Source organism: Caulobacter sp. CCG-8 (assembly GCF_037402475.1).
In the GTDB taxonomy this organism is placed as follows: domain Bacteria; phylum Pseudomonadota; class Alphaproteobacteria; order Caulobacterales; family Caulobacteraceae; genus Caulobacter.
On the sequence record NZ_JBBEUD010000007.1, the window covers coordinates 107,916 to 163,405 of the forward strand.

General features: G+C 70.3%; 54 protein-coding genes and 1 pseudogene (1 of these 55 only partly in view). 21 read left to right on the forward strand and 34 right to left on the reverse strand.

The genetic code is table 11. From position 1 onward, the window contains the following. The 5 genes from WAE60_RS08800 to WAE60_RS08820 all read left to right on the forward strand — a co-directional run. Positions 1-1,727 carry the 3' portion of a chloride channel protein gene (locus tag WAE60_RS08800; protein WP_337685794.1) on the forward strand. It extends 82 nt beyond the left edge of the window, so only the last 1,727 of its 1,809 coding nucleotides appear in the window; the start codon falls outside the window, past its left edge; its stop codon occupies positions 1,725-1,727. Positions 1,728-1,848: 121 nt separating this feature from the next. Further along, on the forward strand, positions 1,849-3,462 hold the full coding sequence (locus WAE60_RS08805; protein WP_051695207.1) for an ATP-binding protein: 1,614 nt from the start codon (positions 1,849-1,851) through the stop codon (positions 3,460-3,462). An 88-nt stretch (positions 3,463-3,550) separates the two neighbouring features. Then, a complete protein-coding gene (locus tag WAE60_RS08810; RefSeq protein ID WP_337685795.1) occupies positions 3,551-4,663 on the forward strand; it encodes a lysozyme inhibitor LprI family protein in 1,113 nt (370 codons plus the stop codon). Positions 4,664-4,777: 114 nt separating this feature from the next. Then, on the forward strand, positions 4,778-5,107 hold the full coding sequence (locus WAE60_RS08815; RefSeq protein ID WP_029908469.1) for a helix-turn-helix transcriptional regulator: 330 nt from the start codon (positions 4,778-4,780) through the stop codon (positions 5,105-5,107). 16 nt (positions 5,108-5,123) lie between these two features. Beyond that, entirely contained in the window at positions 5,124-6,146 is a 1,023-nt protein-coding gene (locus WAE60_RS08820; protein ID WP_337685797.1) for a hypothetical protein, read from the forward strand. Positions 6,147-6,167: 21 nt separating this feature from the next. Here the strand turns inward: WAE60_RS08820 and WAE60_RS08825 are convergent, their stop codons facing one another. Then, positions 6,168-6,347: a hypothetical protein gene (locus WAE60_RS08825; protein WP_337685798.1), complete on the reverse strand. Its 180-nt coding sequence runs from the start codon at positions 6,345-6,347 to the stop codon at positions 6,168-6,170. Positions 6,348-6,734: 387 nt separating this feature from the next. Between WAE60_RS08825 and WAE60_RS08830 the strand changes: the two genes are divergently transcribed. Then, positions 6,735-7,850 (forward strand): cell wall hydrolase, encoded by a 1,116-nt coding sequence (locus WAE60_RS08830; RefSeq protein WP_337685800.1) that lies wholly within the window; start codon positions 6,735-6,737, stop codon positions 7,848-7,850. On the opposite strand, the gene WAE60_RS08835 is transcribed toward WAE60_RS08830, so the two are convergent. Continuing rightward, positions 7,807-8,619, reverse strand: a complete 813-nt coding sequence (locus WAE60_RS08835; RefSeq protein WP_337685801.1) for an SDR family oxidoreductase — start codon at positions 8,617-8,619, stop codon at positions 7,807-7,809. The genes WAE60_RS08830 and WAE60_RS08835 overlap by 44 nt on opposite strands. A gap of 107 nt (positions 8,620-8,726) precedes the next feature. Beyond that, positions 8,727-8,906 carry a DUF1508 domain-containing protein gene (locus WAE60_RS08840; protein WP_337685802.1) on the reverse strand — a complete coding sequence of 60 codons (180 nt, stop codon included), beginning with the start codon at positions 8,904-8,906 and terminating at the stop codon, positions 8,727-8,729. 143 nt (positions 8,907-9,049) lie between these two features. On the opposite strand from WAE60_RS08840, the gene WAE60_RS08845 reads away from it, so the two are divergent. Next, positions 9,050-9,616 carry a DUF1003 domain-containing protein gene (locus tag WAE60_RS08845; protein ID WP_035018166.1) on the forward strand — a complete coding sequence of 189 codons (567 nt, stop codon included), beginning with the start codon at positions 9,050-9,052 and terminating at the stop codon, positions 9,614-9,616. Between the two features lie 242 nt (positions 9,617-9,858). On the opposite strand, the gene WAE60_RS08850 is transcribed toward WAE60_RS08845, so the two are convergent. Further along, on the reverse strand, positions 9,859-10,524 hold the full coding sequence (locus WAE60_RS08850; RefSeq protein WP_029908456.1) for a porin family protein: 666 nt from the start codon (positions 10,522-10,524) through the stop codon (positions 9,859-9,861). A gap of 113 nt (positions 10,525-10,637) precedes the next feature. After that, positions 10,638-11,603: a GlxA family transcriptional regulator gene (locus WAE60_RS08855; protein ID WP_029908454.1), complete on the reverse strand. Its 966-nt coding sequence runs from the start codon at positions 11,601-11,603 to the stop codon at positions 10,638-10,640. Positions 11,604-11,712: 109 nt separating this feature from the next. Between WAE60_RS08855 and WAE60_RS08860 the strand changes: the two genes are divergently transcribed. From WAE60_RS08860 to WAE60_RS08870, 3 genes are all read left to right on the forward strand, one after another. Next, the gene (locus tag WAE60_RS08860) at positions 11,713-12,411 is read left to right on the forward strand and encodes a DJ-1/PfpI family protein (RefSeq protein ID WP_029908452.1); all 699 of its coding nucleotides are present in this window, start codon (positions 11,713-11,715) and stop codon (positions 12,409-12,411) included. A gap of 76 nt (positions 12,412-12,487) precedes the next feature. Next, a complete protein-coding gene (locus WAE60_RS08865) occupies positions 12,488-12,940 on the forward strand; it encodes a DUF2147 domain-containing protein (protein WP_337685804.1) in 453 nt (150 codons plus the stop codon). Between the two features lie 301 nt (positions 12,941-13,241). After that, positions 13,242-13,721, forward strand: coding sequence for a hypothetical protein (locus WAE60_RS08870; RefSeq protein ID WP_337685806.1), 480 nt, complete (start codon positions 13,242-13,244; stop codon positions 13,719-13,721). On the opposite strand, the gene WAE60_RS08875 is transcribed toward WAE60_RS08870, so the two are convergent. Further along, positions 13,718-14,440, reverse strand: coding sequence for a glutathione S-transferase (locus WAE60_RS08875; RefSeq protein ID WP_029908446.1), 723 nt, complete (start codon positions 14,438-14,440; stop codon positions 13,718-13,720). The two genes, WAE60_RS08870 and WAE60_RS08875, sit on opposite strands and share 4 nt — an antisense overlap. 40 nt (positions 14,441-14,480) lie before the next feature. Continuing rightward, a complete protein-coding gene (gene ygiD, locus WAE60_RS08880; RefSeq protein ID WP_337685808.1) occupies positions 14,481-15,254 on the reverse strand; it encodes a 4,5-DOPA dioxygenase extradiol in 774 nt (257 codons plus the stop codon). A 318-nt stretch (positions 15,255-15,572) separates the two neighbouring features. Between ygiD and WAE60_RS08885 the strand changes: the two genes are divergently transcribed. Together WAE60_RS08885 and WAE60_RS08890 are read left to right on the forward strand one after the other, a co-directional pair. Next, positions 15,573-16,730 (forward strand): acyltransferase, encoded by a 1,158-nt coding sequence (locus WAE60_RS08885; RefSeq protein WP_337685809.1) that lies wholly within the window; start codon positions 15,573-15,575, stop codon positions 16,728-16,730. A gap of 46 nt (positions 16,731-16,776) precedes the next feature. Further along, on the forward strand, positions 16,777-17,301 hold the full coding sequence (locus WAE60_RS08890) for a hypothetical protein (RefSeq protein ID WP_337685811.1): 525 nt from the start codon (positions 16,777-16,779) through the stop codon (positions 17,299-17,301). Here WAE60_RS08890 and WAE60_RS08895 read toward each other — a convergent pair. The 3 genes from WAE60_RS08895 to WAE60_RS08905 form a co-directional block, all read right to left on the reverse strand. Further along, entirely contained in the window at positions 17,298-17,783 is a 486-nt protein-coding gene (locus tag WAE60_RS08895; protein WP_337685812.1) for a cytochrome P460 family protein, read from the reverse strand. The genes WAE60_RS08890 and WAE60_RS08895 overlap by 4 nt on opposite strands. A gap of 92 nt (positions 17,784-17,875) precedes the next feature. Beyond that, entirely contained in the window at positions 17,876-18,352 is a 477-nt protein-coding gene (locus WAE60_RS08900) for a hypothetical protein (RefSeq protein WP_337685813.1), read from the reverse strand. Further along, a complete protein-coding gene (locus WAE60_RS08905; protein WP_029908435.1) occupies positions 18,349-18,942 on the reverse strand; it encodes a response regulator in 594 nt (197 codons plus the stop codon). The genes WAE60_RS08900 and WAE60_RS08905 overlap by 4 nt, the downstream gene beginning before the upstream one ends. A 186-nt stretch (positions 18,943-19,128) precedes the next feature. Between WAE60_RS08905 and WAE60_RS08910 the strand changes: the two genes are divergently transcribed. Together WAE60_RS08910 and WAE60_RS08915 are read left to right on the forward strand one after the other, a co-directional pair. Further along, the gene (locus WAE60_RS08910; protein ID WP_337685815.1) at positions 19,129-20,040 is read left to right on the forward strand and encodes an AraC family transcriptional regulator; all 912 of its coding nucleotides are present in this window, start codon (positions 19,129-19,131) and stop codon (positions 20,038-20,040) included. Between the two features lie 111 nt (positions 20,041-20,151). Next, on the forward strand, positions 20,152-20,901 hold the full coding sequence (locus WAE60_RS08915) for an SDR family oxidoreductase (RefSeq protein WP_337685817.1): 750 nt from the start codon (positions 20,152-20,154) through the stop codon (positions 20,899-20,901). Here the strand turns inward: WAE60_RS08915 and nadC are convergent. The 3 genes from nadC to nadA form a co-directional block, all read right to left on the reverse strand. Beyond that, entirely contained in the window at positions 20,898-21,743 is an 846-nt protein-coding gene (nadC, locus tag WAE60_RS08920) for a carboxylating nicotinate-nucleotide diphosphorylase (RefSeq protein WP_337685819.1), read from the reverse strand. The genes WAE60_RS08915 and nadC overlap by 4 nt on opposite strands. Further along, a complete protein-coding gene (locus WAE60_RS08925) occupies positions 21,740-23,272 on the reverse strand; it encodes an L-aspartate oxidase (RefSeq protein ID WP_337685821.1) in 1,533 nt (510 codons plus the stop codon). Before WAE60_RS08925 ends, nadC begins: the two co-directional genes overlap by 4 nt. Before the next feature lie 67 nt (positions 23,273-23,339). Further along, positions 23,340-24,425 carry a quinolinate synthase NadA gene (gene nadA, locus WAE60_RS08930; RefSeq protein ID WP_337685822.1) on the reverse strand — a complete coding sequence of 362 codons (1,086 nt, stop codon included), beginning with the start codon at positions 24,423-24,425 and terminating at the stop codon, positions 23,340-23,342. A gap of 305 nt (positions 24,426-24,730) precedes the next feature. Here nadA and WAE60_RS08935 point away from each other — a divergent pair, with 305 nt between their 5' ends. Next, positions 24,731-26,545, forward strand: coding sequence for a tetratricopeptide repeat protein (locus WAE60_RS08935; protein WP_337685823.1), 1,815 nt, complete (start codon positions 24,731-24,733; stop codon positions 26,543-26,545). A 231-nt stretch (positions 26,546-26,776) separates the two neighbouring features. Here WAE60_RS08935 and WAE60_RS08940 read toward each other — a convergent pair whose 3' ends face one another. After that, positions 26,777-29,092 carry a PAS domain-containing protein gene (locus WAE60_RS08940; protein WP_337685824.1) on the reverse strand — a complete coding sequence of 772 codons (2,316 nt, stop codon included), beginning with the start codon at positions 29,090-29,092 and terminating at the stop codon, positions 26,777-26,779. Positions 29,093-29,273: 181 nt separating this feature from the next. On the opposite strand from WAE60_RS08940, the gene WAE60_RS08945 reads away from it, so the two are divergent. Together WAE60_RS08945 and WAE60_RS08950 are read left to right on the forward strand one after the other, a co-directional pair. Then, entirely contained in the window at positions 29,274-29,753 is a 480-nt protein-coding gene (locus tag WAE60_RS08945) for a Dps family protein (RefSeq protein WP_029908418.1), read from the forward strand. 16 nt (positions 29,754-29,769) lie between these two features. Then, a complete protein-coding gene (locus tag WAE60_RS08950) occupies positions 29,770-30,987 on the forward strand; it encodes a cell wall hydrolase (protein ID WP_337685826.1) in 1,218 nt (405 codons plus the stop codon). Positions 30,988-30,996: 9 nt separating this feature from the next. On the opposite strand, the gene WAE60_RS08955 is transcribed toward WAE60_RS08950, so the two are convergent. Continuing rightward, positions 30,997-31,407 carry a VOC family protein gene (locus tag WAE60_RS08955; protein ID WP_337685828.1) on the reverse strand — a complete coding sequence of 137 codons (411 nt, stop codon included), beginning with the start codon at positions 31,405-31,407 and terminating at the stop codon, positions 30,997-30,999. Positions 31,408-31,532: 125 nt separating this feature from the next. On the opposite strand from WAE60_RS08955, the gene WAE60_RS08960 reads away from it, so the two are divergent. Beyond that, positions 31,533-32,015 (forward strand): MarR family transcriptional regulator, encoded by a 483-nt coding sequence (locus tag WAE60_RS08960; protein ID WP_029908412.1) that lies wholly within the window; start codon positions 31,533-31,535, stop codon positions 32,013-32,015. Between the two features lie 12 nt (positions 32,016-32,027). Here WAE60_RS08960 and WAE60_RS08965 read toward each other — a convergent pair whose 3' ends face one another. Further along, positions 32,028-32,543, reverse strand: a complete 516-nt coding sequence (locus tag WAE60_RS08965) for an N-acetyltransferase (protein ID WP_337685829.1) — start codon at positions 32,541-32,543, stop codon at positions 32,028-32,030. A gap of 13 nt (positions 32,544-32,556) precedes the next feature. Next, positions 32,557-33,564: a thioredoxin-disulfide reductase gene (trxB, locus tag WAE60_RS08970; protein ID WP_337685830.1), complete on the reverse strand. Its 1,008-nt coding sequence runs from the start codon at positions 33,562-33,564 to the stop codon at positions 32,557-32,559. A 242-nt stretch (positions 33,565-33,806) separates the two neighbouring features. Between trxB and pseI the strand changes: the two genes are divergently transcribed. Next, on the forward strand, positions 33,807-34,859 hold the full coding sequence (gene pseI / locus WAE60_RS08975) for a pseudaminic acid synthase (protein WP_337685831.1): 1,053 nt from the start codon (positions 33,807-33,809) through the stop codon (positions 34,857-34,859). Positions 34,860-34,869: 10 nt separating this feature from the next. Here pseI and WAE60_RS08980 read toward each other — a convergent pair whose 3' ends face one another. Next, the gene (locus WAE60_RS08980) at positions 34,870-37,290 is read right to left on the reverse strand and encodes a P-loop NTPase fold protein (protein WP_337685832.1); all 2,421 of its coding nucleotides are present in this window, start codon (positions 37,288-37,290) and stop codon (positions 34,870-34,872) included. 452 nt (positions 37,291-37,742) lie between these two features. On the opposite strand from WAE60_RS08980, the gene WAE60_RS08985 reads away from it, so the two are divergent. After that, positions 37,743-39,035: an epoxide hydrolase gene (locus WAE60_RS08985; protein ID WP_337685833.1), complete on the forward strand. Its 1,293-nt coding sequence runs from the start codon at positions 37,743-37,745 to the stop codon at positions 39,033-39,035. A 166-nt stretch (positions 39,036-39,201) separates the two neighbouring features. After that, entirely contained in the window at positions 39,202-40,767 is a 1,566-nt protein-coding gene (locus WAE60_RS08990) for a hypothetical protein (RefSeq protein WP_337685834.1), read from the forward strand. A gap of 47 nt (positions 40,768-40,814) precedes the next feature. Here WAE60_RS08990 and WAE60_RS08995 read toward each other — a convergent pair whose 3' ends face one another. The 16 genes and pseudogenes from WAE60_RS08995 to carB form a co-directional block, all read right to left on the reverse strand. Further along, positions 40,815-41,675, reverse strand: a complete 861-nt coding sequence (locus tag WAE60_RS08995) for an SDR family NAD(P)-dependent oxidoreductase (protein WP_029908397.1) — start codon at positions 41,673-41,675, stop codon at positions 40,815-40,817. A gap of 49 nt (positions 41,676-41,724) precedes the next feature. Further along, on the reverse strand, positions 41,725-42,777 hold the full coding sequence (gene pseG, locus WAE60_RS09000; RefSeq protein ID WP_337685835.1) for a UDP-2,4-diacetamido-2,4,6-trideoxy-beta-L-altropyranose hydrolase: 1,053 nt from the start codon (positions 42,775-42,777) through the stop codon (positions 41,725-41,727). Then, on the reverse strand, positions 42,774-43,490 hold the full coding sequence (locus WAE60_RS09005; RefSeq protein ID WP_337685897.1) for an NTP transferase domain-containing protein: 717 nt from the start codon (positions 43,488-43,490) through the stop codon (positions 42,774-42,776). Before WAE60_RS09005 ends, pseG begins: the two co-directional genes overlap by 4 nt. Before the next feature lie 91 nt (positions 43,491-43,581). Beyond that, positions 43,582-43,746: a hypothetical protein gene (locus tag WAE60_RS09010; protein WP_337685836.1), complete on the reverse strand. Its 165-nt coding sequence runs from the start codon at positions 43,744-43,746 to the stop codon at positions 43,582-43,584. Between the two features lie 152 nt (positions 43,747-43,898). Next, positions 43,899-44,843, reverse strand: a pseudogene (locus tag WAE60_RS09015) (ELM1/GtrOC1 family putative glycosyltransferase); the annotation flags it as partial. A gap of 448 nt (positions 44,844-45,291) precedes the next feature. After that, positions 45,292-45,765, reverse strand: coding sequence for a transcription elongation factor GreA (gene greA, locus WAE60_RS09020; protein ID WP_018061146.1), 474 nt, complete (start codon positions 45,763-45,765; stop codon positions 45,292-45,294). Between the two features lie 145 nt (positions 45,766-45,910). Then, a complete protein-coding gene (locus tag WAE60_RS09025) occupies positions 45,911-47,518 on the reverse strand; it encodes a methyl-accepting chemotaxis protein (protein ID WP_337685837.1) in 1,608 nt (535 codons plus the stop codon). Beyond that, the gene (locus WAE60_RS09030) at positions 47,518-47,871 is read right to left on the reverse strand and encodes a hypothetical protein (protein WP_051695204.1); all 354 of its coding nucleotides are present in this window, start codon (positions 47,869-47,871) and stop codon (positions 47,518-47,520) included. The genes WAE60_RS09025 and WAE60_RS09030 overlap by 1 nt, the downstream gene beginning before the upstream one ends. Positions 47,872-48,032: 161 nt before the next feature. Beyond that, on the reverse strand, positions 48,033-48,695 hold the full coding sequence (locus WAE60_RS09035) for a glutathione S-transferase (RefSeq protein WP_029908382.1): 663 nt from the start codon (positions 48,693-48,695) through the stop codon (positions 48,033-48,035). 89 nt (positions 48,696-48,784) lie between these two features. Next, on the reverse strand, positions 48,785-49,252 hold the full coding sequence (locus tag WAE60_RS09040; RefSeq protein ID WP_337685838.1) for a surface-adhesin E family protein: 468 nt from the start codon (positions 49,250-49,252) through the stop codon (positions 48,785-48,787). Positions 49,253-49,322: 70 nt separating this feature from the next. Beyond that, positions 49,323-49,613, reverse strand: coding sequence for a DUF1294 domain-containing protein (locus WAE60_RS09045; protein WP_337685839.1), 291 nt, complete (start codon positions 49,611-49,613; stop codon positions 49,323-49,325). Next, positions 49,610-50,056, reverse strand: a complete 447-nt coding sequence (locus tag WAE60_RS09050; protein ID WP_029908377.1) for a hypothetical protein — start codon at positions 50,054-50,056, stop codon at positions 49,610-49,612. Before WAE60_RS09050 ends, WAE60_RS09045 begins: the two co-directional genes overlap by 4 nt. Before the next feature lie 44 nt (positions 50,057-50,100). Next, positions 50,101-50,391 carry a hypothetical protein gene (locus tag WAE60_RS09055; protein WP_156035587.1) on the reverse strand — a complete coding sequence of 97 codons (291 nt, stop codon included), beginning with the start codon at positions 50,389-50,391 and terminating at the stop codon, positions 50,101-50,103. Between the two features lie 119 nt (positions 50,392-50,510). Further along, complete coding sequence (locus WAE60_RS09060; protein ID WP_337685840.1) at positions 50,511-50,858, reverse strand: hypothetical protein; 348 nt, start codon at positions 50,856-50,858, stop codon at positions 50,511-50,513. A gap of 228 nt (positions 50,859-51,086) precedes the next feature. Next, entirely contained in the window at positions 51,087-51,623 is a 537-nt protein-coding gene (locus tag WAE60_RS09065; protein ID WP_029908371.1) for a hypothetical protein, read from the reverse strand. A 304-nt stretch (positions 51,624-51,927) separates the two neighbouring features. Next, the gene (carB, locus tag WAE60_RS09070) at positions 51,928-55,221 is read right to left on the reverse strand and encodes a carbamoyl-phosphate synthase large subunit (protein WP_337685841.1); all 3,294 of its coding nucleotides are present in this window, start codon (positions 55,219-55,221) and stop codon (positions 51,928-51,930) included. Positions 55,222-55,490: the final 269 nt, after the last annotated feature.

Here is a 55,490-nt window from a genome sequence, read left to right on the forward strand (position 1 = left end):
ATTTCACCGCCGATCGCCGCCTGCTGATGCTGGCGGCCATGGCCCTGGTGGTGGGAAGCGGCGGGGCGGGCGCGGCCTGGGTGCTGATCCGCCTGATCACCCTGACCACCAACCTGGTCTGGTTCGGACGCCTGGACGTCGTCTCCCGCTCGCTGGACACGCTGACGCCTTCGGCCTGGATGGTGGCCGCCCCGGTGCTGGGCGGGCTGGTCATCGGGTTGATGGCGCGGTTCGGCTCGGAGAAGATCCGCGGCCACGGCATCCCGGAGGCCATCGAGGCGATCCTGATCGGCGGCAGCCGGATGTCGCCCAAGGTGGCGGTGCTCAAGCCGATCTCGTCGGCGATCTCGATCGGCACGGGCGGGCCGTTCGGGGCCGAGGGGCCGATCATCATGACCGGCGGGGCGATCGGCTCGCTGTTCGCCCAGTTCTTCCACCTCAGCGCGGCCGAGCGGAAAACCCTGCTGGTGGCCGGGGCGGCGGCGGGCATGACCGCGATCTTCGGCACGCCGGTGGCCGCCGTGCTGCTGGCGGTCGAGCTCCTGCTGTTCGAATGGCGGCCGCGCAGCTTCATCCCCGTCGCCGTCGCGGCGGTGGCGGCCACCGCCTGGCGGCCGCTGCTGTTCGGGACGGGGCCGCTGTTTCCGTTCGACGCCGATCCGCTGCTGCCCTGGTGGGGTCTTGGCCTGTGCGCCGGCCTGGGCGTGCTGGCCGGCCTGCAGTCGGGCCTGCTGACCAAGCTGCTCTACGGCCTGGAGGACGCCTTCGAGCGCCTGCCGATCCACTGGATGTGGTGGCCGGCCCTGGGCGGGCTGGGCGTGGGCCTGGGCGGGCTGATCGAGCCCCGCGCCCTGGGCGTGGGTTACGACGTCATCCGCGACCTGCTGACCGGACACCTGGTGGTCCAGGCGGTGCTGGTGCTGCTGGCGGTCAAGGCGGCGATCTGGCTGGTCGCCCTGTCGTCGGGGACCTCGGGCGGGGTGCTGGCGCCGCTGCTGATCCTGGGCGGGGCGATGGGCTGGCTGGTCGGCCAGGTGCTGCCGGGCGACCCCGGCTTCTGGGCCCTGCTGGGCATGGCGGCCATGTTGGGCGGGACCATGCGCTCGCCCCTGACGGCGGTGATCTTCGCGGTCGAGCTGACCGGCGACTGGCGGATGCTGGCCCCGCTGCTGGCGGCCTCGGCCGCCGCCTACGCCACCACGGTGCTGCTGCTCAAGCGCTCGATCCTGACCGAGAAGATCGCCCGCCGCGGTCGCCACATCACCCGCGAGTACGGCGTCGATCCCTACGAACTGGTCCGGGTGGCCGACGTGATGGTCCAGGCGGTCGACACCCTGCCCGCCGACCTGCCGATCCCGGCCGCCGTCGAGGTGCTGCAGGCCGGCCGCCACCAGGTCTATCCGGTGGTGGACGCCTCGGGCCGGCTGGTGGGCCTGGCCTCGCGGGCCGACGCCCTGGCCTGGCGGGTGGAGGGCGGCCTGGAAGCCCAGACCGTGGCCGAGCGGATCTCGGACGCGGCCCTGCCCGTCGCCCATCCCGACGACGTGGTCGCCCGGGCGGTGGACGTGATGCTGGCCACCGGCCAGGGCCGCATCCCCGTCACCGACCCGGCCAGCGGCCGGCTGGTGGGCCTGCTGGCCCGCAAGGACCTGCTGCGGATCCACGCCTCGGCCTCCCAGGCCGAGGCCGAGCGGAAGGCCTATTTCGCGCCCATGCGGAAGACCTAGGGGGCGACGCCAAAACGTCGCATCCGTCCGGCGATAAACCTTGAGGAAACTTTGCTGGGATTAATCCTACGGTGGAGTTTGAGTGCTTCCCTGTTCGGGGCGGGAAGCCCGGGGGAGCGTCGTGCAGGAACCAACGGATCTCGCGCCGGCGGCCGGCCAAGCCCGCAAGCCGTGGCTGGGCTACGCCAATCTGCGGCTGGAGGCGGCGGTTTTCCTGCTGGTGGCCGTGTCGTTCGCCGCGGTGCTGGGCAAAAGCGCCATCACCAACCAGACGCTGGTCCTGTCGCCGCAATCGGGCCGGTTCGCCGGCTACGGCTATTCCGACGCCGAGAGCGGCGGCGGGTCCACCGTCTCGGTCGATCCGGCCCGGCCGCTGTCGTGGTCGTGCGAGATCCGCCAGGGGACGGCCTATCCCTATTGCGGCTACGGCCTGGACCTGGCGCGCGTGGGCGGCGGGCTCGACTTCTCGCACCTGCAGACGGCCACCCTGCGCTTTTCCTACCAGGGCCCCGCCGACCGCCTGAGGCTGATCGTCAAGCCCGAGCCGGGCCGCGCCGTGCGCGACAAGCTCAAGGGCGAGCCGATGCACCTGGCGACCGACATCCCGGTGGTCCAGGGCCATAACGTGGTCCGCGTGCCGCTCAGCCGGCTGGCGGCCGAGGACTGGTGGCTGGCCAGTCACGGCCTGACCGCGGCCCAGGCCGCGCCGGACTTCAAGCTGGTCCAGTCCGTGGCCATCGCCACCAGCGGCGCCAGGGCGGGCGACAAGCTGGCGGTGACGGTCGAGGACATCACCTTCCAGGGCGCCTACCTGTCGACCGAGCAGTTCTACCTGATCATCCTGGGCGTCTGGCTGGTGGGCTCGGCCGGGTTCCTGGTCTACCGCTTCCTGCACGTGCGCCACGACTACGAGGCGCGGCAGCGGCAGCATCTGCGGCGGACCCAACTGCTGGCCGACGCCCACGCCGAAGCCGAGGCGGCCAGCAACGCCAAGTCGCGCTTCCTGGGCAATATGAGCCACGAGCTGCGCACGCCGCTCAACGCCATCATCGGCTACACCTACTGGCTGGGCCGCACCGAGCTGAACGCCAAGCAGCGCGCGGCGGTCAAGACCGTCCAGGCCAGCGGCGAGCACCTGCTGGCGGTGATCAGCGACATCCTGGACGTGGCCAAGATCGAGGCCGGGACGTTCGACCTGCTGGCCGCGCCCTTCGACCTGCACGCCTGCGTGGAAGGGGTGGGCGAGATGTTCCGCCTGCCGGCCGAGGAGAAGGGCCTGGACTTCGCCGTCGAGATCGCGCCCGGCGTCCCCCGACTGGTCGACGCCGACGAGAAGCGGGTGCGCCAGGTGCTGATCAACCTGGTCGGCAACGCGGTCAAGTTCACGCCCGGCGGCCGGATCGACCTGCGAGTCCTGGCCCTGGGCGGCGACGCCGAAACCGCGCGCCTGGCTTTCGTCGTCGAAGACACCGGTGTCGGCATCCCGCATGACCAGTTGGAGAGCATCTTCCGCCCGTTCGAACAGGCGGGCGAGGCGGTCGACCGCAAGGACGGCACGGGCCTGGGCCTCAGCATCAGCCGGCAGATCGTGACCCTGATGGCGGGCGACATCCGGGTCGAGAGCGCTTTGGGAGAGGGCAGCCGCTTCACCGTCGAGATCACGGTCCCGGTGGCCGAGGGCGACCTGGACGCGCCCGCCGTTCCGAGGCTGCGGCGGCTGACGCCGTCGGCCTAGGCGGCGACGCGGCTCGTTTTGGGTAACGCGTTCTCTGGCCTTCCGCGAAATACGGTCTAGCTTTGCGCCACCCCTGGTGGAGCTTGTGATGATCCGGTCTGTCGCCCTCGCCGCCGTGCTGTTGCTGGCCACCGCGCCCACCACGATCCTGGCCGCCAAGCCCGTGGGCGCAGTCACGCCGGTGGAGCGCTGTACGGCCGACGGCGGTGGCGACGCCAGCCGGATCGCCGCCTGTATCCGCGCCTTGGCCGCCCAGGAAGAGGCGCGTCTCGTCAGGGCGTACGACGCGACCATGACCAGCATGAACGACATGCAGCGCCTGGACCTGGAGCAGATGCAGACGGCCTGGGTCGCCTTCCGCGACGCCGACTGCGCCTCTTATATCGGCCAGGCCGGCATGGAGACGCAGGGCCCCGTGCGGGCGGCGACCTGCGCCTATGCGCGGACGCGGCAGCGGGCCGACGAACTGGACCACGATCGCCGTCCCCGCACCGAGGTGTTCACGCCCGTCGGCGCGGAGGGCGACGGCGAGGCCCGGGTGCGCAAAGCGGCCAAGTGCGTCGATCGGATCGACGGGGACGACGTCAGCGGGGCGCGGGAATGCCTCAGCAACCTGGCGGACAAGGAGGACGACCGCCTGAACGCCGTCTACAAGGCCGCCCTCGGCCGGCTGGACACGCCGGTGCGGAAGCAGGCCTTGCGCAAGGCCCAGCGCGCCTGGATCGACTGGCGGGACCTCGACTGCGTCGACTATCTCGAACCTTCCGACGCCGCCAACTACGACAACCGCACCTACGTCCGGATGAACGCCTGCTACTACTACCGAACCGGGGAACGGGCGGACGAACTGGACCGCTACCCGGCGCACAAGCCCGCGCCGGTCACGGCCGTCCAGGAGGCCGCCCGCTGCGACGGGGACACCTATGAGGTCCTGGAGTGCATCAGCGAGCTGCTCGACGCGCAGGACGCCCGCCTCAACCGGGCTTACCAGGCCGCCCTGGCCCAGCCGGAGCCCGGGCGGACGGCGCTGCGCAACGCCCAGCGGGCGTGGATCAAGACGCGCGACGCCCAGTGCAACGCCGTCCTCGATGTCGGTCCCGACGTCCGCGTCGGGCTGCAGGGCAATCTCGAGGTCACCCGGTGCCTGCTGAAGCAGACCGAGGCGCGCGCGGCCGTGCTGGAGCGGCAGGCCAAACCGTAGGAGTTCCGCCCGGGCGTCGAGCGAACGCCGTTTCGCCGGCTTGACACGCCGCATACCTGTGTGACACACAGTGTACGTCACACACTAAGTGACGCACACCATGTGACGTACACCATGCCGCAAGACGCCGACATCTTCGAAACCCTGCGCCAGGAGTTGCGGCGCGGGACGCTGATCCTGGCCGTGCTGGCGCAGCTGAAGGTCGAGCGCTACGGCTACAGCCTGCGCCAGGCCCTGGCCGAGGTGGGTCTGGAGATCGACGAAGGCGCCCTCTATCCGATGCTGCGCCGGCTCGAGAGCCAGGGCCTGCTGACCAGCGAGTGGCGCGAGGAAGACAAGCGCAAGAAGCGCTTCTACCGCCTGTCGTCCGAGGGCGAGGCCGTGCTGGCCCGCCTGTCCGCCGAGTGGCGGGCGATGAACGACACCCTGCAAAACCTGATCTGACGAAGGAGGCCAGGACATGGACCTGCTCGATCGCTATCTGGCCGCCGTCGCGGCCCTGCTGCCCAAGGACCAGCGTGAGGACATCGTCGCCGAGCTGCGCGACACCCTGCTCAACCGGATGGAGGAGAAGGAGGCCGAGCAGGGGCGGCCGCTGACCGCCGCCGAGCGCGAAGCCGTGCTCAAGGCGTTCGGCCATCCGATCGCCGTGGCGGGGCGGTTCGGGACCACCCGCGCCCTGATCGGGCCCGAGATCTATCCGTTCTACATGTTCGGGGTGAAGGCGCTGCTGGTCGTGGCGGCGGTCGTTTCGGCGATCCCCGCGGTGATCACGGTGATCACCGCGCCCGGCCAGGCGCCCGGCGTCTTCGCCCAGTTCCTGTCCAGCTTCATCTCGGCCGCCTTCACGATGATCGGCGTCGCCACGGTGCTGGGCTTCGCGATCGAGCGCGGCTGGATCCCGCTGGACGGCCTGACGAACTGGAAGGTCGCCGACCTGCCGCGCCTGGACGCCCTGGGGGCGACCGGGAAGGGCTTTGGGCGCAAGGGGCCGAACCGCCGGCGCTTCGAGGCCCTGCTGGAGGTGATCCTCACCACGCTGTTCGTGCTGTGGTGGACGGGCGTCGTCCCCGCGCCGTGGTCCAACCGCGTGACGGACAGCGACATGGTCCTGCAGCCGGCCTCGATCTGGGCGACGCTGTACTGGCCCCTGTTGGCCTGGGCGGGCGTGCAGCTGGTCTCCAGCCTGATCGGCCTGCTGCGTCCCGGCTGGGTGCGGGTCCGGGCGGCGCTGGAGGTCGTGTGCGGCCTGGCCGGCCTGGCGCTGGCGGTGGTGCTGTGGCGGGCCGGGCGCATCGTCGTGGTCGCGCCCCTGGACGGCGTCGAGCCGCGCACCGACGCGATCGCGGGCCTGCAGACCGCGCTGGACCTCAGCCTGCACCTCACCGCCACGGTGATGATGGTGGTGCTTACGGTTAAGGTCGCGGTCGAGCTGTGGCGCCTGTTCAGGGGTGATCGGCCCTCGGTCTCGGCCGTCGCCTAGGTGGTCGTCTAGGGGATTTCCCTACTTCGAGACCTTGTCGACCACGGCCCCGGCGCCGGCCCCCACGGCGGCGCCCACGGGCCCGGCGACGACCGCGCCGGCGATCGCCCCGGTGGCCGCCCTCTGCTCCATGTTGTGGCCGCAGGCCGTCAGGGTTAACCCCGCCGCAACCCACAGCGGAACCCAGCGTAGAGCAGACATTATGTCCTCCGAGACAATTACACCTTCCCGCTAGAGTAACGGCGTCGCGCCACTGGGGTTCCTTTGAGAGCGAGGGGGTGGAAGTCTGTCGCGACACGCGAATATTCGCCTCCGCGCCGATTCTCGGGACTGTCGCGTTTTTTCCTTGTAATCAAAGCATTAACCATTGTGTCTGACGCGCGGTCGCCCAAAATTCAAGCCGTGGCGCCGCGTGCGCTTGCGAGTCGGTCACGGATGCGTCATAAGGCGGTCCATAAGTAGGACTTCGGCCACCATCGTGAACCGGCCGAGCCTCCGCTTTCAGGACCGCCCGACAGTATTTTTCCGGGTTTTCCGAGGGCGTTTTTGTCGGGGGGCGGACCGCCCTCGCCGCGCAGGACACGAGTTTTGTTTATCAAGTCGCAGACGTGCGCAGACGCGCGCGCGCTGATCGGCGCCGTATTGGTTGGAGCCGCCACCGGTGTGGCGCTCGGCGGCGTTTACCTTGCGGGGGGCATGGCCCAGACCGCCAGTCAGCACGCTCGCGTATCTCGCCTGGCCGACGGCGCCGAGGGGAACTTCTCCGACGCGGCGCTGTACCAGGCCGCGTCTCGCATGGACGCCGGCGCTCTCGCGATCGCCCGCCGCCATGATCCCTACACCGTCGCCGGCGGCGCCCAGCGCGACCGGCAATCGGCCCTGCTGGTCGAGCGTCTCGAACAGCGCCAGCAATCGGACCAGGATCGCCAGCCGTTGATGCTGCGCGCCAGCTTCGGCGGCCCGTTCAATCCGGCCGTGGCCCCGTTCCGTCTGACCAACGCCCTGGAAAGCTCGCGTGAACTCGAATGCCTTTCCGAGGCGGTCTATTACGAGGCCCGCGGCGAGACCCCGAACGGCCAGGCGGCCGTGGCTCAAGTCGTACTTAACCGCGTACGCCACCCTTCGTTCCCGAAATCGATCTGCGGCGTCGTGTTCCAGGGCGCCTACACCCACACCGGCTGCCAGTTCAGCTTCGCCTGCGACGGCTCGATGCGCGCCCCGCGCGATCGCGGCGCCTGGGCCCGCGCCCAGAAGGTCGCCACCCGCGCGCTGTCGGGCGCGGTGATGAGCGAGGTCGGCGCCGCCACCCACTTCCACACCACCGGCGTGGCGCCGGGCTGGGGCCCGCGCCTGCTGCGCGTCGCCCAGGTGGGCATGCACGTGTTCTACCGCTTCGGCGGCCGCTCGGGCGCGCCGGACGCCTTCAGCCGCACGCCGCGGCCGTCGACGGCCGACGAGCTGCCGACCGTGACCCTGGCCAGCCTGCCGACCAACTCGGTCGCCGACGGCAAGGCCGCGCCGATCCAGCTGGCCAGCGCCGTGGTGATCTCCTCGCCCGACAAGCCGGCCGCCGCCGGCGGCATGGGCGGCCCGCTGGGCCCGGTCCCCGAGCCCGCCTCGGCCCCGGCCATGCACCCGACCAAGACCTCCGGCGAGACGATCAAGTCTGCTGGAGGATCGGCCGGGACCGGAGCTGCTTCCTAAGCGCTCCGGGCATGTGGTTGCTGGCGAAGCGCATCTGCTTGGCCCGCTTGCCCACGAAGTAATGCAGTTCCTTCCCGTGGACGGCACGCCAGATCACCTCGGCGGCGTCCTCCACGGGATAGACCGGCAGGCCGCCGCTCTTGAGCACGTCCGACATGTTGGCGTTGCTGCCCGGCGCGCCGGCGTTGAGGATCGGCGTGTCGACGAACCACGGCATCACGCAGGCCACCCCGACGCCGTGGGGCTTCCATTCCACGTCCAGGGCTTCCGACAGCCCGCGCACCGCGAACTTGGTGGCCGAATAGACCGCCAGGCCGGGCGAGCCGTACAGGCCCGCGCAGGACGAGATGTTGATCAGGCGCGAACCCGGCGTGGCCTTCAGCCAGGGCAGGGCCGACCGGGCGCCGGTGATCACCCCCTTGATGTTGATGTCCAGCTGCAGGTCGATGTCGGCGTCCGCGTGGCTGTCGAACGGCCCGAACTTGGCGACCCCGGCGTTGTTGAGCAGCACGTCCAGCCGCCCGTCGGTCAGCTTGGCGAAGTCGGCCAGCACCGAGGACCAGGCCGAGCGGTCGCGCACGTCCAGCCGGAAGGTCGCGCCGTTCTCCGGCCCGATGGCGACCAGGGCGGCCTTCAGCCCCGTCACGTCGATGTCGGACAGACCCACGAACCAGCCCTCGGCGGCGAAGCGCTTGGCGCTGGCCAGGCCGATGCCGCTGGCGGCTCCGGTGATGAAGACGGCCTTGCGGCCTTTCGCTGCTGCGCTCACGCGCCCCTCCCGTTCTGGTTTGTTATCGCTGATCAGACGCCCGGGAGGGCAGGGCGGTCAAGGGTTCGAGTGGGGACACGCGCTGGCGCATGTCCCCGTCGTCGATATCAGTCCGTCTGATCGTCCACCTCGGCGTCGGGGCCGTTCTTCTTGATCGACTCGATGGCGTTCTTGGCCGCCGCTTTCGAGCTGTAGCCTTCGGTCCAGAAGATTGTCTCGCTGTTGTGGACGAAGTAGGCGACGAACTCGCCCGCCTTGTTCTTCTTGATCTGGAACTTGTGGGCCATGGGGATTTCTCCTTGTGCTCTGGACTGTGTCGTCAAGCCGACCAGGGCACCCTCGCGCCGCGCGGACACGGACGTCAATCGCGGGAGCTTGCGCGCGATCGTTCAAGACGCATCTTCTAGAAACCTTCACATCAGGGACGCCCATGACCCCCGATCAACGCCTCGACCAGTTGTCCCGCGAGCTGCTGGCCACGCCCTATGCCGAGCTGACGGACGTCAAGCGCAGCGTCATCGACCTGATCGCGGCCGAGGCGCCGACGGGGCTGAACAAGGCGCTGGTCGTCGATGACCGCGGCTACTGGGACCGCCTGGCCGACACGGTGGCGGCGATCGGCGGCTCGTGGGCGTTCATCGGCGGCTTTTCGCTGTGCCTGGCGCTGTGGATCGGGCTGAACCTGGGCCTCAAGCCCCTGCACCTGGCGTTCGACCCCTATCCGTTCATCTTCCTCAACCTGATCCTGTCGACCCTGGCCGCGATCCAGGCGCCGGTGATCATGATGAGCCAGAACCGCCAGGCCACGAAGGACCGGCTGAACGCCGAGCACGACTATGTGGTCAATCTGCGGGCCGAGCTGGAGATCATGCGCCTGCACGACAAGCTGGATGATCTGCGCCAGCAGGAAATGGTCGAGATCCTGCGCTGCAACACCGAGGCGCTGGACATCCTGAAGGCCGAGGTGGCGAGGATGGCGGCCGAACGGGGCGCGTGATGATCGCCCTCTCCCATGGGGAGAGGGAGGGGGCCAAGCGAAGCTTGGGAGGGTGAGGGGGTAAGGCGTTGGCCGGCGCGCCGGCGGAGCCTTCACCTTCGCCTCAAAAAGAACGCCATCCCCGCAAGGCGAGGATGGCGCGTTTTTTTGGACCCGTGGGAAATCGGTGAGGGTGTAACCCCTCACCCTCCCACCGCTGCGCGGCGGGTCCCTCCCTCTCCCTCAGGGAGAGGGTGAGCGTACTAGAACGCGAAGCGCGCGCCGACCAAGGCGGCCGGGCCGGTCATGCTCAGGTGCGAGTTCTGCTCGCCCGACGGGCTGGTGGTCTTGATCTTGATCGAGCCGGTGTACTGGTAGCGGCCCTCGGCGAACAGCGAGATCGTCGGCGAGACGGCGAAGCTGACGCCGGCGATGCCTTGCAGGGTCAGGGCGTCGCCCTTGTCGTCGATCAGGTCGTCGCTGAACTTGACCTGGGCCACGCCGATGCCCGCGCCCAGATAGGGCTTGGCCGGACCCGAGACCGGGAAGTCGTAGTAGCCGTTGATGTCGATGCTCAGGGCCTCGACCTTGCCGTCGGTGGCGCCGATCTTCGTGCCGTTCCAGGTGACGACGGTTTCACTGTCCTGGCTGCGGTAGCCCAGGGCGATCTCGGCGCGCCAGCCGTTGCCGATCGTGGAGCCCCAGGCCACGGCGCCTTGGGCGCCGGCGTCAACGTCGGCCTTGGCCTTGTAGCCGCCGGCGAAGCCGACGTCGTAGTCGGTCTTGCCGACCAGGCCGCCCGAGACCGAGATGTACTGGCCGGCGGCGGGCGCGGCGGGCTTCGGCGCGGGCGCCGGGCCGGCGGTCTGGGCCGAAGCGGCGCCGGCCATGGCCAGAGCGGCCACGGCGGTGGTGATGAACAGACGCATAGGTAGTCCCCCCAAAAATATAGGTACTGGTCCGTGATCGGACCTAGCCCCGGTAGAGGGGTTCACCGGTGTCGTAAATCTCAGGTTGCCTAGCTTGACTGTATTATTGCGAGCTATGGCGCCGCTGCAACATTCGGTTGCGAGGCGCGGGCGGCGCGCCTCAGGGCCTGGGGCGGCTGGCCGAACGCCCGCAGGAAGGCGCGGCGCATGCGCTCCTGGTCGCCGAAGCCGGTCTCCAGGGCCACGTCCTCGACCTGCAGGGGCTGGTTGTCGAGCAGGGCGCGGGCCGCCTCGACCCGCAGGCGCTCGACCGCCTTGGCCGGGGTGCTGCCGGTCTCGACGGCGAACTGGCGGGCGAAGTTGCGCGGGCTCATCGCCGCCCGCTCGGCCAGCTGGTCGACGCTCAGGGGCAGGGCCAGGTTCTCGCGCGCCCAGGCCAGCAGGCCGTCGAACCGTCCGCCGCGCATTTCCAGGAGGGCCGAGAACTGCGACTGGCCGCCGGGGCGGCGGTGATAGACCACCAGCTGCTGGGCGGTGCGGCGGGCGACCTCCTCGCCCAGGTCGGCCCCGATCATCGCCAGGGCCATGTCGATGCCGGCGGTGATGCCGGCCGAGCTCCACAGCGCCCCGTCCTGGACGAAGATCTTGTCGGGCTCCAGCCGCACGGTCGGATAGCGGCGCTGGAAGTCCTTGGAGCGCTGCCAGTGGGTGGTGGCCCGCCGGCCGTCCAGCAGGCCCGCGGCGGCCAGGACATAGGTCCCCGAGCAGACGCTGGCGGTGCGCCGGGCCGAACGGAAGGTGGCGCGGGCGAAGGCCAGGGTCGCCTCGCAGATGGCCGGGCTGCGCGTGCCCTCGCCGCCCGAGACGATCAGGGTGTCCAGCGGCGGGGCCTCGGCGAAGGCCTTGGCGGTCATGGCCACGCCGGACGAGCTGGGCACGGCCCCCGCCTCGCGGGCCAGCAGGTGCAGGCGATAGGCGCCGGGGACCAGCCGCCCGGCGATCTCGAACGCCGCGATCGGCCCGGCCGCGTCCAGCAGCTGGAAGTCGGGGAAGATCAGGAAGCCGATGTCGCGGGTCATGCTCGCTCCTGCGGGCGCCTCTGGACGGTCGTGGCGGGTTTCGAGGGAACTATGTCATTTCGGTCAGACGCTAGGCGGGCGATGCTGCGGCGTCAACAGGAGGGCTCCCATGAGCAAACCCGCGCCGTTCCACATCGTGTTCGCCCTGTTCCCCGGTGTCACCCACCTGGACTTCACCGGTCCGCACCAGATCCTCGCCCGCCTGCCCGGCGCGCAGGTCACGGTCGCCAGCGAGGCGGGCGGCGAGATCGAGGCTGACGGCCTGGTGTTCGCCCGCCTAGCGCGCCTGGCCGAGGTCGAGCGCTGCGACCTGCTATGCGTGCCCGGCGGCTTCGGCACGACCCAGGCCATGGCCGACCAAGCCTTCCTGGACCAGATCCGCCGGCTGGCGGCCGGGGCGCGCTACGTGACCTCGGTCTGCACCGGCTCGCTGGTGCTGGGGGCGGCCGGGCTGCTGCGGGGCAAGCGGGCGGCCTGCCACTGGGCCTGGCGCGACCAGCTGGCCCTGTTCGGCGCCACGCCCGACCCGGCCCGGGTGGCGCGCGACGGCAACGTCTTCACCGGCGGCGGGGTGACGGCCGGCATCGACTTCGCCCTGACCATCGTGGCCGACATCGCCGGGGAGGAGACGGCCCAGGCCATTCAACTGGCCGTCGAATACGCCCCCGACCCGCCCTTCCACGCCGGCCGTCCGGAGACCGCCCCGCCGGCCGTGCTGGAGCGGATCACCGCCCTCTACGGCCGGGGCATGGACGAGCGCTGGGCCGCGGCGCGCAAGGCGGGCGAGGCGCTGGCGGTGGGCGCGTGAGCGGAATGGAGAAGCCGCCCCGACTTGATCCGAACGCGAACCTGCATCACAACGATCTCAGGTGGAGACCTCGTGCATGCGTCGGATCAAGTCGTTCCTCGTCGGGCTGACCACGGCCGCCGGCCTCATGGCCGCCCTGACCTCGCCCGCCCTGGCCGAGGATTCGTTCAATTACGGCGTCTGGCGCAATCCCAAGAACAGCGTCCATGTCGAGATCAAGCCGTGCGGCGGCGGTCGCGCCTGCGGCGTGGTGGTCTGGGCCAATGACGAGGCCAAGGCCGACGCCAGGAAGGGCGGCACGCCCGAGCTGGTCGGCCTGCAGCTGCTGCGCGACTTCCAGCTCCAGAAGAACGGCAGCTGGAAGGGCAAGGTGTTCGTGCCCGACCTGAACATGAACTTCAACGGCACCGCCGACTTCCCCGACGCCACCACCATGAAGGCCAAGGGCTGCCTGATCGGCGGCTTCCTGTGCAAGTCGCAGACCTGGCGCCGCGTGGACGTGGTGGCGGGCGGGTCGCCGTCGAGCTAGGCGGGCGCCCCCGAGGCCGGCCAAGCTGGGGTGTTTCAGCCCGGCCGCCGATCCAGCAGCTCAACCTGCGCGAACATGTCGATCTCTTTCGCTTGCGGACGCTCGGGCGGACGGTAAGCTTGACCGTAATCGAGCGGGATCCGACATGGCATTTCCAAACCCAGAGCGCGCCGACGCGAGGCGCAACGTCGCGGGTCGGCTCCTATGCCTGACGGTATTGGCCGCGACGGCGACGCCGCTGGCGGCCGCGGGGCAAACCGTGTCCTCCGCGACGCTAGTTTCCGACTTTCGGACGATGTGCATGGCCACCAACGCCAGCCGGGAGGGAGCGCTCGCCGAGGCGGAGAAGCGCCGTTGGGTCCAATTCCCCACGAAGGGCTTCGCCCAAGGCAATGAAACCTTCATCGAGGCCAGACGGTCGGGCGACAGGTTTCTGTTGGTGAGCGAAAACCCCGGCGACCTGTTGGGAGCCGACGGCAAGCAAAGGATCCGGGTCCGCTACAAGGTGTGCCGGGTCTTCGCGAGGGTCGACGACCCAAAGGCCGTGATCACCTTCGCGGAGGGCGTCGTCGGGCCGATGAAGCCCTACAGCGCCGACACCTTCGCGCGGGAGTGGTTCTATTCCCGTACGGACGCGGGTCCCAGGCCGCTGATCACCAACGGCGACGCCGTCGAAGCCGCGCGCGCCGGCCGTTTCCGTCAACTGATGGTCAGCGACGAACAGACGCCGGCCAGGGCGAAAAACACGGCATTGAGCTATACGGTGGTGGTCACGCCCTAGGCTGGATCCAGCTCCGGATAAGCTCGGAAGATCCCCTCCGTGCTGAACGGGATCCGCCGCTCCGAGCTCAGATAGGCCGCGATGTTCGGCCGCTCGGCCACCGCGTCGCGCACGGCGACCACCCGCTTCAGCTTCGGCTCCAGCCGCTTCATCGCGTGCGGGAAGGCGTAGCGCAGGCCCTCCACCACCTGGAACAGCGACAGGTCGGCATAGGTCAGGTCCGCGCCCGTCAGCCAGCCGCCCTTCTGCGCCTTCTCCAGTACCGTCTCGTACCAGCCGAGGTACTTCTTCATCCGCTGGGTCCGGAACTCCTCCGCCCGTCGCGCCGCCTCGGCCTTCTGGTCCTCGTAGTAGAGACCCATCCCCACCGGGTGATGGACGTCGTGGGCCTCGGCGACCAGGTCGGTGATGGTCAGCTGCAGCTGGTTGACCCACAGCCGCCCGGCCTCGCCCTTCGGCGCCAGGCCGTGACGGGCGCCCAGGTGCAGCAGGATGTTGGCCGTCTGGCCGATCACCAGCTTGCCGTCGACCAGATAGGGCGGGGCGAAGGACGGATGGTCGTGGTCGCCGATGTCGGCCATCAGCGCCCGTTCGCCGCCGCCTTCATCCTTGCCGCCGCGCGCCACGTCGACATAGGCCGCGCCGGCCTCCTCCAGCGCCAGCCGCACGAATTCGCCGCGTCCCTGGATCGTGGGCCAGTAATGCAGGTGGTAGGTCATGCGGGGAAAACCCGGTGGGACGGGAAAGGATGCGCGGACGCTAACCCACCCGCACCGACGTCATCGAGATCGCCGCGAACACGTCGTCGGTGAAGAACGAGACCGGCTCGCCCTTCTCCTGCGCGCCCAGCACGTAGAGCAGGGGCAGGTAGTGTTCGGCGCTGTTGATCGAGGCCTCGGCGTCGGGGCCCAGGCCGCGCCAATCGATCAGCGGGTCGTGGTCGCCGGCGGCGATCAGGGCCTTGGCCGTCTCGTTGAAGCGCGGGGCCCACTCCGGGGTCTCGCCGGTGCGGAAGTTCACGGCGCGCAGATTGTGGACGATGTCGCCGCTGCCGACGATCAGCACGCCTTCGTCGCGCAGGGCGGCCAGGCGCTTGCCGGCCTCGTAGTGCCAGCGGTCGGGCCGGCCGCGGTCCAGGCTCAGCTGCACCACCGGTACGTCGGCGTCCGGGTACATCGGCCTCAGCACGCCCCAGGCGCCGTGGTCGAGGCCCCGGGTCGGATGCTGGACCACCAGGTTGGGCGACAGCACCTGCGCCACCCGCTGGGCCAGGGCCGGGTCGCCGGGCGCGTCGTAGCGCACGTCGAACAAGGCCTGGGGGAAGCCGCCGAAGTCGTGGATGGTCTCGGGGCGCTCGGCCGCGCTCACGGCGCTGGCCCCGCGCGTCTCCCAGTGGGCGCTGATCATCAGCACCGCCTTGGGGCGCGGCAGCTCGGCGCCGAGCGCCGCCCAGGCGCGGCTCCAGGCGTTGTCCTCGATGGCGTTCATCGGCGAGCCGTGGCCGAGGAACAGGACGGGCAGGCGGGCGGTCATGGGCGGGGCGTCCGATTAGATACTGATGGAGTTACAGATGGGGCGGTTCCTCCCAACTTCAATATCCCCGTCCGTCATCCCGGGCCTTGTGCCCGGGACCCCTGGTTCAGCTCGCACGTGAAGTGCAATGGCGCGCAGGCGCGCCACACATCCGCACCTGCGGCGGACGGAGGGGTCCCGGGCACAAGGCCCGGGATGACGGGGAGAAGGAAGGGGCGGGGCTATTCCGCCACAGTCCCAGGCTGTGTCGCCATGACGCGCGCACAGGGGCTGCGCGCGCTTTCCCGAGCCGCCCGGCTTTGTTAAGGCACGGACGTTGTGAACGTACCCGTCCAATCCCCCCTTCCGGAGTCCGAACCGGTCGCCGAGCCGGTCGCGGTCAAGCCCGTCCGCGCCTCGACGCGTGGCGGCGCCCTGGACCTGCTGCGGCTGCTCGCCTCGCTGCTGATCGTCATCTACCACTTCGGCGCCGAGGGCCCGATGCGGATCGAGCGCTTCGGCCAGGTGTTCTCGCGCGGGTTCCTGGCCACCGACTTCTTCCTGATGCTGTCCGGCTACGTGCTGGGCCGGGCCTACGGGGCCTCCACCCTGACCGGGCGGATCAGCCACGGCCGCTTCTGGGTGCGCCGGGTCGGCCGGGTCTGGCCGGGGCACCTGATCGTGCTGCTGATGATGGCCGCCCTGGTGCTGGTGCTGAACGCCCTGGGCACCGACGCCCACAAGCCCTCGCGCTTCGCCTGGGACCAGTTGCCGGTCCAGGCCCTGCTGGTCCACGCCTGGGGCTTCAACAGCGACGGCTGGAACCTGCCCAGCTGGTCGCTGTCGGCCCTGATCGTCTGCTACGCGGTGTTCCCCTGGCTGTGGCGGGCCGCCGACAAGGTGCGCCACCCCTGGGTGCTGCCGCTGGTCGGGGGCCTGGCCTTCGCCGCCTGCGAGGTGATCGCGCGGACCGTGTTCGACCACGCCCTGTCGGACCTTCAGTTCCGCTTCGGCGTCGTGCGCGCCCTGCCGCTGTTCATCCTCGGCGTCTGCCTGGCGCGGGCGGTCGAGATGGACTGGCCGTCGGAAAAGGCCGCCAAGGCCCTGCTGGTCGGCGGCGTCGTCGTGCTGGTGGCCATGCAGCCGCTGGACCGCTACGCCCTGCCCGACGAGCTGCTGTTCGACATCCCCTGCCTGACCGCCATCGCCGCCATCGTGCTGGGCGCGGGCCGCCTGCCGGTCAAGCACCCCCGGGCCTGGATCGAGGAGGGCGCCAAGCTGTCGTTCGCCCTGTTCATCACCCACATCTTCGTCGGCGTGATCTACTGGAGCGCGGTGCACAAGCTGATCGAGACCGTGCCGATCGGCATCGGCTGGCAGTGGCTGATGTGGCTGGCCTCGTTCCCGATCGCCATCGGCGCGGCCTGGCTGTTCCACACCTATATCGACCAGCCCCTGCAGGACCGCCTGGCGCCGTGGCTGCGGGGGAAGCGGTAGGGGCCGGCTGGAGACAGGCGCCGGGAACTCGCGCTAGGCTGCCGCGATGATCGCCAGACAGATGCCCGGCCTGCCGCCCTATGGCGGCGAGGTGAAGAGTTTCCCCAGGCCGGACGCCTTCCGCGAAGGTCTCGTCGTAGAGTTCACGCCCGACGGCGCCGAGCGCTGGATCGGGAATTTCGCGCGGGGCTCCAAGCCGCTCGAAGCCGTCCACGACGCGTTTGGAGACGCCGCCGTGCTGCTGGTCGCGGGCGGCGACGTCTATGTGGTCGACGCGCGGGAACGACGGGTCGTCCGGGCGTTTCCCGAGGTGAGCGACGTGCGGTTCGAGGCCGATCTGGGGGTCTTCCTGATCGCCGACGACCTGGCGGTCACGGCGCTGGGACCGGCCGGGGTCGCGTGGCGCAGTCGCCGCGTCTCGTGGGACGGGATCACGGACCTCGAGCGCAGGGGCATGTCGCTGCATGGCCTGGCCGTCGACATCCACGACCAGCCGCCCGTGCCCTTCATCATCGACCTCCAGTCGGGCCATGCGAGCGGCGGCAGCTATCCGCGAGAGCTGGGTTCCTAGTCCCGCAACCCGCTGAACACGAAGTCCCGCGCCGCCGCCCGCTGGTGGCAAGCGTGGCAGGTCGTGTCCTGGCTGGCGGCGATCCCCGGCCGGGGCGTGCGCTCGCCGGCCGCGAACTCGGCGTAGCCCCAGCCGTCGGTGGCGGCGAAGCGGCGGCTGTCCTTGACCATCACGTCCACGTGCCGTCGCGCCCCCTGGGCGGTGACGTCGCCGCCTTTGTCGACGGCCTCGAACAGGTCGTAGACCAGCACCGCCCCGTCGGGGAACCGGCCCTCGCGATAGCCCTTCAGGGCCGCCGGGTTGGCGTAGATGTGGTGGAAGCCGCCGTTGACCGCGTAGGCCGGGGCGTGCGGGCCGATCAGTCCGGTCGAGACGTGCCGCCAGTCGCGATAGCCGTCGGGGAAGTCCGGGCTGGGCGCGGGTGCGTCGGCCGCCGCCAGGGGCAGGGCCGCAAGGATGATGATCAGGCTGGCCGCCTTCATGCCGGGTCCCTCCGCGTCGGCGAAGGCGTGGCATGGCGCAAGCAGGGGCGCGAGCGCTTGTCTGCCAAGCGTCGGCGGGATGCTGCGAAAGCCTAGTCGGCGGCGGCCCGGTTCTCGCCGCGGTGCTTTTCCAGCACGGCGGCCAGGCCCTGCAGGATCGGCTGCTGCAGGTCGGGATTGTCGGGCGCGCGGTGCAGCAGCTTGATCGAGGCGATGTAGACCTTGATCCCGGCCACGATCGACGGGGTCAGGCCCGGGGCCTCGTCCAGCAGGTCGCACAGCGAGCGGGCGGCGATCTGGACCGCCTCGTTACGCTCGGCGCCGCTGAGGCTGACGATGTCGCCGGCCCGGGCGTACAGGCCCTCGATCACCGCCGCCTCGTCCTGGCCCGAGACCAGCAGGGCGTCCAGGGCGGTGATGTAGTCGTCGATCCCGGTCAGGGACGGCTCGCGCAGGGTTTCCATGGTGGCGTCGGCGCGCTTGAGGGCCTCGGCCACGTACATGCCGCCCGACTGCTTCATCAGCTGGCCCAGGCGGGGCTTCATGCGGCTCTTTTTGACCTGGGTCATGCAATCGACTTCATAGGTTTAATCAGGGCGTCAAGCTCGTCCTGGCTCATGTTTGCGCCTTCGGGCTCGCCCAGTTCAATGGACTGATCGTCGCGGCGCCGGCCGTCCGGGAACTCCACGGGCGGGCCGAGGTTCCGCCAGCGGCGGTCGGGACCGATATAGGCGTCGCATTCGATGAACATCCGGTCGCCTCGGGCGACCCACAGAATGCGTTCCAGCATCACGGCCGGAGAGATCGGCTTGGTGACGATGAAATTGGCGCCGCAGTCCCGGGCCTTCTCGACCTGGCTGCGGCGGGTGTGGGAGGTGACGATGATCACCGGCGTCATGCGATTGGCCTCGTCGGCCTCGCGGCGCAGCCAGCGGGTCAGGTCGTAGCCGTCCATCTCGGGCAGGGGGCCGTTCAGCAGCACCAGGTCGTAGGCCGTGTACTTAAGCTCTTCCTGGGCTTCCTTGCCGTCGGCCTTGCGCGTGATGTTGCGCAGCCCGAAGCTGGTCAGGACGCCGATCAGGATGTCGAGCGACTGGGGATTGTCGTCGACGACCAGCGCCTTGGCCTTGTCCAGATTGATGTACTGACTTGGCTGCAAGACCCCGACGCGCTCCGGCCCCCGTCCCCCAGGCTTGGGACCGTTACCCTATGACTGAACAGGGTTAAGAAACCGCTGTCGCGGAGGCGGTGGGGCGGAATGTCGCGGTGTGACGCGCGACGCTGGTGACAGGCCCTGCTGGATGGCTGATAATTCAGCGGCGCAATCTAGTGTCTGATCGTCCTAATGGATCCTCTAAGCGACATCGTCGCGCTGCTTCGGCCGAGTTCGGTCCTCTCAAAGCCGATCACCGGGCGGGGGCGCTGGGGCGTCCGCTACGCCGACCACGATGCGCCCGGCTTCACGATCGTCCTGAAGGGAGAGTGCTGGATCGCCTTCGCGGACCAGCCCGCCTTCAGGATGACGGCGGGCGACTTCCTGCTGCTGCCGTCCACGCCGGCCTTCGCGTTGAGCAGCCATCCAGGCGTCGGCGGCGTCCTTCGCGAGCCGACGAACGCGCCGGTGCGGCACGGTGATCCGGAGGGCGAAGCCGATTTTGAATCACTGGGCGGCGCCTTCCGCATCGAGCGGATCAACGCGCCGCTGTTGCTCGCCCTGTTGCCGCGCATGATCCTGATTCCGGCCTCGGAGGGGCGGACGGACAGGTTGAGCGCGGTGATTGCGCTGATCCGGGGCGAGTGCGCGCGCGAGGAGCCCGGTCGCGACATGATTTTGCAGCGCATGCTGGAGGTCCTGCTCGTCGAGGCCCTGCGCTGGCGCGGCGTGGCGCGGGACGACGATCGGGCTGGCCTGCTCAACGGGCTGCGCGATCCGGTCCTGGCCCGGGTTCTGCGCGCCATGCACGCGGACGTGCGGAGCCATTGGACGGTCGCGGGCCTGGCTAAGGTCGCGGGGCTGTCGCGCTCGGCGTTCGCCGCGCGGTTCGGCGAGGTCCTGGGCTGCGGCCCGATCGAATACCTGGCGCGCTGGCGCATGGCGCTGGCCAAGGACGCCCTGATGGGCGGCGCCAAGACCCTGGACCGGATCGCCGACGAGATCGGCTACGAGTCGGCGAGCGCCTTCAGCACGGCGTTCCGCAAGCGGCTGGGTTGTTCGCCCGGTCGGTTCGCTCGCAACGGCGGCGGGGAAACGGCTTAGGCTTCTCCGCAGGTGGATTTGGATGATTGGAAACTAAATTTGGACTTCTGATTATCGATCGTCCCGGCAATGGGTCTTAGGAAGGCGGCGTCCAAGCAACTGGAGGCTACCATGCCCACCATCCTGATCACCGGCGCGTCCTCGGGCTACGGCCTCGAGACGGCCCGCCATTTCCTGGCCAAGGGCTGGAACGTCGTCGCCACCATGCGCAAGCCCGACACGGCCGTTTTGCCGCGTTCGGAGATGCTGAGGGTTCTGCCGCTCGACGTAACCCGCCCGGAAAGCATCGCCGCGGCCGTGGCGGCGGCCGGCCCGATAGACGCCTTGGTCAACAACGCCGGCGTCGGGGTCGTCGGAGCGTTCGAAGCGACCCCGATGGCCCACATCCGCAAGGTGTTCGACACCAACACCTTTGGCGTGATGGCCATGTGCCAGGCCGTCATCCCCCAGATGCGCGAGCGCCGATCCGGCGTGATCGTCAACGTGACATCGTCCGTCACCCTGGCCGCCATGCCGCTGGCGGCCGCCTATACCGCCAGCAAGCAGGCCATCGAGGGCTTTTCGGGCTCGCTAGCCCTTGAGCTGGGCCATTTCGGCGTCCGGGTGAAGCTGGTGGAGCCGGGATACGGCCCGACGACCCGTTTCGCGCAGAACACCGACATCCGCGTCGAGGACCTGATCCCGGCCGCCTATGCCGACTTCGCCGGTCCGATCTTCGAAAGCTTCGCCAAGCCCGCCATGACCACGCGCGAGATCGACGTCGCCGAGGCGGTGTGGGCGGCCCTTCACGACCGCTCGGGCCGGCTCCACTTTCCGGCCGGGCAGGACGCGGTCGCGCTGTATCGGGCGCGCCTCGGCTAGGCCGCGTCCAGGCCGATGTCCAGGGTCAGGGCCGAGTGGGTCAGGGCGCCCACGCTGATGACGTCGACGCCGGTCTCGGCGATGGCGCGCACGGTGGTCAGGTTGACGCCGCCCGAGGCCTCCAACACCGCGCGGCCCTTGGCCAGCGACACGGCGGTCTTCAGGTCGTCGAGGCTGAAATTGTCGAGCATGACCACGTCGGGGCCGTGCTTCAGCGCGTCCTCCAGTTGGTCCAGGCCGTCGACCTCGACCTCGACCTTCACCAGGTGGCCGGCGAAGGCGCGGGCCCGGCGGACGGCTTCGCCCACCCCGCCGCAGGCGGCGACGTGGTTGTCCTTGATCAGGATGGCGTCGTCGAGGCCGAAGCGGTGGTTGATCCCGCCGCCGCAGCGCACGGCGTACTTCTCCAGCGCCCGCAGGCCGGGCGTGGTCTTGCGGGTGTCGACGATGGTCGCCTTCGTGCCCTCGACCAGGCGGACATAGGCGCGGGTCAGGGTGGCGATGCCCGACAGCTTGCCCAGCAGGTTCAGCCCGGTGCGCTCGGCGGCCAGCACGGCGCGGGCGTTGCCTTCGGCCCGGGCGAGGATCGCGCCCGGCGCGGCGTCGGCGCCGTCGGGGGTGACCACCTCGAAGCGGGCGGTCGGGTCCAGGGCGGCCAGGGCCAGGCGGGCGCAGGACAGGCCCGCGATCCGGCCGTCCTGCCGCGCGGCCCACACCACCGACAGGCGGGCGTCAGGATCGATGCAGGCCTGGCCGGTGATGTCGCCGGCCCGGCCCAGGTCCTCGGCCAGGGCCATGTCGATGATCGGGCGGACGAGGAGGTCGTCGAGGGGCGTGGTCATTCGGCGGCGTACCGGACCGCGCGGCCCGTTTCCTGGTCTTGCAAGGTGACGAAGGTCCGCTCCGGCAAGGCCGTGGCGGGGAAGTCGGCGCGGTAGTGGCCGCCTCGGCTTTCCTGGCGAGCCAGGGCGGCGCGGACGATCAGCTTGGCGGCGACCACCGTGGGGCAGGGACCGTAGGCGGGCTCCAGCGCCTCGATCTGGGTCGCCAGCCGCTCCAGGCCCTCGGCGTCGCGGATCACGCCCGCGTCGCGGCTCATGGCCTTGCGCAGGGTCTGCAGCGCCGCCTCGGGCAGGTCGGGCAGGGGCTCCAGGCTGACCGGCTCGCCGCCGATCGCCCGTTCCGCGGCCGCGGCGCGGCCGGCGCGGGCGCCGAACACGGCCGCTTCCAGCAGGCTGTTGGACGCCAGGCGGTTGGCACCCTGCACCCCGGTCGAGGCGCACTCGCCGGCGGCGTAGAGGCCCGGCAGGCTGGCGCGGCCGTCCAGGTCGGTGGCGACCCCGCCCATGTGGTAGTGCACGGCCGGCGTCACCGGGATCGGCTGGACGCGCGGATCGATCCCCGCGCCCATGCAGGCGGCGAAGACGGCCGGGAACTCGTGCGGGAAGTGCGCGCCCACGGCCTGGGTCGCGTCCAGGAACGCGCCGCGACCGGCCGCGCGCTCGGCGTGGATGGCGCGGGCCACCACGTCGCGCGGGGCCAGCTCGCGGGCCGGATGGTAGTCGGCCATGAAGGCCCGGCCGTCGCGATCGCGCAGGATCGCGCCCTCGCCGCGCAGGGCCTCGGTGGCCAGGGGGGCGGGGTCCTTGCCGATGTCGATGGCCGTGGGGTGGAACTGGACGAACTCGGGGTCGGCGATCTCGGCCCCGGCCAGGGCGGCCAGGCCCAGGCCCTCGCCGCGCACCTGGGCGGGCGTGGTGGTGACCGCGTAGAGGCCGCCGACGCCGCCGGTGGCCAGGATCACCGCCGGCGCCAGGATCTCGACCAGGGCGCCGTCGATCTCGGCGATCAGCCCGACCACGCGACCCGTGGCGTCCTGAAGCAGGCGGCGGGCGCGGGCGTTCTCGCGGACCTCGACGGCGGGCGTGGCGCGGACCGTGGCGATCACGGCGGCCATGATCGCCGCCCCGGCCCCGTCGCCGCCGACCCGGGCGACCCGGGCCTTGGCGTGGGCGGCTTCCAGGCTGAGCACGAAGCCGCCGTCCGGCTGGCGGTCGAACGGCGCGCCCAGGGCGGCCAGGGCCCGCACGGCGGCGGGGCCTTCGGTGGTCAGGAGCTCGACGGCGGCGGGGTCGCACAGGCCCGCGCCGGCGGCGATGGTGTCGGCGGCGTGCAGGGCCGGGGCGTCCTGGTCCGACAGGGCCGCGGCCATGCCGCCCTGGGCCCAGGCGCTGGAGCAGCCGGTGGCCAGGGGCGTGGGCGACAGCACCAGGGCCTTGCCGCCCGTATCCACGGCGGCGAGGGCGGCGGTCAGGCCCGCCAGGCCCGCCCCGAGGATCACGGGGCCATCGAAGGTGACGCGGTCGGTCATTTCACACTCCACTCCCTTCCGGAACGGGGAAGGGCCGGGAACTTGGGACGCGAGCGAGGCGAGGCTTCTAGATCAGCTCCACGTCCACGTGGTGCTGAGCCTTGACCAGGTCGTAGCGGGCCGGAACGGTCGGCGGCGGCAGGTCGATCATCCGCTGGACGGCCAGCTTGGCGCGGATGGCGATCGACGGATCGATCGTCACCTCGAACTGGTCGTGGACCAGGGCGTCGTGGATGTTCCGCAAACTGATCTTCTTCATGTGCGGGCACATGTTGCAGGGGCCGATGAACTGGGTGCCCGGGCTTTCGGCCTGGACGTTGGAGGCCATCGAGCACTCGGTGATCAGCACCACCTGCTTGGGCTTGCGCAGGGCGACATAGTCGTTCATCGCCGCCGTCGAGCCGGCGAAGTCGGCGGCCTCCAGGATCTCGGCCGGGCACTCGGGGTGGGCCAGGATCTCGGCTTCCGGCCAGGCGAAGCGCATGTCGGCGATGTCCTGGGCGGTGAAGCGCTCGTGCACCTCGCAGCGACCGGCCCAGGCGATGATCTTGACGTTGGTCTGGCGCGCGACGTTGCGGGCCAGGAACTCGTCGGGGATCAGGATCACCTTGTCGACGCCCCACTCCTTGGCGGCCCATTCAACCACCTGGACGGCGTTGGCGCTGGTGCAGCAAATGTCGGTCTCGGCCTTCACGTCGGCGGTGGTGTTGACGTAGGTGACCACCGGGATGCCCGGGTGGCGCTGCTTGATCAGCCGCACGTCGGCGCCGGTGATCGAGGAGGCCAGGCTGCAGCCGGCCTTCAGGTCGGGGATCAGCACCTTCTTTTCCGGGGCCAGCACCTTGCTGGTCTCGGCCATGAAGTGCACGCCGGCCTGGACGATCACCGCCGCGTCGCACTTGGCCGCCTCGCGGGCCAGGGCCAGGCTGTCGCCGACGAAGTCGCCCACGCCGTGGAAGATCTCGGGCGTCATGTAGTTGTGGGCCAGGATGACGGCGTTCTTCTCGCGCTTCAGCCGATTGATCTCGGCGATCAGCGGCGCGTGCAGCTGCCATTCGAGCGGGGTGACATGGTGCTTCACCTTGTCCCACATCTGGGCGGTCGCCGCTTCGACGTCGGGCGTGAAGGCGAGGGGCGCGAAGCCGTCGGCCATGTGATCCTCTCTTATGCTCAAACTGAGCATTTCCAGAACCTCAAAAAACGCCGGAAACGGAGGACAAATCGTTAAATCCCGCTCCGACGTCGCCCCTTATGCTGAAATTGAGCAAAAGGGATGGATCACATATAGACCTTCCGACGCGGATTGCAAAGCGTGAGCATGAAAATCCGACCACGGCGTAACCGGAGGGCCTCCGCGCACAGGCCCGCCGCAGGCCCCAACCGTGGTACATCCACCAACACAAGGTTAAGAGGCGGGGGCTAGGGTCCGCCGAAGCGTTCGTTTCCCAGGGGTCCGACATGGAAGCCACCTCAAAGCCCGCCGACGCCCAGGCCGCGCTGATGGCGCGCCTGCGGGGCGCGTCGGACGCCTTCGAGGCCGCCGCTCCCATCGTGCCCGGGATGGCCGCGCCGAGCCTGGGCGACGCGGCCTCGGCCCAGGCCCTGGACGAGCTCAAGACGGCGGTCGACCACCTGGGCGACCTCGACATGGTCGAGCTGCTGAACGGGGCGATCCGCGCGCTGCACGCGGGCGACTACGGCCGGGGCGAGGCCCTGGCCCTGGAGGCCCTGGGCCGCGACGAGCGCCAGGGCATCGCCTGGCACGTGCTGGGCGTCTCGCGCGAGAAGCTGGGCGACTTCGGCAGCTCGATGCGCTGCTACGAGGCGGCGCTGCAGCTGCTGCCGGACCACGGGCCCGTCGCCGGCGACCTGGGGCGCCTGGCCTTCCGCCTGGGCCTGCCCGAGCTGGCGGTCCAGTTCTTCACCCACTTCCTGGCCAGCCGTCCGGGCGATCTGGAGGCGATCAACAACCTGGCCTGCGCGCTGCGCGACACCGACCGTTCCGACGAGGCGATCGAGCTGGTGCGGTCGGCGATTATGCAGAACCCGGGCGCCGAAGGCCTGTGGAACACCCTGGGCACGGTGCTGGTCAGCCGCGGCGACGGCGCGGCCTCGCTGACCTTCTTCGACGAGGCGCTGCGGCTGCTGCCGACCTACGGCAAGGCCTATCACAACCGGGCGTTCGCGCGGCAGGACCTGGGCGACGCGGCCGGGGCGCTGGAGGACTGCGAGGCGGCGCTGCGCAACGGGGAGGAGGCCGAGGCCAACGACCTGGCCACCATGCGGTTCGCCCGCGCGACGGCGCTGCTGGCCCTGGGCCGCCTGCGCGAAGGCTGGGAGGCCTACGAGGCGCGGCTGTCGCCCGACCTCCTGCAGGTGGCCACCTTCGTGGTCGCCAAGCCGCGCTGGACGCCGGGCGAGAGCCTGGCCGGCAAGCGGCTGCTGGTCTGCGGCGAGCAGGGGCTGGGCGACGAGGTGCTGTTCGCCAACGTCCTGCGCGACGCCATCGCCGCCGTCGGCGACGAGAGCCTGCTGAGCATCGTCGTGGAGTACCGCCTGGTCCCGCTGTTCAAGCGCAGCTTCCCCAAGGCCTCCGTCACGCCCCACCGGACTGTGCGGCACGAGGGGCGGGTCTACTGGTCGGCGCCGTTCATCGAGGACTGGTCGGCCATCGACCTGTGGACGCCGATGGCGTCGCTGCTGACCGCCTTCCGGTCCACCGAGGACGCGTTCCCGCGCGAGACGGGCTACCTGGTCGCCGATCCCGAGCGGGTCGCCTATTGGCGCGACCAGTTGGCCGCCGCGCCGGGGCGCAAGGTGGGGCTGCTGTGGAAGAGCCTCAGCCTCCAGGCCGAGCGGGGCCGGCAGTTCTCGCCGTTCGAGCAGTGGCGGCCGATCCTGCAGACCCCGGGCGTCACCTTCGTCAACCTGCAGTACGGCGACTGCGAGGCCGAGATCGCCCTGGCCCGCGAGCGGTTCGGCGTCGAGATCTGGGAGCCGCGCGGGATCGACCTGAAGTACGACCTCGACGACGTCGCCGCCCTCTGCCGCGCCGTGGACCTGACGATCGGCTTCTCCAACGCCACCTTCAACCTGGCCGGGGCGTGCGGCGCGCCGGTCTGGCTGCTGACGGGCGCGGCGGCCTGGACCCGGCTGGGGGCCAAGACCTATCCCTGGTATCCGCAGGCCCGGGTCTTCTCGCCGCCCGACTACAACGACTGGTCGGGCGTGATGGCCGAGGTGGCCGCGGCGCTGGCGGCGGAAGTTTCGTAGGTTTCCTCCAACGCCCCTCGGTTCGTCATCCCGGGCCTTGTGCCCGGGACCCCTCTGTTCGCCGCAAGTGCGGAAGGGGCGAACCGCTGGCGGTTCGCTTGCATCTCACGTGGAAGCTGAACCAGGGGTCCCGGGCACAAGGCCCGGGAGGACGGTCCATTGAAAGGCGGGATGGATCCTCACGCCCCCCCTCCGTCAGCTTCGCCGACACCTCCCCCACAGGGGGAGGACCTACACCTTCGCCTTGCCGCCCTTCTTCGCCGTGGCCTGGACCGGCGCGTGGCGGTCCCAGGCGTCGGCCATGGCCTGGGCCAGGGCGTCCAGGGCGTAGGGCTTGCTCAGCAGCGGCCAGGGGGTGTCGTGGGCACGGACCAGCTCCTGGCCGGTGTAGCCCGAGCTGAGCAGCACCGGCAGCTCCGGCCGTTCCTGGGCCAGGGTCATGGCCAGGTCGACCCCGCTCTTGCCGCCCGGCATGATCACGTCGGTGATCACCAGGGCCAGGGTCGGGTCGGCGCGGGCGATGGTCAGGGCTTCGTCGGCGTTGGCCGCGCGGCTGACCATGTGGCCCAGCTCGTCGATCATCGCCGAGATCAGGTCGCCCACCTCGACGTCGTCCTCGACCAGCAGCACGTGCGAGCTGGCGCGGGTGGCCGGCGGCCGGACGGCCAGCACCTCGACCGGCGAGAAGGCCTCGCGCACCGGCAGCAGCATGGACACGGTGGTGCCCTTGCCGACCGCCGACTCGATGGTCACCTCGCCGCCGCTCTGGCGCACGAAGCCGTAGACCTGCGACAGGCCCAGGCCCGTGCCCTTGCCCACCGGCTTGGTGGTGTAGAACGGCTCGAAGGCGCGCTGCAGGGTCTCGGCGTCCATGCCCGCCCCGGTGTCGGCCACCGCGATGCTCAGATAGCGTCCGGCCGGCAGCTCGCCGCGCGGCTCGGCCAGGTCCAGGCCCTGGGACGAGACGGCGATCCGGCCGCCCTGCGGGGTGGCGTCGCGGGCGTTGACCACCAGGTTCAGCAGGGCCGCCTCGAACTGGCCGGAGTCGGTCAGGGTGGTGCGGCCGCCGGCCTTCAGGTCCAGGGTCAGCTCCACGCCCTCGCCGACCGCGCGGCGCAGCAGCCCCTCGCTCTCGCCGATCATGGCGTCGATCCGGCAGATCTCCGGGTTCAGCGGCTGGCGGCGGGCGAAGGCCAGCAGGTGGTGGGTCAGCTTCTCGCCGCGCCGGGCGGCGGCCTGGGCCGCCTGCAGCATGCGGCTGCGGCGCTGGTCGTCGGCGGGGTTGCGCTCCAGCACGTCCAGCGCCCCGATGATCACGGTCAGCAGGTTGTTGAAATCGTGGGCGACCCCGCCGGTCAGCTGGCCGATGGCCTCCAGCTTCTGCGACTGGGTGAGGGCGGCCTGGACCTCGTCGCGCTCCGACAGCGCCTCCTGCACACGGTCGGCCAGCAGTTCGTTCAGCCCGGTCAGCTTGGCCTCGGCCTCCTTGGTGTCGGTGAAGTCGAAGGCGATGCCGATGAAGCCGATGAACTCGCCGCCGCAGCCCAGGCGCGGCTGCGAGAACGACTTGAGCCAGCGCATCTCGCCGTCGGCCCGGCGGTAGCGGCCCTCCAGGCTGAACGGCCTGCGCGAGGCCTCGCCGGCGATCTGGGCCTTGAGGATCCGGTTCAGGTCGTCGGCGTGCAGGCGCGAGCGCCAGTCCAGCACCAGGGCCTCGTCGTACGACACCCCCGCGAACTCGACATAGGCGGTGTTGACGAACACCCTCACGCCGTCCTCGCCGCTGATCCACATCAGGGCCGGGGCGCTGTCGGCCAGCGACCGGAAGCGGGCCTCGCTCTCACGCAGGCTGTCCTCGGCGCGGCGGCGCTGGGTGACGTCGAAATTGACGCCCATGACCCGCAGGGCGCGGCCGGCCTCGTCGCGGACCACCTGGCCCTGGCCGTGGATCCAGCGCTCGCCGTCGGGATGGTTGGCCAGCCGGTATTCGACCTCGTAGTGGGGGCCGTGCTTGATCGCCTCGCGGATCCGGCTCCGGACCAGGGGGCGGTCGTCGGGGTGGACCAGCTCGGTCAGGGTGTCCATGTCCGTCGGCGCGTCCATGGCCAGGCCCAGGTTCCGGCGCGCGGTGGCCGACAGGCTCAGCACGTCGTCCTGGATGTCCCATTCCCAGGGGCCGACCCCGGCCGAGGCCTGGGTGACCTGCAGGCGGGCCTCGGCCTCGACCTGGCGTCGGCGCGCGTCGGCCAGGCTGATCAGGCTGCTCCTCAGCACCTGGGTCACCGCGGTGGTGACGGCCGCCGAGAACAGGAACAGGACGAACGCCCCGATCCGGGCGCCGTCCGGCGGATGGCCGCCGGCTCCCATGCGCAACCACCACGCGAAGGCCATGCAGGCCAGGATGGGCGCCAGCGCCCAGCGCCAGCCGGCGTAGAGCGTGACCACGATGACGGCGGGGAAGAACGGCTGGGTGGCGCCCAGGTCGTTCCCCGTGCCCATCACGGCGAGCCGGAATCCGATCGCGAAGAAGATGGCCGCCAGCGTCACCAGGGCGGCGTGCGCCGGCGAGGGCGGGATCCTCGAGACAAGCCACGCGCTTATCGCGTCGGGCGAAACCGGCCCCCGAGCTTTTGCGTGCGGATCTTCAATCTTCATGGGACTCCATACGCTAACGGCTTGCCATGAGCATGGACACGCTTACCTAGAACACGCAACACGGGAGATCATCATGGCCGCCAGCCCGAACACCGGCTTCACGACGAAGCAGCGCGCCGACATCGTCGCGGGCCTGAACAAGGTCCTGGCCGACAGCTATGCGCTGTATCTCAAGACCCACGGCTACCACTGGAACGTGCGGGGGCCGAACTTCCAGGCGCTGCACGTGCTGCTGGAAGGCCAGTACACCGAGGAGTGGACGGCGCTCGATTCCATCGCCGAGCGGATTCGCGCGCTGGGCGAACTGGCCCCGATGGGCTACGGCGCGTTCGGCAACCTCTCCAGCATCAAGGACGGCGACGCCGAGAAGGAGTGGGAGGGCATGTTCAAGGAACTGCTGGCCGACAACGAGACCGTGATCGCCACCCTGCGCGACGCCTTCGGCGCGGCCGACGAGGCCGGCGACGAGGCCACGGCCGACCTCTACACCCAGCGCCTGGCGGCCCACGAGAAGCACGCCTGGATGATCCGTTCCACGCTCGGCGGGAAGTGATCGTTTGGGAGCACGCGTGCTCGACCTAGGCCGATACAGGCTGGTGAAGGCCGTCGGGGGCGCGTTGATCGCCGTCGGCGGCCTTTCCGCGTGCGCGACCTACTACCTGCCGGCCGGCGCCGGACGGGCGGCGGGCGTGGCCAGGCTGGCCGGCAGCCTGTCCGACGCGGGCCTGGCCCGCTACACCGCCGACATGGACCCGGCCATGCTGGCCCTGGCCCGTCGCCACGATCCCCGCCCACACAAGGACTATTGGGGCCGGGTGCGCGGCTGGGAGAAGCTGGACCTGCACCTGATCCCCCGCCTGGGCGACCGCGAGCCGGACTTCGACCAGGCCCGGGTGATCAACGGCTTCAAGGCCGCCTCGCCCCTGCCGCTGGAGGCGTCGCGGCCCTTCATGCTGACCGGCGCCAAGGCCGAGCGCGACAAGGCCCTGCACTGCCTGACCCAGGCGGTCTATTTCGAGGCCGGCTTCGAGCCTGTCGCCGGCCAGCAGGCCGTGGCCCAGACGGTGATCAACCGGGTGCGCCACCCGGGCTATCCCAAGTCGATCTGCGGCGTGATCTACGAGGGCGCGGCGCGGGGCACGGGCTGCCAGTTCAGCTTCACCTGCGACGGCTCTCTGCAGCGCGAGATCAGCCCCGTCGTCTGGACCAACGCCGAGATCGTCGCCAGGCGGGCCCTGGCCGGCTTCGTGATGAAGGACGTCGGCGCGGCCACCCACTACCACGCGTCCTACGTCTATCCGTACTGGGCGCCCACCCTGGTCAAGCTGCGCACCCTGGGGACCCACGTCTTCTATCGTTGGACCGGGCCGTCGGGGACCCAGGCGGCGTTCCGGGGCCGCTATTCGGGCGACGAGACGGTGTCGGCCGACATCCTGATGGGCGCCGACCCGCGCACGCTGGAGGCCGCGCCGCCGGGCTCGATGGCCGCCGTGGCCGCCTCGGGCGGGGTCCTGCCGGTGGCGACCGGCGAGCCGGCCAAGATCGTCAGCCCCGAGGGCGTGGTCGAGATCCTGCCGCCGATGACCGGCGATCCCGCCGCCGCCATGCGCGGCGGCCGCCGCCTGCCCACGCCCGAGGAGATCGACAAGATCAACAAGGCCCTGGGCGCGCTCGAGACGCCGGTGGTCGACACCACGGTCAAGACCGTGGAGGCCGCCCCGCCGCCGGCGCCGCCCCCGCCGCCGCCCAAGCCGCGTCCGCCCAGCCTGGTCAATCCGCTGAATTAGGCCGCTGAACTAGGCCGCGCCGCCCGCCGCCGCCATGTCCATGAACACCGCTTCCCAGACGTGGCCGTCGGGGTCGGTGAAGGTGCGGTTGAGCATGAAGCCGTAGTCCTGGGCCGGATTGACGTCGGCCGTCCCGCCGTGCGCGGCGGCGGCGTCGACCATGGCGGCCACCGCCTCGCGGCTGTCGCACGACACGGCCAGCATGACCTCGCTGGAGGTGGCCGGCGGGATGGGGCGGTCGGTGAAGGTGCGCCACTTGTCGTGGGTCAGCAGCATGACGAAGATCGCCTCGGACAGCACCATGCAGGCGGCGGTCTCGTCGCTGAACTGCGGGTTCCGGCTCAGGCCCAGGGCCTCGTAGAAGGTCGTCGATCGGGCCAGGTCCACGACCGGCAGATTCACGAAAAGCATCTTCGACATGGTCGTCTCCCCAAGCGGCCGGCGCTCTTTCCGGGGCCGGCGCGCGGCCCTATTGTCGCGCGGTCGAGTTTGTAGATCCAAAGTATCTTGATATCAAGATACTTTGGATCAAGGGATCATGCGCCTTGGACCGAGCCGAAACCGCCGCCAACCAGTGGGCCCGCGAGCGCCCCGACCTGCCCATGCTGCCGGTGGAGACCATCGGGCGGCTGCTGGACGCCGCCGCGCGCGTGACCCGCGACCACATGAACCCGCTGTTGGCGCAAGCCGACCTGAACGTGGGCGAGTTCGACGTGCTCACCCCGCTGCGACGCTCGGGCGAGCCCTACATGCTCTCGCCCACCCAGCTCTACGAGGCGGCCCTGATCTCGTCCGGCGGCATGACCAACCGGCTGGACCGGCTGGAGCGCGCCGGCCTGGTGGAGCGCCGGCCCGATCCCAAGGACCGCCGCGGCCGCCAGATCGCCCTGACGGCGGAGGGCAAGCGGGTGATCGACGAGATGATCGGCCGCATGGTGGCGATGGAGACCCAGATGATCTCGGTGCTCACCGAAGCCGAGCAGCAGCAGCTGAACGCGCTGCTCAAGAAGCTGCTGACGGGCCTCTAGAGTGACGGGGCTCTAGAGCCCGAAGGCCGGCGCGTAGGCGATGGTCGTCGGCGCGTCCAGCGCGCCCGGCGTCAGGGCCAGGGCCATGAACGACGGGCCCGAGAACAGCGCGGTCACGGTCTTCGCCGCCGTCGCCGAATAGCCGGCGCGCGGATAGTAGTCGGGATGGCCCAGCACGATCACGGCCTCGACCCCGGCCTTGCGGCACAGTTCGTGACCGACCTGCATCAGGGCCAGGCCGATCCCGTCCCTCTGGCGCGCGGGCAGCACCGACAGCGGAGCCAGGGCGGCGAAGCGCGCGCCGGTGTCGGTGTCCCCTGTCCGCGTCTTGAGGCGGCTGAACAGCAGGTGGCCGACGATGAAGCCGTCTTCCTCCGCCACCAGCTCGACCAGGGCGTCGCCGTCGGCGCGCAGGGCGTCGACCAGGTCGGCCTCGCCCTGGTGGCCTTTGGGGGTCCGGTCAAAGGCGGCGGCGACCACGGCGTGGATCTCGGCGTGGTCCTCCGAAGCCGCCTCTCTGATCAGCATGGGGGGATCAGCATCACCAGACGCCGATCTTCTCGGCCTCGTGGTGGCTGATCGGGTGGTGGGCCTTCTTGTGGTCTTCCTCGGCCAGGAAGCGCACCGCTTCCAGGGCCGCCATGCAGCCCATGCCGGCGGCGGTGACCGCCTGGCGGTAGACGTCGTCGGTGACGTCGCCGGCCGCGTAGACGCCCTGCACGGCCGTCGAGGTGGTGCCCGGCTTGACCTTCAGATAGCCGCCCGGACCGGTTTCCAGCTGGCCCTTGAACAGCTCCGACGACGGGGCGTGGCCGATGGCGATGAACACGCCGTCGCACTTCACCTCTTGGGTCTCGCCGGTCTTGACGTTCTTCAGCCGCACGCCGGTGACGCCCATCGGGTCGCTGTCGCCCAGGACCTCGTCGATGGCGCTGTCCCAGATCACCTCGATCTTGGGGTGGGCCAGCAGGCGCTCCTGCAGGATCATCTCGGCCCGCAGCTCGTCCTTGCGGTGGACGAGCGTCACCTTGCTGGCGAAGCTGGTCAGGAACAGGGCCTCCTCGACGGCCGTGTTGCCGCCGCCGACCACCACGACTTCCTTGTTGCGGTAGAAGAAGCCGTCGCAGGTGGCGCAGGCCGAAACGCCGAAGCCCTGGAACTTGCTCTCGCTCTCCAGGCCCAGCCACTTGGCCTGGGCGCCGGTGGCGATGATCAGGGTCTCGGCGAACCATTCCTGGCCGCTGTCGGTCTTGATGTGGAACGGGCGCTTGGACAGGTCGGCGCTCAGCACGATGTCGCTGACGAACTCGGTGCCCACGTGCTCGGCCTGGGCCTTCATCTGGTCCATCAGCCAGGGGCCCTGGATGACGTCGGCGAAGCCCGGATAGTTCTCGACGTCGGTCGTGATCGTCAGCTGGCCGCCCGGCTGGATGCCGGCGATCAGCACGGGCTTGAGCAGCGCGCGGGCGGCGTAGATGGCGGCGGTGTAGCCGGCGGGACCCGATCCAATGATCAGGCAGCGGGTGTGGCGGGGTTCGGGAGTCGACATGGCCGCAGATATAGGGCCGATTCCGGCTGGGCGCGACTCCGGGCGAGGCCCAAGTCCCTCCCCCTGTGGGGGAGGTGGCCCGAAGGGCCGGAGGGGGGAGTGGTCGGTATCAACCGCTCTATAACTCCCCCACCGATCGCTGCGCGATCGCCTCCCCCACAGGGGGAGGGCCCGGGAGTTGACGCCTCGTCCACGATTTCAGGGTTAATATGGGCGAAAGTCCCGCGTGAGACGTCCGCACCATGACCGCCCCCTACATCGAGATCGCCGGCCGCAGGATCGGCGCCGACTATCCGCCCTACGTGATCTGCGAGCTGTCGGGGAACCACAACGGCAGCCTGGAGCGCGCCCTGGAGATGGTCGACGCCGCCGCCGACACCGGCTGCGACGCCATCAAGCTGCAGACCTACACCGCCGACACCATCACGCTGGACGTCGACCGCCCCGAGTTCAAGATCCACGGCGGCCTGTGGGACGGGCGCAGCCTGCACGAGCTCTACCAGGAGGCCCAGACCCCCTACGAATGGCACGCGCCGATCTTCGAACGCGCGGCCAAGCGGGGCGTGACCATCTTCTCCAGCCCCTTCGACGAGACCGCCGTCGACCTGCTGGCCGGGCTCGACGCCCCCGCCTACAAGATCGCCTCGTTCGAGGCCGTCGACCTGCCGCTGATCCGCTACGCCGCCCGCCAGGGCAAGCCGTTGATCATCTCGACCGGCATGGCCAACCTGGCCGAGATGCAGACCGCCCTCGACACCGCCCTGCAGGCCGGGGCGGGCGGGGTGCTGCTGCTGCACTGCGTCTCCAGCTATCCGGCCAGCTTCGAGGACGCCAATGTCCGCACCGTGGTCGACATGGCCGCGCGGTTCGGTTGCCCGATCGGCCTGTCGGACCACACGCCCGGCACGGCCGCCTCGGTGGCGGCGGTGTCGCTGGGCGCCTGCGCGGTCGAGAAGCACTTCACCCTGGCCCGCAGCGACGGCGGCCCGGACGCGGCCTTCTCCCTCGAACCGGCCGAGTTCCGCGCCCTGTGCGACGACACCCGCAACGCCTGGAAGGCGCTGGGCGGCGTCAACTACGACCTGCTGGGCAGCGAGCGCGGCAACCGCCAGTTCCGCCGCTCGCTCTACGTCACCGCCGACGTCGCCGCCGGCGAGGCCCTGACCAAGGCCAATGTCCGCTCGGTCCGCCCCGGCAACGGCCTGCCGCCCGCCGACTACGAAGCCGTGCTGGGCCGCCCGGCCGCCCGCGCGCTGAAGCGGGGAGAACCGCTGGCCTGGGACATGGTGGGGTAGGCGAGGCCGCTCACTTCTTCATGGGTTTCGTCGATGCCTCCGACGAAGCGGCCGACCGCTTCGTCGCCGGCCTTTTCGCGGACGGCGCCGCGGTCTTCGCCGACGACGAAGCCGGCGCGGAGGTCGGCCCCGAGGCTGATCCGGAGCGCGGGCGCGACGTCACCAGTCTGCGCAACTCCTGCGCCGCGCGGATCCGGCCGGGATCGGCGCTGATCGCCAGCCAGTGCGACGTGAGGCTGGCGGCGACCCGAGCACGCTGATCCTGGCTCATCAGGTCCGTGTGGAGGATGAGCGTCTGGATGCACCAGAAGTGCTCGAACGGGCTCACGAAGTTTCCGTTGTAGTCGAGAAGCCAGGGGAGATTGGCCGGCGTCCGGTGAACCGAGGCGATCAGGATCCGCATCAGGCGTCGGCCGGATCGGGCGCCGACCGCGAGGCGGGCCAGCACCGCGGTCGCCGATGACGGCGACAATCGACCGGCCTGGCTGATCGCTTCTTCGGCGACATTGGTCATCTTCGCCGTGCGCGCGTTGCTGCTTGGTTCGGACCTGCGGATATCGTCGTAGCGGCGCGCCAACTCATCGAAGATGGAGAGCTCGGTGCTCGAGGCGTCCAGCGGCCCCGCCACGCGGGGCAGGACGGAAAACAGCCGATTGATGTCGAACGCGGCCAGCGAGTACTGGTCGGAAGACCGGCCCGGCTCGCATCCGAACTTGAGCAGTTGAACGGCCCCCGGCTTGTCCAGCCAATGATAGGCGAGGTTCCGCTGCTCCGGCCAGGTGAACGCGGCTTCCTGGAGCTTGCGGAGCAGGCTCCTGTCCTCGTCCAGGACGAAGCGAAGGTCGGGAAAACGCAGCAGCAGGGCGACGAACTTGCCGATCTGCTCGGGCGTGGCGTCCGGGCCGCGCGCGCCTTCCTTGTCGAACAGGCCCAGGTCGCTGGCGATGTAGAGCGCCAGGCGGAAGGTGTTGATGAACTGCTTTATGCGCCTGGGATTGTATTCGAACAGGCCGCTGACCGCCTTGACGATGTCGCGGACCCGTTCGGAGTCCCGATCCACTTCGAGCCGGATATATTCCCTTTCCGCCGCCGCCTCCGGCGATATCGGCGCCGATCCGGGTGGCGGCGTCGGGTCAGCCGCTTCCGCCGCCTCCGGCGGCGCGGATCCTGGAAGCCGGGGAAGCCTCGGCTTCCAATAGGCCCAGAGCCGTGCGCCCCAACCGGGCGGAGGGGGCGGGTCGTCCCTGAAGAAGCTTTCCAGCGCCGCCTCGTCGGCCGCGATGGGCAACGAAAAGCTGATCTGGATGAACTTCTCCAGATAGCCGTAGCCGAAATACAGCGGCGTATAGTTGTCCTTCTCGTCGTTCGGCTTCCAGTGGGCGCTGTCGCGGAGGAACGGCAGGATGTCCTTGTATTTCTGGGCGATCCCGGCGGCGACCTTCTCGCGGTCCATGCCGATGATGAAGACCAGGTTCCGGGTGTCGCCGATCATCAGGTTGATCGCCTGCATCAGGTCGGCGGCGCGCGGCACGTCGCAGCGGTCCAGATCGTCGATGAAGATGAAGACCCGCCGGTCGCCGGCATAGGCTTCGACCAGCCGGTTCAGGTCCAGGTGGAACTCCTCGATGAACGAGGTGTGACCCTCGTAGTCGGGCTTGGAGATGTACTTCTCCAGCTGCAGGGTGAGGGGTGATTTGAGGAACGTCCGGTACTTGTAGAGTCCGGCCAGGCCAATGGCCGCGATCGCGCCGAAGCCCCCGGTGGACAGGGCTTGGCGCAGCGCCGGTGCGAAGTCCTGCTCGGTCGACGTTGTCGACTTGTCCGGCTTGACCGCCACCAGCCAATCCAGGAGCAATCCCGCTTGGTTTGGGTGGGTCTTCACCAGATGCCAGGCTTCAAAGGCGCCGAGCAGCATCGCCAGCAGCGACAGCAGGAAGACTGCGAACGCCCAGCCGTTCAACCGCTTGAAGAACAGCAGCACATCGCCCCGCCAGGCCCGGATCGGGCCCACCTCGGTGCGCAGCGACTTGACGAAGGCCAGGGCGAAGGCCGCCCAGAGCGCGTCCTGCTTGTCGTGTCGCCAGGCGTTGAAGCGCACGCTCAGCGCGGTGTGCTTGTGCGTGACCGCCGCGGAGCCCAGCCCGCCGGCCCATCTCGGCAGCCGCCGGGACAGGGGCGTCCGGATCCGCACGCCGCCGATGGCGCGCTCCAGCTGCAGCAGGAACGAGGACTTGCCGCTGCCCCATTCGCCTTCGATGGAGATGGTGAGCGGCGGCTTGGTGGCCTTGGAGGTCAGGAAACGCGCTATCGCTTCCACATAGGGCGTGAAGCCCAGGCGATCGTCCGCCGTCGCCTGGTCGCCCACGGCGTTGCCCGCGATGCTCCCGGTGTCGGCGCCGGCGCTTCGCGCCTGTGATGTCTGGTCCGCCATTCCCGTCCGCCCCCGGCCAAGTCCCTGACTTCTCCCTTTATGATGGAAAGAGGCCGCCCTGCGCTATGGGGTTGAGGCGCGGGGCCTGCTTGTCCGGGCATGGTTCCCGGCCGAGGGCGCCGGAGCCCTTCGCCCTTCGCCCTTCGCCCTGCGGCTTCGCCCAGGATGCGCGCTGAGGCTGCAGGCCCGTGTCGGCGCGAAGCGGCGCCGTAAACACGAAAACGTGTGAAGCATATATCTTGCCATCGGCAGGTTTGGGCGCAAGTTCTCCGCCGAGTTTCTGAGCGAGTACGCGGCGTAGGCGCGCGGATACATCGCCTGCATGACTACAATTGCATAAAAATCAATCTGAACGTTCGTGTGGACTTTCCGCGAAGCGTCGATGACTGGCTTTCCGCCATCTTCGACGACGCCTTTCCACGCCGGACGTCCATTTCGACAGGGGGCCATCCATGTCGGCGAAATCTGACGGGCCGGATCGTCGCGCCCTGATCGCCACCACGCTTGCAGGAGCCGCGATCGCCATGACCAACGCCACCACCACCCTGGCCGCCGCCCCGGCGGCCGACGCCGCCGTGCGGCCGTTCCAGTTCCACGCCCCGGACGACGCCCTGTCCGACCTGCGCCGCCGGATCCTCGCCACCAGGTGGCCCGAGCGCGAGACGGTCGGCGACGCGACCCAGGGCGTGCAGCTGGCCACCATGCAGAAGCTGGCCCGCTATTGGGCGGCCGACTACGATTGGCGGAAGGTCGAGGCCCGGCTGAACGGCCTGCCGATGTTCGTGACGCAGATCGACGGGCTGGACATCCACTTCATCCACGTCCGCTCCAGGCACGCCGACGCCGCGCCCCTGATCCTCACCCATGGCTGGCCGGGCTCGATCATCGAGGAGCTGAAGATCATCGATCCGCTGTCCGACCCGACGGCGCACGGCGGCAAGCCGTCCGACGCCTTCCACGTGGTGATCCCGTCCCTGCCGGGCCACGGCTTCTCGGCCAAGCCGACGGCGACCGGATGGGACCCCGTCCGCATCGCCAAGGCGTGGACCGTGCTGATGGGCCGCCTGGGCTACGACAAGTTCTACGCCTCGGGCGGCGACTGGGGCGATCCGGTGACCGAACAGATGGCGGTGCTGGCCCCGACCAAGGTGCTGGGCGTCCACCTGAACATGCCCTCGGCCGTGCCCCCCGAGATCGCCGCCGCGCTGAATTCCGGCGCGCCGCCGCCGGCCGGCCTTTCGGCCGACGAGAAGCGGGCCTGGGACCAGCTGGACTTCTTCTTCAAGCACGGGCTGGGCTACGCCCAGGAGATGACGGGCCGGCCGCAGACGCTCTACGCCCTGGCGGACTCGCCGATCGGCCTGGCCGCCTGGATGCTCGATCACGACGCCCTCAGCTACGCCCTGATCGCCCGGGTCTTCGACGGCGTGCCCGAGGGCCTGACGCGGGACGACATCCTCGACAACGTCAGCCTGTACTGGCTGACCAACACGGCGGTGTCCTCGGCCCGGCTCTACTGGGAGAACAAGCTGCCGTTCTTCGCGCCCCAGGGGGTGACCGTGCCGGTCGCGGTCAGCGCCTTCCCCGACGAGCTCTACCAGGCCCCGCGCAGCTGGGCCGAGAAAGCGTTCCCCAAGCTGGTCTTCTACAACCGCCATCCCAAGGGCGGCCACTTCGCGGCCTGGGAACAGCCCGAGTTCTTCACCAGCGACCTGCGCGCGGCGTTCCGATCCAAGCCGTCGTGAGAGAGCGCCGAGGGAGCCGGTCTTCAACCTGACGCGTCACGGGAGGGTACGTCCCGAACTGTCGGAAGGAGGCCGCACCTTGGCCCTTGTCAGAACAAAACAAGAACATTCTGACGCCGGCGCGGACCTCCGCGTCGGCTCACCAGCCATTTTTGGAAAACATATTATGACCATCATGACTTCATCCCATCCGATCGCCGCCGACACGACCGTACACGGAGCGATCCAGTTGCTGCCCGGCGCGGTCTTCGACATCGCCTCGGGCGCGACCCTGACCTTCACCGGTCCGTTCGATGCGCCGCGCGAGCGGGTCTTCACCGGCGCCGGGAAGGTGATCTTCGCCGACGGCGCCGTCGAGGCCGTGCGTCCCGAATGGTGGGGCTTCGGCGCCGACGCCTCGGCCGCCGTCAACGACGCGGCTCGTCGCGCGGCCCGCGAAAGCATCACCCTGCGCGGGACCGTCCGCTTCCCCGCCGGCGCGTTCCTGGTGTCGGACTACGTCCCGATCAACCGCAGCTACATCCGGTTCGTTGGTGAAAGCCGCTTCGGCACGGTGTTCGTGACGGCGTCGCCGACGGGGGATGTCACGGGGATCGACGGCACGCTGCAGCCGGGCTTCAACGCCTCCACCTCGTCTCCGATCGACGAATGCCAGCACGTGGGCATCGGCGTCCTTCGCGACGCGGTCAGCACCGCGACCTTCGTCGATCCCATTCCGACCGGCGGCCGGGGCTTCGTCCATCGCTTCGCCACGAACGCCTTGATCCAAGGCGAGTTCGCCGACAATCCCATCGACTACTACGAAGCCCAGACCTCCGGCGCGCGGGTCGACATCCTGACCACGCGCAGCGCCCAGACGGGCGCCGCGAACCGCCGGTTCGGCGTCGTGTCGGACTGCACGATCGCCGGCTTCGCCAACGCCTCGGCCAACGGGTCCAGCTACAAGCGGGTCGTGGACGTGGTCAACGGCGGCTATCAGGGCGAGGCCTGGGGCGTCTACGTCTACGGCTCTGACCTGCGTGACGGCTTCTGGCAAAGCGTCGAGACCGCGGGCGGGTCCCACGCCTTCGACATCGCCGCCCCGGTCGCCACGGGCGTCCAGGCCTTCGACATCCACGTCGCGTTCTGCGTGCTGGACGGCTGGAAGAAGACCGGCTTGCGGATCATCAACCTGCCGGCGGGTTCCAAGCTGGCCGTGGTGGACGGCTATTCGGCCCCCGGCCTAGCCGATCCGGCGCTCGGTCCCAGCGTGCAGATCATCGCCTCCTCGGGGGTGACGATTGGCCGATCGTTCGAGGCCAAGGGCGGCGCCAACTACGCCGACCATACGGCGGTGTCGGTCGAAGGCGGCTCGGCGCGCTTCATCGTCGAATGCAACATCACCGGCGCCAAGACCGGGATCGCCGTTGATGCGTCCTCGCTGGGGATCGTCTCGGTGTCGTGCGAACCGCATGCGGACCAGCCGATGACCACGGGCGTCTCCCTGAAGAACGGGGCCAGCCGCGTGAAGATCAACAACGGCATCCTGGACGGTCCCGGCGGGATCGCCTGCGGCATCCGGCTGGACGGCTCTTCGACCTACAACACGATCGGCGACTACAACATCAATCCCGGCACGGTCGCGACGCCGATCATCATCAACGGGACGTCCGTCACCACCCTGTCGGGCGGCGCCTATCGTGACGTGAACCACAATCGCGTCCTGGCCGGCGCGCTCGACGACGGGCTGTAGGACCAGGCGGTCGCCGAAGGGGAAACCCGCCCCTTCGGCGATCAGCCCTACGGCAGCAAGCCCAGCCGCTTGCCCACGATCCGGTCCAGGGTCCGCTTGGGCAGGACGTCGGCCATCAGCATCTGCATCGGCTGGGGCGTGATCGTGTAGCGGACCTTGGGCTTGGGCGTCGTCAGGGCGGTGTGGACCGCCTCGCCGATCCGTTCGGGCGGCAGGCCGTTCTTGCCGATCGACAGCATGTAGGCCCGCAGCCGGTCCAGGGCGGGGGCGTAGACGGTGTCGGCGTAGGCGCTGGTGTCGGTCTCGTCGGCCTTGTCCCAGATCGGCGTGGCCACCGCCCCGGGGGCGACCACGATCACGTCGACGCCGAACGGCAGGAGCTCGCGACGCAGGGATTCCGACAGGCCCTCCAACCCGAACTTGGTCGCGCAGTAGGGGGCCATGAACGGGTTGGCGTTGCGGCCGCCGACCGAGCCGATGTTGACGATCCGGCCCGGTTTGTCGCCGGCCGGCTTGCGCGCCCCGACCAGCGGCGCGAAGGCCTGGGTGGTGATCACCACCCCGGTCAGGTTGACCTCCAGCTGCTTGCGCCACTCGTCGACCGGCAGGTGCAGCAGCGGCCCGGCCACGGCGATGCCGGCGTTGTTGACCAGGCCCGCCAGGGGGCGACCGTCCAGCGTGGCCTCGACGGTCCGCGCGGCGGCGCGCACGGCGGCCTCGTCGGTGACGTCGAACACCAGGGGCGTCACCGCCGCGCCGAACGCCGCCGTCAGCCGCTCGGCGTCGGCGGCCTTGCGCACGCTGCCGAACACGTGGAAGCCGCGCTGGGTCAGCACCTGGGTCACCGCCCAGCCGATGCCCGTGGAGGCGCCGGTGACGACGACCGAGCCCTTGCCTTGTCCGCTCATGATGTCCGCTCCCCTTGGGTTACAGCCAAGATGGGATAGGTGAACGGCGTTATCCAGGGTGTTTCCGGCCGATTGTGTCCAGGAACCGCTCCGCGACCCGCGCCGCCCCTCGGCCATCGCAGACCGCCGCCGAGGCGGCCGATAGGCGGTCGCGCAGGTCGGGCTCGGCCAGCAGGCGGGCGAAGGCCTCGGCGAAGGCGGCCTCGAAGTCCGCATCGGCGACGTCCAGGGCCAGGACCGCGTCGGCTCCCGCCAGGGCCGCGCTGGCCTCGCGCTGGTTGGCGGCCAGCACCAGCAGCAGGGTCGGCAGGGCCAGGACGCAGCGCTCCCAGCTGGTGGAGCCGCCGGCCCCGACGGCCAGGTCGGCCGCCAGGGTGAGGCGCGGCATGTCCTGGGTGTCGACGTGGAGGGCCAGGCGCGGCTCGCGGGCGGCCAGGTCGCGCAGGCCCGGCAGGCTGGGGGCGCCGGCGCCCAGCACGACGTCCAGCGCGACGGCCCCGCCCAGGCGCGGCAGCATCAGGTCCACGGCCCGGCCGGTGATCCCGCCCACATCGGTCAGGCCCAGCGAGACCAGCACGCGCCGCACCGGCCCGGCTTCGGCCCGGCGGGCCAGGGCCTCCTTGCGCAGGGCGGCGAAGGCCGGGCGGACGGGGGCGTGGTTGGGTCCCAGCAGCAGCTCGGCGCGGGCCGGGACCAGGCCGTCATAGTCGGCCGCCTTGCGGGCGGGGCCGGAGTCCAGGACCAGGTCGGCGTCGAGCGGCCGGTCGGCCAGGTCGTCGATGACCAGGACCGGCTTGCCGGCGGCGATCGCGCGGTGGTCGGGGGCGGAGAGGCCGTAGTGGTCGACGACCACGGCGTCGAAGCCGCGGGCCGCCAGGGCGGCGGCGGAGGCCAGTTCGGCCGGCGCGGCCGCGTCGGTCGCGATCCGGGCGACGTCGGCCCCGAACGCGTCCAGCACCGCCGCCACGGCGGGCGGGGCCAGGAAGGCGCAGGCCGCGCCCTCGCCGTGGAGGGCCCGCGCCAGGGTCAGGCTGCGCATGACGTGCCCCCCGCCCACGGCGGGCCCGGCGTCGGCGAGGAAGAGGATGCGGGGGGCGCTCACAGCCGCCGCACCCCGCCGAACGTCGCCAGGTCGGGCCGCGTCTCCAGCAGGCGCCGCACGTCGGCCGAGGTGAAGGCCCGGTTGGCCGGGTACAGCGCGTCATAGACCGCCGCCACGAAGGCGTAGTCGGCCGGGCTCTCGACGGCCCAGCGCACTTCGCCCTGATCGGGCTGGGCCAGCAGGGCCAGTGACGACCAGCGGACGGGCGCCGGCAGGGCGGGATCGGCGTCGCCGTCCCGCAGCCGCAGGGCCGCGCTCTCGGCGGCCAGGCGGCGCAGGCCGTCGGCGGTGATCACCTCCACCCCCTGGCCGGCCGGCCAGGCCGCGCCGGGCGAGCGGTTGGTGGTGTGGTCGGCGTTTTCGGCCAGGTGCAGGTCCAGGGTGGCGTCGATCAGGTCGGGGTCGATCAGCGGGCTGTCGTCGCCCACCCGCGCCACGTGGTCGGCCGGATAGGCCTCCAGGGCGCCGGCCAGGCGGGCCAGTTCGTCCTGCGGCGGACCGCGATGGACGGCGATCGCCTCGCGCCGGACCACGGCCTCCAGCACGTCGTCGGCGGGGTCGGTGGTGGTCGAGACCACCAGCCGGTCCACCCGCCGCGACCGCGCCATCCGCTCGATCTGGCGCACGATCAGCGGCGCCCGGGCCAGCGGCATCGACGGCCGCCCCGGCAGGCGTTCGGAACCCATGCGGGCCTGGAGGACAGCGAGGATCAGCGGCGGTCGAACTTGCTGAAGGCCCAGTAGACGCCATAGGCCAAGGCGCCGGCCAGCAGGAACGTCAGCGGTATGGAGATCGGATCCATGCTCAGTCCTCCATCTTGCGCAAAACATAATGGGCGGCGACCCGCAAGGCAATGAAGGCGGCGACCGCAGAGACGCCGGCGAGCCCCACGGCGCGACCGGACGACACGGGCTGCAGGAAGACCGTCACCAGCATGGCGATCGACAGGGCGTTGCCCGTGGTCGCCAAGGCCTTCCTCATTTCGTTGCGAGCGGCCTTGCCTGGCCGTGGCGCTGCAATGGCGGGTTCCGTCATGTCGTGAACATAACGAGAACAATCCTGGCGCGCAAGCCGCGCTTCAGCTCGCCCTAGGCGCTTGTCGCGCCGTCGTCCCGAGCGTCCATCCGCGCCACGACCTCCGCCGCCGCGCGGCCGGTCTCGTCGACGGGCTCGTAGGCCCAGCCGTGGAAGGCCCCGCCGTAGGGGCGGGCCGCGCCCATGCTCTCCAGCTCCTGGTGGAACAGGCGGAATTTCAGGCTGGTCCCGTCCATCTTCAGGATGAACACCGGCTTGCCCGTCGACGCGGCCTCGGTGGCCATGTTGGTGGAGTCCTCGGTGACCAGGATGTAGTCGGCCGCCGCCAGGAAGGCGAAATAGGGGTTGGGCCCCGTGCCGTCCCAGATCATGCCGGGCAGGTGCCGCAGGCGGGCCGTCAGCAGGGCCTTGGCCTGGTCGGGCGTGCGCCGCGAGAAGGTCATCAGCAGGCTGCCGCCCTCCTGCTCCAGCGGCAGCTGGATCTGGTGGGCCATCTCGGCGGCGCGCAGGGCCGACAGGTCGAAGGCCTTGGACTTGCCGCCCAGCAGCACCGCCACGCGCGGATGGGGCAGGGTGTCGATGCGGTCCTTGAACTTCTCGTATTCGCTGTCCAGCCGCTGGCTGGTGACCCGGTGGGGCGAGCCGGTGATCGGCAGCACGTTGTCGCCGGTCAGGCGGTCGTGCTTGGGCGGGATCACCAGGTCGAACATGTTGGCCGGGACGCGCGGGTCCTGGATCTGGACGACATAGGTCTTGCCGCCCGACCAGCGCTTGGCGCGGATCGACAGGGGCAGGGTGGCGCGGCCGGCGGCGATCCACAGGTCGGGCCAGGGCGGGGCGATCTCGCTCTCGGGGGTGAGCCAGCGGCGCGGCAGCCAGTTGGCCCACCAGGGCAGGCGGCCGGTCCGGCCGCTCCAGCCCACGCGCTTGACGACGATGTTGGCGGGGACCTGGCGGGCCACGGCCTCGGCCAGGCCCACGGCCTGGGCCTCGATGCCGGCGCGGCCGTCCGAGATGGCCCAGATGGTGATCGGCTCCCTGACGGGCGCTTGGGGGGCAGGCGTCTCGGGGACAGGCGGGGCGGCGGTTTCGGGCGTCGGCGTCTCGGCGACGACCTTCGGCGCGGCCTTGCGGCGCGGCGCGGGCTTCGGCGCGGCCTGGGGCGCGACCGGTGCGGGCGTTTCGACCTTGGGGGCCTTCGCGGCCTTGGGGGCGGCCTTCGACGTCGCCGTCTTGGCGGCGGCCTTTGGAGCGGCCTTGGGCGCATCGGCCTTCGCGGCGGCCGGCTTGGACGCGGCGGGAGCCGCCCCGGCCGGAGCCTTACGCGGCTTGCTCGTCTTCGGGGCGGCCTTCGGCGTCGCCCCCGCGTTCTTCTTGGTTTCAACCACGTCGGTGATCCCGGCCATAGCAAAGCGACGCGTCGACCAAGCTAAGCCGCTCGACGCGTCGCACGCAAATGTCCCTGGAATGGGGCTTAAGCTAGACCCACTCGACCTTGAGGATCTCGTAGGCCTTCACGCCGCCGGGCGTGTTGACCTCGACCACCTCGCCGACTTCCTTGCCGATCATGGCGCGCGACAGCGGCGAGCTCAGCGAGATGCGGCCCGACTTCACGTCGGCCTCGTGCTCGCCGACGATCTGGTAGCGGGCCTCTTCCTCGGTGTCCTCGTCGACGACGCTGACCGTCGCGCCGAACTTCACCTGCTTGCCCGACAGTTTCGAGACGTCGATGACCTGGGCGCGCGCGATCTTGTCCTCGATCTCGGCGATGCGGCCTTCGATCCAGCCCTGGCGTTCCTTGGCCGCGTGGTACTCGGCGTTCTCCGACAGATCGCCATGCGACCGCGCCTCGGAGATCGCGGCGATCACCGCCGGCCGTTCGATCGTCTTCAAACGCTTCAGTTCTTCGTCGAGGGTCTGGTAACCCCCGGCGGTCATCGGCACTTTTTCCATTGCGGATTTTAGCTCGGTTCGCCCAAAGGGAGGAAGACTCCCGGACGTTGGCGCGCACGACCGGGGGCTGAGAGGATAGGCGCCGCGTTAGCGATAAGCAAGTACCCGGCCTGAAAGCGAAGCTTGGCCCCGTTACGGGCAGGGATCAAGCGCGTCGGCGCGCCGCTTGTTCCGAATGACCGTTCCGGGGCAGCTGGAACTGTCCGACCAGGCCCGCCAGGTCGCTGGCGTCGCCGTTCAGGGTCTGGGTGGCGGCGGCCGTCTGCTCGACCATGGCCGCGTTCTGCTGCAGCACCTGGTCCATCTGGTTGACCGCGGTGTTGATCTGCGACAGCCCCTCGGCCTGGCTCTGGGCGCTGGCGGCGATCTCGCTGACCAGGCCGTCGATCTCGGCGATCTGGGCGACGATGCCTTCCAGGGCCTGGCCCGTGCGGCCCACCAGGTCGACCCCGGTCCCGACCTGGCTGGTCGAGGTGGTGATCAGGGCCTTGATCTCCTTGGCCGCCTCGGCCGAGCGCTGGGCGAGGCCGCGCACTTCCTGGGCCACGACGGCGAAGCCGCGCCCCGCGTCGCCCGCCCGGGCCGCCTCGACCCCGGCGTTCAGGGCCAGAAGGTTGGTCTGGAAGGCGATCTCGTCGATCACCCCGATGATCCGCGAGATCTGGGTGGCCGAGGTCTCGATCGCGCCCATGGCCCCGACCGCCTCGTCGACCACCTCGCCCGAGCGGCGGGCGTCCTCGCGGGCCTGGGCCACCACCTTGGCGGCGCGGCGCGCCCCGTCGGCGGTGTGGCCGACCGTGGTGGTGATCTCGTCCATGGCGCTGGCGGTTTCCTGCAGGCTGGCGGCCTGCTGCTCGGTGCGGCGCGACAGGTGCGAGGCGGCGTCGGCGATCTGGTCCGAGCCCCGGCGCACGCCGGCCACGCGGTCGTCGATCACCACCAGGGCGTCCGACAGCTTGCCGGCCGCCTGGTTGAAGTCGGCGCGCAGCTGCTCGTAGGACTCGGCGAAGCGCTCGACCAGCCGCACCGACAGGTCGCCCTTGGCCAGGCGCGACAGGCTCTCGGCGAGGGCGTCGACCATGTCGGCCCGCTGGCGCTCGACCTCGGCCTGGACGGCGGCGTGGGCGACGCGGCCGGTCTCCTCCGAGCGGCGGGCGTGTTCGGCGGCCTGGTCGGCCTCGCGCGCCTCGGCCATGGCGGCCTCGGCCTTGGCCCGGGCCCGCTCGGCCACGCCGAACATGTGGTTGACGCTGGCGCTGATGCCGATCAGGGCGCCGGCCTCGACGATCAGGATCACGGCGTGGAGGATCACGCGGCCCAGGCTGGCCGAGCCGGGGAACACCGCGGCGGGCAGGATGTAGCTGAGGCCCAGGTGGTGCACGGCCACGGTGGCGGCCGCGGCGGCGATCACCGTCCAGTCGCAATAGACCACCAGCAGGGCCAGGGCCGCGAAATAGGCCATGTGCATGTCGATCTGCCAGGCGTGGCCGTCGACGGCGGCGACCAGCAGCGAGACCTGGGCCATCAGGGCCACGCCCGACAGCGCCCGGCCCAGCGAGCCGTTGGCGCTGAGCTTCAGGGCCAGTCCGCCCAGGGCGGCGGCGCCGACGCTGGCGATCGCCAGGCCCACGAACGGTCCGCCCAGGATCAGCTTGGCGGCGATCACCACGGGGATCATCAGCGCCGTCAGCAGGGCGATCATCCGGGCGCCGGCCTGGCGCTGGGCGTCGAGGTTGGAGAAGGTCAGGCGCATCAGCGGGTCTCCGGGGCGAGCGGCGAGCTCACAGGCGAGTCCTGGGGCGAGCAGCGCCCGGCGGCGTCGGGGTCGAGCAGCAGCCAGGCCCCGGCCGCGCGCAGGCGCGGGCCCAGGGCGTCGGGCTCGCCGCGCAGGATCAGGATGAAGGGGACGCCGCCGGCCCCGGCGATCTGGCCGGCCGAGGCGGCGGCCGAGGCGGTCTGGGCCGGGGTCCACCAGGGCGGGAACACCGCCGCGACCCGGGCGGGATCGCGCGGGGCGGCGCCGGCGGCGACCGTGGCGAACAGGGTGGTCAGGATGGTGGCGCAGACGGCCAGGACCAGGCCGGCGGTCGAGGTCGCGCCCCGCATGCTCTCTGCCGTGCCCCGGTCCAAAACGCTCTCCGCGCGATTCAAGCGGGGAGCATGGCGACCGGGGTGTGAGGGAACCCTTAACCAAGCTTAACGGCGACGCCGTGTCGCAGGGGGGGCGGCCTAAGCAACCCCTCTCTCAAAGAGAGAGGGGTTTCAGATCACGCGTAGTCGTACGGCCCGCCGCGCTCCAGGGCGCGCTTGTAGGCCGGACGCGCGTGGATGCGGTCCAGGAACGCCTTGACGCGCGGGCGCGAGGCGGCCCCGGCCCGGGCGGCGCCGGCTTCCAGCGGGAAGCTCATCATGATGTCGGCGGCGGTGAAGTCGGGGCCGGCGAACCAGGCGGTCTTGGCCAGCTCGGCGTCCCAGTAGTCGATGTGGCTCTTCAGCTGCGGGTCGACGAAGCCGCTCTGCGCCTTGGAGGCGATGCTCTTGACCAGCCCCTTCAGCAGGCCCGGCGCGCGGTTGGGCAGGGCGGTGAACACCAGCTTCAGAAGCAGCGGCGTCATGGCCGAGCCCTCGGCGTAGTGCAGCCAGTAGGTCCAGCGCAGCCGCTCGGGCGTCCCGGCGGCCGGGACCAGCCGCCCCTGGCCGTAGGTCTGGACGATGTATTCGACGATGGCGCCGGTCTCGGCGATGGTCTTGTCGCCGTCGGTGATCACCGGCGACTTGCCCAGCGGGTGCACGGCCAGCAGCTCTGGCGGGGCCAGCATGGTCTTGGCGTCGCGCTGGTAGCGCTTGACCTCGTAGGGCAGCCCCAGCTCCTCCAGCAGCCACAGCACGCGCTGGCTGCGCGAATTGTTCAGGTGATGGACGACGATCATGGCGCGGGCTCCCCGAGGCGTTGCGCGCAGGGTGGCAGGGTGACGTGGAGGTCCGTCAAGGGCGGAGCGGCCCCCCTGGGCTCGACCCGCTACTTGGCCGCCGGATGCAGGAACGCGTCGGCCACCGCCTTGGCGACGGGCAGGCTCAGGCTCTTGGCGATGGGGTAGTCCTTGGTCCCGCAGACGATGGACAGGGCTTCCCGGCCCAGGGTGCCGGGCTTTTCCGGCTCAAACGCCGAGGCGGCGGTGTTGTCGTTGCTGATCACCGCGTCGGCTTCATCGAAGACGACGATGCGGTCGACCTTCGAGGTCAGGGCCGAGCAATCGAACTGATAGGCCAGGATCGTATAGGCCTCCTTAGGGTCGAAGCGACGGTCCCGGCTGAAGATCAGGGCGCGCGCCGAGCGGATGTGGCCGTCTTCCTTCACGGTCGAGCGGTCGATCAGCATGACGGCCTGGTCGGTCTTGCCGACGAGCCCATAGTCGGCGGCGGCGGCGGCGGCGGCGGCCGGGCCAGCCATGGCCAGCAGGCCGGTCGCGAGCAGGCCCGTTATCATCGTATTCCGCCCCAACGATCTTCCCCCGGTTGCGCCTCGACTGCTGTCGTGGCGGCTCGGCGCGGGGGCGTCAAGCGCCGGTCAGGCTCTTGCGCCACACCACCAGCCCGATCACGACCGCCACCACCTGCACGAACACGATCAGGGTCAGCCAGGCGCTGAACGGCTGCTTGCGGGTCTTGTGGCGGAACACCGGGCGGGCCGCCAACGCGCCGGGGCTGCCGCCCAGGGCGGCCAGGGTCAGCAGGGCGCGCTCGGGCACACGCGAACGCTTTTCGGCCGCGGCCGCCTTGTCGAAGCCGAAGATCGCGAAGGTCAGCAGGTTCAGCACGCCCAGATAGACGGCGACGAACAGGATCATGCGGGGGTCCCGACAGGCGCCTCCAGCGGGCGCAGGTCCGGCTCCACCCAGCCCCGGCGGGCCGCCACGCTGAACAGCCGCTCGCGCGACCAGAAGGTCAGGGGCCAGGCCTTGTCGCCCATCGGGGTGGCCAGCAGCCGGGCGGCCGCCGCGCTGTCGGAGGTCCCGGCCGGCAGGGTCGCGACGAAGGCGCGGATGGCGGCGAGGTAGGCCTGGGTGATGGTCTCGTGATAGCCGCTGTGGTCGTCGTTCACCCCGCCGACCGCGACGTTGTAGGTCTGGATGATGCGCGGCATGTCGCGCTCCAGGCCCTCGTTCCGTGTACGGACCAGGCGCAGGGTGGCGGTCAGGTGCGCGGCGTGGGTCCACTGGTCCTTGGGCAGGCTGTGGTCCAGCAGGCGGCGGGCCAGGTCGGCGACAGCTTCGTCGGTATAGGTCGTCATGGTCAGAAACTCGTCGCTCCCTCGGGGCCCGGACGCCCGTCTCCTCAGCCGGAGATCGGAACCACATCCGGCGGCAGCAAGGCCGAATGCAGAATCACCGTCAGGGAAAACAAGACCACCGCGCCGCCAAGCGTCAGCAGAGCGGAAATGAGGTCTCGCTTCACCAGATACGCCACCACGACCGCTCCGCAACACACGGCGAAACACTTGATGAAAGCCTGCAAGGGGTCGTGTCGCGACAGAATGAAGAGAAAGCCCGAAAGAACGGCGCAGGCCAACCAATTGACGGCCAGGATCACCATGATCTTCCGGCCTTCTTCTTTTGTGAAACCCACGAACTTGCCCCTCGAAACCATACGCGCCGGCGGCTGGGCTGACGTCAGCCCCGTTGCCGGTGCGGTCGCTGCGTGTTGTTCCCGGCAACCCGTCGGCGCGCAAGCCCTACGCGCCGGCTTCACAACCGTCCGCGTCGCCCGCCCTTGAGCTTGTCGATCGCCCTCGGCGCCGGATTGGGCGCCCGGACCATCGCGCCCACCTCGGCCACCGCCTGGGCGGCGTGCAGATGGGCCGCGGCGGCGTCGAGCATCGAGGGCGGCGAGACCCGGGATCGGGCGGCGGGCACGATCAGGGCGACCTTGCGGGCCATGGCGGCCAGGTCGCCGACGGCTTTGGCCTTGTCGCGGGCCGCGCGGATCTCGGCGGGGTCGTCGCTGCGCTCCAGGATCGCCCAGGCCGCGTCGAGGGCGTCCATCAGCTTCTGCTGGAAGGTGAAGCACCAGGTGGGGATGTCGGTTTGGGTCATGCCGACAGTGTGCGGCCGTCCCGGAGGGTGGGGATCGGAAACTTGTATTTTCGTGTAGGGCGTTGATTTCGTTGAGGGCGGGTTTGGAAATCGCGGGGATAGAGGTCGGGGACATGCCCTTGCGGCGTGTCCCCAAGGCAGGTGCGGCGGTTCTCGTCCTGGCGCGTCGATGATGCGGTTGGGGACACGCACGAGTGCATGTCCCCGCTCGCGATCCTGTGGATAACTCTACGCCCCGCCCGTTCCGCAGGCGTCGTGGGCGATCTCGCGTTCCAGGTCCTGCAGGTCCGTGAGGGCCTGGACCTTGGCGTCGCGCAGGTTCCTGGCCTTGGCCGCGGCGATCTCGCGGGTGAACAGCGCCTTGCCTTCGGCGACCAGGGCGCGGGCCTTCACGCAGTCGCCCGGCTCGCCGGTGTGGGCCAGGAAATAGACGTCGCGCAGGATCGCCAGGCTCGATCCCGTGCCGGCCGCCAGGCCCAGCCAGCGGCGACGCTCGGCCGGCTCGGCGTGGTCGTCCATGGCGTAGTGGATGGCCAGCCTGGTGGCGTCCTCACGATAGCCGCGCAGCACGCCCTGCTTGGCCCCTTCCAGTTCGGCGGGCGACAGGCGGCCGCCGACGGCCTCCGACGGGACGCTGTTCGCCGCCTCGGCCGCCTGGACGGCGGTCCGGGCCGCGTCCTCCGGCGTGGTCGGCGAACAGGCGGACGCCGCAAGGACCAGGGCGGTCAGGACGGCGGCTCCGTGGGCGCGGCTAGGCTTCGGCAAGGAGTTCTCCGGCTTTGCGCCAGAACTTGACCATGGTGGACCGAAGGCCGCAACGGCGCGGTCATCCCTCTCCCCTCGCGGGAGGGGGCGGCGGTCCGGAAGACCGTCGGGCGAGGGGTCTCGCAAACGAAAACCGCCGCGACGGGCCCTTCGGCTTGTCGCGGCGGTTCTGTCTTTCGGCCTTCGCGCCGGGGACATGCACTTGTGCGTGTCCCCAATACGGGCGCGGAGGCATCACGCCTTTGAAGTCGGTTCAACGGTTGGGGACACGCACAAGTGCATGTCCCCAGTCGTGGAAAGAGGCTTACGCGTAGCTCTGCAGCGGGCGGACCTCGAGGGCCTTGGCCGGGGCGCTGGAGATGGCCTGGGCGGCGGCCAGGGCGCCGGCGCTGGTGGTGTAGTAGGGCACCTTCATCATCAGCGCCGTGCGGCGGATCTCGAAGCTGTCCTCCAGGGCCTGCTTGCCCTCGGTGGTGTTGAACACCAGCTGCACGCCGCCGTTCTTCATCACGTCGACGATGTGCGGGCGGCCTTCCAGCACCTTCTTGACCAGCTCGACCTCGACGCCCTGCTCGGCCAGGTAACCGCGCGTGCCGACGGTGGACAGCACCTTGAAGCCGGCGGCCTGCAGCAGCTTCACCGGCTCGACGATCCACGGACGGTCGCTTTCCTTGACCGAGACGAAGGCCGTGCCGGCGGTGGGCAGGGTGACGCCGCCGCCCAGCTGGCTCTTGGCGAAGGCGCGGGCGAAGGCCGGGCCCAGGCCCTGCTCGCCCTCGCGGATCCAGTCCAGGCCCATGACCTCGCCGGTCGAGCGCATTTCCGGGCCCAGCACCGTGTCGACGCCGGCGAAGCGGGCGAACGGGAAGACCGCTTCCTTGACCGCGATGTGGTCGTAGGGGACGTCCTTGAGGCCGAAGCTGGCCAGGGTCTCGCCGGCCATCACCTTGGCGGCGATCGCCGCGACGGGGCGACCGATGGTCTTGGCCACGAACGGCACCGTGCGCGAGGCGCGAGGGTTCACTTCCAGCACGTAGATGCGCGGATTGGCGCTGTGCGGCTCCTCGATGGCGAACTGCACGTTCATCAGGCCGCGGACGTTCAGGGCCAGGGCCATCTTCACGGTCTGGCGCTTCAGCTCTTCCACGGTCTCGGCGCGCAGCGAGAAGGGCGGCATCGAGCAGGCGCTGTCGCCCGAGTGGACGCCGGCTTCCTCGATGTGCTCCAGCACGCCGGCCACGAACACGTCCTTGCCGTCGCACAGGGCGTCGACGTCCACCTCGGTGGCGCGGCTCAGATAGTGGTCCAGCAGGATCGGGTGCTCGAGCGAGATCTCGCCGGCGCCGGCGATGTAGCGCTCCATGGCCTCGTGGTCGCGGATGATCTCCATGCCGCGGCCGCCCAGCACGTAGGACGGGCGCATCACGAACGGGAAGCCGATCTTGTCGCCTTCGGCCCGGGCCTCGTCCCAGGTGCGGGCGATGGCGTTCTCGGGCTGGGCGATGTCCAGGCCGTTCAGCAGCTGCTGGAAGCGCTCGCGGTCCTCGGCCAGGTCGATGGCGTCGGGAGTGGTGCCCAGGATCGGCACGCCGGCCTCTTCCAGCGCGTGGGCCAGCTTCAGCGGGGTCTGGCCGCCGAACTGGACGATGACGCCGGCCATCTCGCCGCTGCCCATCTCGACGTGCAGCAGCTCCAGCACGTCCTCGGCCGTCAGGGGCTCGAAGTACAGGCGGTCGGAGGTGTCGTAATCGGTCGAGACGGTCTCGGGGTTGCAGTTGACCATGATCGACTCGATGCCGATCTGGTCCAGCGCGAAGGCCGCGTGGCAGCAGCAGTAGTCGAACTCGATGCCCTGACCGATCCGGTTGGGACCGCCGCCCAGGATCACGGCCTTCTTGCGGTTGGTCGGCAGGCTCTCGCACTCGGGGACCTGGCCCAGGGCGCCGGTCTCGTAGGTGGAGTACATGTAGGGCGTGGTGGCCGCGAACTCGCCGGCGCAGCTGTCGATGCGCTTGAACACCGGGCGGACGTTCAGGTCATGGCGGGCCTTGCGCACGGCCTTCTCGGTCGAGCCGGTCAGCTTGGCCAGGCGGGCGTCGGAGAAGCCCTGGGCCTTGAGGGCGCGGAAGCCTTGGGCGTCGGTCGGCAGGCCGCCGGCCCGGACCCAGCCCTCCTGGCGGATCAGCTCGGCGATCTGCCGCAGGAACCACGGCTCGTACGAACACGCGGCGTTGACCTCCTCGACCGTCAGGCCGTGGCGGAAGGCCTGGGCGATCACGCGCAGGCGGTCGGGCGTCGGGGTGCCCAGGGCGCGGATCACGGCCGCGCGGCCGGTGTCCGGATCGTCGGCGCCGGCGATCTCGACCTCGTCGAAGCCGGCCAGGCCGGTCTCCAGGCCGCGCAGGGCCTTCTGGACGCTTTCCTTGAAGGTGCGGCCGATGGCCATCACCTCGCCGACCGACTTCATGGCGGTGGTCAGCAGGGGCTCGCTGCCCGGATACTTCTCGAAGGCGAAGCGCGGGATCTTGGTGACGACGTAGTCGATGCTGGGCTCGAACGAGGCCGGGGTCGCGCCGCCGGTGATGTCGTTCTTCAGCTCGTCCAGGGTGTAGCCGACGGCCAGGCGGGCGGCGACCTTGGCGATCGGGAAGCCGGTGGCCTTCGAGGCCAGGGCGGACGAGCGCGACACGCGCGGGTTCATCTCGATGACGACCATGCGGCCGTCGGCCGGGTTGACGGCGAACTGGACATTCGAGCCGCCGGTCTCGACGCCGATCTCGCGCAGCACGGCGATCGAGGCCGCGCGCATCCACTGGTATTCCTTGTCCGTCAGGGTCAGGGCCGGGGCGACGGTGATCGAGTCGCCGGTGTGCACGCCCATCGGGTCGATGTTCTCGATCGAGCAGACGATGATGCAGTTGTCCGCCGTGTCGCGGACCACTTCCATCTCGTATTCCTTCCAGCCGAGGACGCTTTCCTCGATCAGGACTTCGGTCGTGGGCGAGAGGTCCAGACCGCGCGCGACGATCTCCTCGAACTCCTCGACATTGTAGGCGATGCCGCCGCCGGTGCCGGCCAGGGTGAAGGAGGGGCGGATGATCGCCGGCAGGCCGACGAACTCCAGGCCTTCCTTGGCCTCGTCCATGGTGTGGGCGGCCTTGGAGCGCGGCGATTCCAGGCCCAGCTTGTCCATGGCGTCGCGGAACTTCTGGCGGTCCTCGGCCTTGTCGATGACCTCGGCCTTGGCGCCGATCATCTCGACGCCGAACTTCTTCAGCACGCCGGCCTCTTCCAGGGCCAGGGCGGTGTTCAGCGCGGTCTGGCCGCCCATGGTGGGCAGCAGGGCGTCGGGCCGCTCCTTCTCGATGATCTTGGCGACCATGTCGGGGGTGATCGGCTCGATATAGGTCGCGTCGGCCACGTCCGGATCGGTCATGATCGTGGCGGGGTTCGAGTTGACCAGGATGATCCGGTAGCCCTCGGCGCGCAGCGCCTTGCAGGCCTGAACGCCCGAATAGTCGAACTCGCACGCCTGGCCGATGACGATCGGACCGGCGCCGATGATCAGGATCGAGGAGATGTCTGTTCTTTTGGGCATATCAGGAGACTCGCGCGCAGAGACACGGTCGCGCACATCCGCGCGCCCGCTGCCGACCATCTTGCAGGTTAAGCCGCCCGTTTAGAGAGGGAGTCGGTCCGGCGCAACCCTAGAGTCGGGGAGCGGGGTTCGGCGAGGCGACGCGCCGGACCCCGCCGCCGGGCCGCCGGTCCCGGTCTGGTGAAATAGACCTCCTGGGCGTGGCATTCGCCACAGGCGGACCGGGCCCGGCGCGGCATCTTGGGCGGGAAGCGGCGCCGTGATCGGGC

What these genes read in the sequence shown, in the direction of transcription:
- WAE60_RS08945 (WP_029908418.1), top strand. Translation starts at nt 29,274, where the DNA reads ATGGCCGCCAGCCCGAACACCGGCTTCACGACGAAGCAGCGCGCCGAC.
- WAE60_RS08995 (WP_029908397.1), bottom strand. Translation starts at nt 41,675, where the DNA reads ATGAGCGGACAAGGCAAGGGCTCGGTCGTCGTCACCGGCGCCTCCACG.
- WAE60_RS09050 (WP_029908377.1), bottom strand. Translation starts at nt 50,056, where the DNA reads ATGACGACCTATACCGACGAAGCTGTCGCCGACCTGGCCCGCCGCCTG.
- WAE60_RS08865 (WP_337685804.1), top strand. Translation starts at nt 12,488, where the DNA reads ATGCGTCGGATCAAGTCGTTCCTCGTCGGGCTGACCACGGCCGCCGGC.
- WAE60_RS09025 (WP_337685837.1), bottom strand. Translation starts at nt 47,518, where the DNA reads ATGCGCCTGACCTTCTCCAACCTCGACGCCCAGCGCCAGGCCGGCGCC.
- WAE60_RS08985 (WP_337685833.1), top strand. Translation starts at nt 37,743, where the DNA reads ATGTCGGCGAAATCTGACGGGCCGGATCGTCGCGCCCTGATCGCCACC.
- WAE60_RS08810 (WP_337685795.1), top strand. Translation starts at nt 3,551, where the DNA reads ATGATCCGGTCTGTCGCCCTCGCCGCCGTGCTGTTGCTGGCCACCGCG.
- WAE60_RS08870 (WP_337685806.1), top strand. Translation starts at nt 13,242, where the DNA reads ATGGCCACCAACGCCAGCCGGGAGGGAGCGCTCGCCGAGGCGGAGAAG.
- WAE60_RS08925 (WP_337685821.1), bottom strand. Translation starts at nt 23,272, where the DNA reads ATGACCGACCGCGTCACCTTCGATGGCCCCGTGATCCTCGGGGCGGGC.
- greA (WP_018061146.1), bottom strand. Translation starts at nt 45,765, where the DNA reads ATGGAAAAAGTGCCGATGACCGCCGGGGGTTACCAGACCCTCGACGAA.
- WAE60_RS08815 (WP_029908469.1), top strand. Translation starts at nt 4,778, where the DNA reads ATGCCGCAAGACGCCGACATCTTCGAAACCCTGCGCCAGGAGTTGCGG.
- WAE60_RS08840 (WP_337685802.1), bottom strand. Translation starts at nt 8,906, where the DNA reads ATGGCCCACAAGTTCCAGATCAAGAAGAACAAGGCGGGCGAGTTCGTC.
- WAE60_RS08900 (WP_337685813.1), bottom strand. Translation starts at nt 18,352, where the DNA reads ATGACCCAGGTCAAAAAGAGCCGCATGAAGCCCCGCCTGGGCCAGCTG.
- WAE60_RS08915 (WP_337685817.1), top strand. Translation starts at nt 20,152, where the DNA reads ATGCCCACCATCCTGATCACCGGCGCGTCCTCGGGCTACGGCCTCGAG.
- WAE60_RS08855 (WP_029908454.1), bottom strand. Translation starts at nt 11,603, where the DNA reads ATGACCCGCGACATCGGCTTCCTGATCTTCCCCGACTTCCAGCTGCTG.
- nadA (WP_337685822.1), bottom strand. Translation starts at nt 24,425, where the DNA reads ATGGCCGACGGCTTCGCGCCCCTCGCCTTCACGCCCGACGTCGAAGCG.
- WAE60_RS09040 (WP_337685838.1), bottom strand. Translation starts at nt 49,252, where the DNA reads ATGATAACGGGCCTGCTCGCGACCGGCCTGCTGGCCATGGCTGGCCCG.
- WAE60_RS08935 (WP_337685823.1), top strand. Translation starts at nt 24,731, where the DNA reads ATGGAAGCCACCTCAAAGCCCGCCGACGCCCAGGCCGCGCTGATGGCG.
- WAE60_RS08860 (WP_029908452.1), top strand. Translation starts at nt 11,713, where the DNA reads ATGAGCAAACCCGCGCCGTTCCACATCGTGTTCGCCCTGTTCCCCGGT.
- nadC (WP_337685819.1), bottom strand. Translation starts at nt 21,743, where the DNA reads ATGACCACGCCCCTCGACGACCTCCTCGTCCGCCCGATCATCGACATG.
- WAE60_RS08850 (WP_029908456.1), bottom strand. Translation starts at nt 10,524, where the DNA reads ATGCGTCTGTTCATCACCACCGCCGTGGCCGCTCTGGCCATGGCCGGC.
- WAE60_RS09060 (WP_337685840.1), bottom strand. Translation starts at nt 50,858, where the DNA reads ATGACCCAAACCGACATCCCCACCTGGTGCTTCACCTTCCAGCAGAAG.
- WAE60_RS08990 (WP_337685834.1), top strand. Translation starts at nt 39,202, where the DNA reads ATGACCATCATGACTTCATCCCATCCGATCGCCGCCGACACGACCGTA.
- WAE60_RS08965 (WP_337685829.1), bottom strand. Translation starts at nt 32,543, where the DNA reads ATGCTGATCAGAGAGGCGGCTTCGGAGGACCACGCCGAGATCCACGCC.
- WAE60_RS08895 (WP_337685812.1), bottom strand. Translation starts at nt 17,783, where the DNA reads ATGAAGGCGGCCAGCCTGATCATCATCCTTGCGGCCCTGCCCCTGGCG.
- WAE60_RS08825 (WP_337685798.1), bottom strand. Translation starts at nt 6,347, where the DNA reads ATGTCTGCTCTACGCTGGGTTCCGCTGTGGGTTGCGGCGGGGTTAACC.
- WAE60_RS08820 (WP_337685797.1), top strand. Translation starts at nt 5,124, where the DNA reads ATGGACCTGCTCGATCGCTATCTGGCCGCCGTCGCGGCCCTGCTGCCC.
- ygiD (WP_337685808.1), bottom strand. Translation starts at nt 15,254, where the DNA reads ATGACCGCCCGCCTGCCCGTCCTGTTCCTCGGCCACGGCTCGCCGATG.
- WAE60_RS09030 (WP_051695204.1), bottom strand. Translation starts at nt 47,871, where the DNA reads ATGCGGGGCGCGACCTCGACCGCCGGCCTGGTCCTGGCCGTCTGCGCC.
- WAE60_RS08910 (WP_337685815.1), top strand. Translation starts at nt 19,129, where the DNA reads ATGGATCCTCTAAGCGACATCGTCGCGCTGCTTCGGCCGAGTTCGGTC.
- pseI (WP_337685831.1), top strand. Translation starts at nt 33,807, where the DNA reads ATGACCGCCCCCTACATCGAGATCGCCGGCCGCAGGATCGGCGCCGAC.
- WAE60_RS08955 (WP_337685828.1), bottom strand. Translation starts at nt 31,407, where the DNA reads ATGTCGAAGATGCTTTTCGTGAATCTGCCGGTCGTGGACCTGGCCCGA.
- carB (WP_337685841.1), bottom strand. Translation starts at nt 55,221, where the DNA reads ATGCCCAAAAGAACAGACATCTCCTCGATCCTGATCATCGGCGCCGGT.
- WAE60_RS08890 (WP_337685811.1), top strand. Translation starts at nt 16,777, where the DNA reads ATGATCGCCAGACAGATGCCCGGCCTGCCGCCCTATGGCGGCGAGGTG.
- trxB (WP_337685830.1), bottom strand. Translation starts at nt 33,564, where the DNA reads ATGTCGACTCCCGAACCCCGCCACACCCGCTGCCTGATCATTGGATCG.
- WAE60_RS09035 (WP_029908382.1), bottom strand. Translation starts at nt 48,695, where the DNA reads ATGATCGTCGTCCATCACCTGAACAATTCGCGCAGCCAGCGCGTGCTG.
- WAE60_RS09045 (WP_337685839.1), bottom strand. Translation starts at nt 49,613, where the DNA reads ATGATCCTGTTCGTCGCCGTCTATCTGGGCGTGCTGAACCTGCTGACC.
- WAE60_RS08875 (WP_029908446.1), bottom strand. Translation starts at nt 14,440, where the DNA reads ATGACCTACCACCTGCATTACTGGCCCACGATCCAGGGACGCGGCGAA.
- WAE60_RS08980 (WP_337685832.1), bottom strand. Translation starts at nt 37,290, where the DNA reads ATGGCGGACCAGACATCACAGGCGCGAAGCGCCGGCGCCGACACCGGG.
- WAE60_RS08845 (WP_035018166.1), top strand. Translation starts at nt 9,050, where the DNA reads ATGACCCCCGATCAACGCCTCGACCAGTTGTCCCGCGAGCTGCTGGCC.